Annotated in this window: 30 protein-coding genes and 1 tRNA gene (1 of these 31 only partly in view); 13 read left to right on the top strand and 18 right to left on the bottom strand. The window is 63.4% G+C overall.

Going from position 1 to position 41197, the window contains the following annotated elements; translation table 11 throughout:
- Positions 1-215 precede the first annotated feature (215 nt).
- The gene (locus VE092_RS06745) at positions 216-1316 is read left to right on the top strand and encodes a porin (RefSeq protein ID WP_324875097.1); all 1101 of its coding nucleotides are present in this window, start codon (positions 216-218) and stop codon (positions 1314-1316) included.
- 243 nt (positions 1317-1559) lie between these two features.
- Here VE092_RS06745 and VE092_RS06740 read toward each other — a convergent pair whose 3' ends face one another.
- From VE092_RS06740 to VE092_RS06720, 5 genes are all read right to left on the bottom strand, one after another.
- Positions 1560-2240 carry an OmpW/AlkL family protein gene (locus VE092_RS06740; RefSeq protein ID WP_324875095.1) on the bottom strand — a complete coding sequence of 227 codons (681 nt, stop codon included), beginning with the start codon at positions 2238-2240 and terminating at the stop codon, positions 1560-1562.
- Between the two features lie 14 nt (positions 2241-2254).
- On the bottom strand, positions 2255-2986 hold the full coding sequence (locus VE092_RS06735; RefSeq protein ID WP_324875093.1) for an alpha/beta hydrolase: 732 nt from the start codon (positions 2984-2986) through the stop codon (positions 2255-2257).
- 125 nt (positions 2987-3111) lie between these two features.
- Positions 3112-4077 (bottom strand): helix-turn-helix domain-containing protein, encoded by a 966-nt coding sequence (locus VE092_RS06730; RefSeq protein ID WP_324875091.1) that lies wholly within the window; start codon positions 4075-4077, stop codon positions 3112-3114.
- A 599-nt stretch (positions 4078-4676) separates the two neighbouring features.
- Positions 4677-4752, bottom strand: a tRNA-Thr gene (locus VE092_RS06725).
- Between the two features lie 105 nt (positions 4753-4857).
- Positions 4858-5364: a hypothetical protein gene (locus tag VE092_RS06720; protein ID WP_324875089.1), complete on the bottom strand. Its 507-nt coding sequence runs from the start codon at positions 5362-5364 to the stop codon at positions 4858-4860.
- Between the two features lie 317 nt (positions 5365-5681).
- On the opposite strand from VE092_RS06720, the gene VE092_RS06715 reads away from it, so the two are divergent.
- Positions 5682-6005: a plasmid stabilization protein gene (locus VE092_RS06715; RefSeq protein WP_324875087.1), complete on the top strand. Its 324-nt coding sequence runs from the start codon at positions 5682-5684 to the stop codon at positions 6003-6005.
- Between the two features lie 169 nt (positions 6006-6174).
- On the opposite strand, the gene VE092_RS06710 is transcribed toward VE092_RS06715, so the two are convergent.
- Positions 6175-7317, bottom strand: coding sequence for a branched-chain amino acid ABC transporter substrate-binding protein (locus VE092_RS06710; RefSeq protein WP_324875085.1), 1143 nt, complete (start codon positions 7315-7317; stop codon positions 6175-6177).
- 204 nt (positions 7318-7521) lie between these two features.
- Here VE092_RS06710 and VE092_RS06705 point away from each other — a divergent pair, with 204 nt between their 5' ends.
- From VE092_RS06705 to rpiA, 3 genes are all read left to right on the top strand, one after another.
- Positions 7522-8034, top strand: a complete 513-nt coding sequence (locus tag VE092_RS06705) for an Lrp/AsnC family transcriptional regulator (RefSeq protein WP_324875082.1) — start codon at positions 7522-7524, stop codon at positions 8032-8034.
- A 480-nt stretch (positions 8035-8514) separates the two neighbouring features.
- On the top strand, positions 8515-10278 hold the full coding sequence (locus VE092_RS06700) for a cation:proton antiporter (protein ID WP_324875080.1): 1764 nt from the start codon (positions 8515-8517) through the stop codon (positions 10276-10278).
- An 82-nt stretch (positions 10279-10360) separates the two neighbouring features.
- The gene (gene rpiA / locus VE092_RS06695; protein ID WP_324875079.1) at positions 10361-11041 is read left to right on the top strand and encodes a ribose-5-phosphate isomerase RpiA; all 681 of its coding nucleotides are present in this window, start codon (positions 10361-10363) and stop codon (positions 11039-11041) included.
- Between the two features lie 92 nt (positions 11042-11133).
- Here rpiA and VE092_RS06690 read toward each other — a convergent pair whose 3' ends face one another.
- From VE092_RS06690 to argA, 3 genes are all read right to left on the bottom strand, one after another.
- Positions 11134-13914, bottom strand: a complete 2781-nt coding sequence (locus VE092_RS06690; RefSeq protein WP_324875105.1) for a pitrilysin family protein — start codon at positions 13912-13914, stop codon at positions 11134-11136.
- Positions 13915-14066: 152 nt separating this feature from the next.
- Positions 14067-14339, bottom strand: coding sequence for an oxidative damage protection protein (locus VE092_RS06685; protein WP_006464383.1), 273 nt, complete (start codon positions 14337-14339; stop codon positions 14067-14069).
- A 95-nt stretch (positions 14340-14434) separates the two neighbouring features.
- Entirely contained in the window at positions 14435-15748 is a 1314-nt protein-coding gene (argA, locus tag VE092_RS06680) for an amino-acid N-acetyltransferase (protein WP_324875076.1), read from the bottom strand.
- 187 nt (positions 15749-15935) lie between these two features.
- On the opposite strand from argA, the gene hrpA reads away from it, so the two are divergent.
- Together hrpA and dcd are read left to right on the top strand one after the other, a co-directional pair.
- Positions 15936-20018 (top strand): ATP-dependent RNA helicase HrpA, encoded by a 4083-nt coding sequence (hrpA, locus tag VE092_RS06675; RefSeq protein WP_324875074.1) that lies wholly within the window; start codon positions 15936-15938, stop codon positions 20016-20018.
- Positions 20019-20138: 120 nt separating this feature from the next.
- Positions 20139-20708: a dCTP deaminase gene (gene dcd / locus VE092_RS06670; RefSeq protein WP_006464380.1), complete on the top strand. Its 570-nt coding sequence runs from the start codon at positions 20139-20141 to the stop codon at positions 20706-20708.
- 99 nt (positions 20709-20807) lie between these two features.
- Here dcd and VE092_RS06665 read toward each other — a convergent pair whose 3' ends face one another.
- The gene (locus VE092_RS06665; protein ID WP_324875072.1) at positions 20808-21734 is read right to left on the bottom strand and encodes a LysR family transcriptional regulator; all 927 of its coding nucleotides are present in this window, start codon (positions 21732-21734) and stop codon (positions 20808-20810) included.
- Positions 21735-21840: 106 nt separating this feature from the next.
- Between VE092_RS06665 and VE092_RS06660 the strand changes: the two genes are divergently transcribed.
- Positions 21841-22479, top strand: a complete 639-nt coding sequence (locus VE092_RS06660; RefSeq protein WP_324875070.1) for a chromate transporter — start codon at positions 21841-21843, stop codon at positions 22477-22479.
- Complete coding sequence (locus VE092_RS06655) at positions 22476-23006, top strand: chromate transporter (protein WP_006464377.1); 531 nt, start codon at positions 22476-22478, stop codon at positions 23004-23006. The genes VE092_RS06660 and VE092_RS06655 overlap by 4 nt, the downstream gene beginning before the upstream one ends.
- 147 nt (positions 23007-23153) lie before the next feature.
- Here the strand turns inward: VE092_RS06655 and VE092_RS06650 are convergent, their stop codons facing one another.
- Positions 23154-25406: an arginine/lysine/ornithine decarboxylase gene (locus VE092_RS06650; RefSeq protein WP_006464376.1), complete on the bottom strand. Its 2253-nt coding sequence runs from the start codon at positions 25404-25406 to the stop codon at positions 23154-23156.
- A gap of 193 nt (positions 25407-25599) precedes the next feature.
- A complete protein-coding gene (locus VE092_RS06645) occupies positions 25600-26094 on the bottom strand; it encodes a dihydrofolate reductase (protein WP_324875066.1) in 495 nt (164 codons plus the stop codon).
- A gap of 368 nt (positions 26095-26462) precedes the next feature.
- On the opposite strand from VE092_RS06645, the gene VE092_RS06640 reads away from it, so the two are divergent.
- The 4 genes from VE092_RS06640 (at position 26463) to VE092_RS06625 (ending at position 33554) form a co-directional block, all read left to right on the top strand.
- The gene (locus VE092_RS06640; protein ID WP_324875064.1) at positions 26463-28088 is read left to right on the top strand and encodes a glucan biosynthesis protein G; all 1626 of its coding nucleotides are present in this window, start codon (positions 26463-26465) and stop codon (positions 28086-28088) included.
- Positions 28061-30703, top strand: a complete 2643-nt coding sequence (gene mdoH / locus VE092_RS06635) for a glucans biosynthesis glucosyltransferase MdoH (protein ID WP_324875062.1) — start codon at positions 28061-28063, stop codon at positions 30701-30703. Before VE092_RS06640 ends, mdoH begins: the two co-directional genes overlap by 28 nt.
- Positions 30704-30788: 85 nt before the next feature.
- Positions 30789-32000, top strand: a complete 1212-nt coding sequence (locus tag VE092_RS06630; protein WP_324875060.1) for an efflux RND transporter periplasmic adaptor subunit — start codon at positions 30789-30791, stop codon at positions 31998-32000.
- Positions 32001-32075: 75 nt separating this feature from the next.
- Positions 32076-33554 carry an efflux transporter outer membrane subunit gene (locus VE092_RS06625; protein ID WP_324875058.1) on the top strand — a complete coding sequence of 493 codons (1479 nt, stop codon included), beginning with the start codon at positions 32076-32078 and terminating at the stop codon, positions 33552-33554.
- Positions 33555-33564: 10 nt separating this feature from the next.
- Here VE092_RS06625 and VE092_RS06620 read toward each other — a convergent pair whose 3' ends face one another.
- From VE092_RS06620 to VE092_RS06595, 6 genes are all read right to left on the bottom strand, one after another.
- Positions 33565-34626, bottom strand: a complete 1062-nt coding sequence (locus VE092_RS06620) for an NAD(P)H-dependent flavin oxidoreductase (RefSeq protein ID WP_324875056.1) — start codon at positions 34624-34626, stop codon at positions 33565-33567.
- Positions 34627-34686: 60 nt separating this feature from the next.
- Positions 34687-35658, bottom strand: coding sequence for a thymidylate synthase (locus VE092_RS06615; RefSeq protein WP_324875054.1), 972 nt, complete (start codon positions 35656-35658; stop codon positions 34687-34689).
- Between the two features lie 140 nt (positions 35659-35798).
- A complete protein-coding gene (locus VE092_RS06610; RefSeq protein ID WP_324875052.1) occupies positions 35799-36731 on the bottom strand; it encodes a 3-keto-5-aminohexanoate cleavage protein in 933 nt (310 codons plus the stop codon).
- Positions 36732-37210: 479 nt separating this feature from the next.
- The gene (locus VE092_RS06605) at positions 37211-38974 is read right to left on the bottom strand and encodes an allantoate amidohydrolase (protein ID WP_324875050.1); all 1764 of its coding nucleotides are present in this window, start codon (positions 38972-38974) and stop codon (positions 37211-37213) included.
- Between the two features lie 273 nt (positions 38975-39247).
- On the bottom strand, positions 39248-40642 hold the full coding sequence (locus VE092_RS06600) for a nucleobase:cation symporter-2 family protein (RefSeq protein WP_006465210.1): 1395 nt from the start codon (positions 40640-40642) through the stop codon (positions 39248-39250).
- 262 nt (positions 40643-40904) lie between these two features.
- Positions 40905-41197 carry the 3' portion of a LysR substrate-binding domain-containing protein gene (locus VE092_RS06595; RefSeq protein ID WP_324875047.1) on the bottom strand. Its footprint extends 652 nt past the window's final position, so 293 of the gene's 945 nt are visible here — the last part of the coding sequence; its start codon lies beyond the right edge, outside the window; the stop codon is at positions 40905-40907.

Below are 41197 nucleotides of genomic sequence, written 5' to 3'. Positions count from 1 at the left end.
CCGACGAGTGCGAACAGCTGGACGCTTTCCGTGATGCCCATCCGGCGCGCCAGCCGGATGCGGAGTGATTCATCGGCCGGCAGGCGTCCGGGATTTCCCGACCGGGGCAGGCAAGAACTGACAGCGACATTACGGAGCGCGCCCACAGAAAAACGATAGCCGGCAGACAGACCGGGCTACGCGGCGCCATTCTTTCCACAACTAACGGAGGAAACATGCAGAAGATGAAAATCGCCGGCGCCATGACGCTGGCTGGGATGGTGTTGTCCAGCGCGGCGCACGCGCAAGGCTCGTCGGTGATGATCTACGGGATCATCGACAGTGCCGTGGCCTATACAACCAATGCCAATGCAAACGGCAATTCCGTGATCAAGATGCCGTCGCTGACCGGCAGTTATCCGTCGCGTATCGGATTCAAGGGCAGCGAAGACCTGGGCGATGGCCTGCAGGCCCTGTTCGTCCTGGAGTCCGGCTTCGCCCCCGACAGTGGCGGTATGGGGCAGGGCAACCGCTTGTTCGGCCGGCAATCGTTCGTGGGCCTCAAAGGCGGCTGGGGCCAGGTATCGCTGGGACGCCAGATCAACATGACCTTCCTGGCCACTGCCAAGAGCGACGTCATCGGCCCCAGCCTGTTCTCCATCAACAGCATCGACAGCTACCTGCCCAATGCGCGTAGTGATAACGCCATCGGCTACCTGGGTAATTTCAACGGCTTCACCGTCGGTGCCACGTATAGCTTCGGTCGTGACACTGCCTCCGCCGGCGGCCCCTCTGCCACCAACTGCCCGGGCGAGGTGGCTGGCAATGCCAAGGCCTGCCGCCAGGTGACCGGCTTGCTGGGCTATGACGGCAAGGGTTTTGGCATAAATTCATCTTACGACATTATGTATGGCAATACCGGCGCTTCCGGCGGCCTCAGCAGCAGCGGCAACACCGACCAGCGCGTGACGCTGAACGGATACGTCATGCTGGGTGAGGTCAAGCTGGGCGGAGGAATCATCGATCGCCGCACACGCGCTGTCGGCAATGTGAACACCGACTCCGATCTGTACTACCTGGGTGCCAGCTATCCCTTCTCTGCGGCCCTGGTGCTGGACGGCCAGCTGATACGCCTGAACGTCAAGGGCAGCAGCAATGACGCAACGATGTCGGTGGCAAGGCTCACATACAATCTTTCCAAGCGCACGGCCATCTATACGTCGATGGGCTACATCAAGAACGGCGGGACCTCGGCCTTGGCCCTTGATGCTGGCGGTACGGTCGGCGCCGGCAAGAACCAGTTTGGCGTGATGACTGGTATTCGCCATATGTTCTAGGGGCAACGGGATCGGTGGCCGTCTTCAGAAGGGAAGGACAGGGATACTCGCCGTAACTACCCTGGACATCGCTTGCGACACTTGCGTGCAGAGTAATGTCGTTGTTTGGCCCGCCAGATGGCGGGCCATTTTTAATGTGCTCAAGAACGCAACGATTGAGGAGTAAAAGGGAAAAGGCCGGAAGCGCAGACCCGACGACACACCTGCGTGTCCCGTCGGACCCTGTCGGGAGACGCAGATAAATCAGAAGCGGTAACTGAGCGTGAGCGTACTCACCAGCGGATCGAGACGCACATCGGATGTCGTGGCGGCGCCGCCGAAGGCCGGCAGCGTTCCGGTGGCTGTCGTGCTGACCCAGATCTTCTTCACATCCAGTAGCAAGCTCCAGCGATCCTTCAAGGGAATGGCCACGCCCAGCTGCAGCACCGGACCGAAGGCGCTCTTGACCTTCAGATCGCGCACAAAACCATCGTCGGTACTGAACACATGGGTGTAATTGATGCCCGCGCCGATGTAGGGCCGCACCGGACCATCGGTCAGGAAGCTGTGCCGCAGCGACAGCACTGCCGGCCCGTAGGTGACCTTGCCCAGCTTGCCGGCGCTGGAGAGCGTGCCGGCACCGCTGAGTGTTGCCGTCGGTGGCAGGCCCATAGCCAGCTCGGCGCTCCAGCGCTCATCGAAGTGATAGATCACGCCGAAGGCGAGCGAACTGTTGTCGCCGGCGCTGGCGTTGCCGCCATTGACCTGTGCGCCATTGACCTTGACGGTAGCAGAGGCAGAGAAGCCGATGTGGGCATAGCCGGCGTAGAAGCTCCACGGCGATGGGGACGCCGGTGCGGCTGAAGACTGTTGGGCCAGCGCGCAGCTTGCCGGCAGCAGCATGGTGGCCGTGGCGACGCAGGCAAGGCGATGTGTGAGGTTCATGTGGCTCTCCCTCTTCAATCGCGACCGGCGACCACGATGGCTTGCGCCAGTGCCGTCGGGTTGGTGAACATGACCTCGTGGCTGCCATCCATCTCCACGTAACGGAACAGGCCGAGACGTTCTGACAGACGCGGATGCCAGGGCAGGCTGTGCGGCAGTGCGGTGTCTTGACGGCAGTTGATGTAGGACTTGCCCAGCATGAGGGCGGCCGTCGGCTGGCTCAGGGCGAGCGCATCGGTGAGGCAGCGATAGGGCTGCGGATGCAACTGATCGAAGGCGCGCTGCGCCAGCGTGGCATTGGCATCGTTGATGAAGTTTTCGCGCCAGATCGGATAGGGCAGCATGATAGCCCCTTGATTGGCTTCTGCCAGCGACTGGAATAATTCGCGGTAATGCGGCGGCGTCATGTCCGCCAGGCTCTCTCCAGGCAGCGGCACAAACGCATTGAGATAGATCAGGCGTTGCAACCGGTGTGCCACACGATCGGCCGCGCCCGAGATGAGCATGCCGCCATAGCTGTGACCCAGCAAACGTACCTGATGCAGGTCATGCTGTTCCAGGTACTGCACCAGCGAATCGATACTGTCTTGCAGGTTGACCGTCCGGTAGTCTTCCTGCGGGCGGTTTCCCACGAGTGTGGGGTAGTGAACGATGTGCCCCTGTTCGCGCAGGTGCGCAGCGGTGGATTCGAAGGTGTCGCCTGTGTGCCAGGCACCATGCACCAGGACATAGGTATCGGTAGTCATGCTGTCTCCATGATGTTGTAGTGGGAGACTGCATGGTGGCGCATGGCACTGCTGCCGGATGGCCGTTATCTGCCGCCACTCTGGCCGCTCAGTGCCAGGCTGTTGGTCACACTAAAAACCTTTCTTCAATCAGTGCGGGAAATGTTGCTGGCAGGCTCACGCCGGCTCTGGCTGGGGCGCTGGCCGGTATGTGCCAGCCAAGTGCGGGTGAAATGCGACGCATCGAGCCAGCCAGCCCGACGGCCGATCTCGGCGATCGTCAGATGCCGGCATGCAGGCGAGCCCAGCATGCGTCGTGCAGCGGCCAGCCGGTGACGGTTGAGCAGCGCGGCAAAGCTCTGCTTGTTACGCGCCAGTGCCCGATAGAGCGTTCGCACCGAGATGCCCAAGCTGTCGGCGACTTCGGTGGCGCTCAGGCCGGGCTCGGCAAAGCGCGCGCCCACTGCGGCCTCGATACGTTCGTTCAGATGATCGTCCTCCGCGATGACCGACTCTCTAGCAGCCGTAACGAAGGCGGCCGCGATTAGTCCACCCAGATGGTCCCGATGCTGCGCCGCTGGCAAAGCCGATGCCGCGCTTGCGGCCTGACGCAGATAGGCAGCCAGCACCGCACCCCATCCGCCGTTGCCGTCCACGCGGCGGCCCAGCATCTGCTGGGCATCGGGCAGCCAGGCATCCAGCCAACCGATGGGCAACTGGATCGACAGGGTATCGACCCGCTCCGGAAAATGCAGTGAATAGCGCTGCCGCGAATCGATCAACACCAGGTCGCCCGGCAACAGACGCGCCTCATTGCGATTGTGCTGGACGATATTGCAGGGTGTCGCTTCCTTGCATAGCAGGTAGTAGTAATTGCCATTGCCGCGGCTGATGGCGCCGCGCGTACGGTAGACATCCTGAGCGCTGCCGGTGACGCGGTTCAGATGTAGCCCGGCCATCTCAGTCGATTCCAGTCGCGCCGAAAACTCCTTGCGCATGCCACTGTCGGCTTCCATTTCGAGGAAGCATTCGCAGATTGCGCCGACCCAGTAATCAAAACGCTGTGTGGACTGAACCGTCTCCGTAGTCCAGACCCGGGTGCCCTGGCCCATGCTTGTCTCCAGTCAGAAGATCGCCGGAGTGCATGATGGCTGCGGTCGTCTCCGTGCGTGTGCGTCCTGATTTTTCCAAGGCCCATTCCATCATCAGGAATGGGCCTGGTGTTTTATTAGCCAATTATATAAGCCGGGCCATCGCCGCGACATGCAACGGGCGTGATCTTCAATATCACGGGGCATGATATTTCTGGGTGGAAATGGTCTCTGTGGATGTGTCACCTCGTCCTCTTTTCCAGCCAACTCTTGCCCTCTAGCGGCTTGCCGGGCGAGTTGTGCCTTGAACTGGATAGGTGATCGGTGGCCTAGTGCCAAGTGCACGCGCCGTTCGTTGCAACTGGGTGCTCACGCATGACCCTGGACCTATGGAAGCACGGCCGTTGAATTGCATCGAAAACTGCGCATGGGGGGCGTTGATTTTAGCTCGGAGATTCTGGAGCGCTTCGTACAAGTACGAGTAGCGTCCTAGGTCTTTCGCCCTTTGTTTGATGGATCGCCGTTGATTTGTATCGCCTCGATCCGGTTACATGACGCTTACATGACGCCGAAAAGCAAAAAGGCCAACTCCGAGAGTTGGCCTAAGTGCTTGAATCTATTGGTGCTGATGGGCGGAATCGAACCGTCGACCTACTGATTACGAATCAGTTGCTCTACCAACTGAGCTACATCAGCAAAAGTCCGCGATTATAGCGGTTTCTTTTCCCTAGTTCCACTCCCCATGGGAAATTTCCCTGGGCATCGCCCCAATGGGAAGGGGGGAAGGGGCGCCGCCCCGACTCAGCCGTCAATCTTCCTGTCTTCCTCCTTGGCCTCTTTCATGGCATCCGGTTCCAGTTCCTCGGCCGCGCGGTTGCAATAAATGAAATATCCCCATGCTGCCAGCAACGCGCCAGTACCCGCCAATAGCGCGGCGGCGTACAGCAGGTCGGCGGCTTCTTCGTGTACCGCGCGGAAGGTCATTACCAGGCCTTCGATGGCCAGGGCGACGATCACCACCACGAAGAACCGCGACAGGAAACGTCGTACCCGGGTCGGGGCGCTGATGTTGGCGTCGCGGACGACCTCCTCTTCGGTGATGGTCTCGGCAATCTGGAAGGCCACCACCGCCGCCGCCAGGATCCCGATGGCCTCGATCAGGGCCTGGGCTTGCGGCAGACCCATGCCTTCAGTCAGCGCTTCGAAACCCATCCGGGCTGCGATGGCTATCAGCGCCAGCGCGCCCAGCGCAAACAGCACCGCAATCGTGCCATGTACCACCCCGAATATCGTCGTGATCCGCTTCATCAATGTTCCCCTTTCGTCTTGTCGTTGAGACCGATTGGACTGAGCAGTTGCAGAAAGGTTGTCTTAGCTGATGAGGATGGGGGGCGGCGAGGCCGAAAGTGGCGGATGTGAGTCGCCCAAAATCATTTCCGTGTGGAATCTTCATGCCCCGTCGGTTTAGGGGCCTGCTGCATGTCTTACACCGATATCAGCGGCAGTCGCATGGCAGAAGCGGCAAGGAATTTCTAGGATGAATGCATCGCAGGTTTCATCAGCGTCACTTTTTCATCATGCCCGCCGCCAGGCGCGTAGCGGGCACAGCCCGACAGGAGGTGATCATGCCCCAATCCGCATGGAGCAATAAGCGCGAACGTCAATACGAGCATATCAAGTCCGGCGTCCTCAAGCGGGGTGCCAGTACAGGGCGGGCCGAGGAAATCGCTGCGCGGACCGTCAACAAGGAAAGGGCGCAGCACGGCGAGGCGCATTCCGCGAGCAAGACTTCCCTGCACGACATGTCGCCCTCGCGGCGTGGCGGCATGCGTTCCCATCAGGGAAGCGGCGGCCGTACTTTCAAGCAGCTGTATGCCGAAGCAGCGTCACGCAATATCAAGGGACGCTCGGGGATGAACAAGGCACAGCTCGAAAAGGCTCTGGCCTAGCGTAGCGGTCCGCCGTCGCCAGGACCGGCTGCACCGGTCTTCTCAACGCGTTCGGTTTCCTCAACACCACAACGCCCCCGATTCACATCGGGGGCGTTGCTTACATCAGGCGGCGATGATGCCGCTGGCGGCCGTGGTGACCGGTGCGCGCCATGCGCGCCCTCGGCACTTACTTGGTCACTGCCAGCAGGGTACGCTGACCACCCTTGTAGGTGTACAGGGTCAACGAGCCATCCTTGATGTCGCCCTTGGAATCGAAGGCGATGACGCCGGTCACGCCCTTGTGGCTGATCTTGGCCAGTTCGGGCAGGTACTTCTTGGGATCGGCGGAGCCGGCCTTGGCCATGGCATCAGCCACGGTCATGGTGGCGTCGTAGGCATAGGCTGCGTTGTAGACGACGTCGATGCCGAACTTCTTCTTGTAGGCCGCGCGGAAGTCGTCCATGCCCTTCTTGCCGGACTCATCCACACCGCCTGCTTCGGCGCACACCACCTGGTCGTCGCCCAGGCCGTCACCGGCCAGGCTGGGCAGGGAACCGGTGCAGATGCCGTCGCCGCCCATGAACTTGGCGCTGATGCCCAGCTGCTTCATCTGGCGCAGCATCGGGCCACCCACCGCATCCATGCCGCCGAAGAAAACCACGTCCGGCTTCTTGCCCTTGAGCGAGGTCAGGATGGCATTGAAGTCGGTGGCCTTGTCGTTGGTGAACTGGGTGCCCACGATGGTGCCGCCGGCAGCCTTGGCGCCCTTGGCAAATTCTTCAGCCACGCCCTGACCGTAGGCGGTGCGGTCGTCGATCACGGCGATATGCTTGGTACCCAGCTTCTGCACCGCGTACTTGCCCAGGGCTGCGCCCAGTTGCGCGTCGTTGGCTACCACGCGGAAGGTGGTCTTGAAGCCTTGCTGCGTGTACTTGGGGTTGGTGGCCGAGGGCGACACCTGCGGGATGCCGGCGTCGCTGTAGATCTTGGAAGCCGGGATGGTGGTGCCGGAATTGAGGTGGCCGATCACCGCGGCGACCTTCTGGTCGACCAGCTTGGTGGCCACTGCAGTCGCTTGCTTGGGGTCCGACGCGTCGTCTTCGCCAACCAGTTCGAACTTGACCTTCTTGCCGCCGATGGTGAAGCCTTTGGCGTTCAGTTCATCGACCGCCATGCGGGCGCCGTTCTCATTGTCCTTGCCCATGTGGGCGTTGGGACCGGACAGCGGGCCGACATGGGCGATCTTGACCACTTCCTGGGCATGCGCGGCGCCTGCGAATGCCATACCAATAGCAGCGGTTAATGGAATAATGGCGCTCTTGAGTTTCATAGATTTCCTCTGTAGATTGGATTGACCACTTTTAATGTTTTGTCTCACTACACAGCTTTATTCAGATCCCTGTTGCGGTGACCTGGCGTCCCGCTTTGCTTTCGTCCCCGACTTTCTGAATAATGCAGACGGTACAACATAAGAATCGGCAAAGCCAAGTTTTTTTTGAGCGGCCTACCTGTAAATCATCCTCATATTTGTCCCATGCCTGCCAAACTTCATACGCTCGACAAGGTGGATCGCAAGCTGCTCAACATGCTGCAGAAGGATAACCAGATTTCCACCCGCGTACTGGCGGAAAAACTGCACATCTCGCAGCCCACCTGTCTGCGCCGTATCCGCGATCTGCGCGAGGCCGGCATCATCAGCGCCGAGGTGGCGATGGTCGATCCCTTCGCGCTGGGCTACGGCATGCTGGCCTTCCTGGAAATCTCGCTGAACAACCAGTCGGACCAGCACATGCAGGACTTCGAGCAGCGCATGGCCAAGGAGGCCGAAGTCATGCAGTGCTACTTTGTCTCGGGCGAATACGACTACTTCCTGGCAGTGCACGTCATCGACATGGATGCCTATTACCAGTTCGTCAGACGTGTGATCTCGGGTTCCGGCAATGTGCGCCATTTCCAGTCGCGCTTCCCCATGAAGCGGGCCAAGTTCACCACCCGCATCGCCTTCGATGAAAAGGCTGTCGAGGTGCAGGTGCGCGTACCGGGCTGATGCACTGCCGGCGCTGCCGGCGGTGGGATACTGTTAGATCTGGCGACCGTTTCGCCTAGCGGGACGGGCCACATTTACTAAGTTTAATTGCCTGGCCGACGGCCGTGCCGGTGGCTGGAACGGGGCTCGCCTGCGGGCAGGCATGCTGTTTGCATTGCGGGGAACTTGTCAGTTGTGTTATTTTCCCCCTATCCAGCGGTGCGCAGGCGAAGAGGTCGGGCCGGCACTGCGTCCTCGCCGGGGCAGTATCGTGGTCACAGGCAGCAAGAGCGGACACAGATCAGCATCCCGTGCCGGCGCCAGCCAGGCCGGCCCATCGGCAGCACCCAGTATTCCCCAACATCCACCGTCCGCGGCACGCGATCCGCAGGGCGCAGCCTTGCCCGGCCAGCCCTGGGTGACCAAGGTGGGACCGGCAGGTCCGGTAATCGCCGCGCACCGCCATCTCTAACAGATCGAACAGAAAGGAATCCCCGCACGATGCACGAAGTCGAGTTATTCATCCAGGACATGGCGATCATCATGCTCATCGCCGGCATCGTCACCGTTGTCTTCAACAAGTTGAAACAGCCGGTGGTGCTGGGCTATATCGTCGCGGGCGTGATCATCGGCCCGCATACCCCGCCGTACGACCTGATCCAGGATGAGAAGACCGTGCACATCCTCTCGGAGCTGGGCGTCATCTTCCTGCTGTTCTCGCTGGGGCTGGAGTTCAGTCTCAAGAAACTGGCCAAGGTCGGGGCCACCGCCTTCATTGCCGCCGCCGCAGAAATCCTGCTGATGATCTGGATCGGCTACGAGATCGGCCTGTATTTCGGCTGGAAGCGGATGGACGCCATCTTCCTGGGCGCCATGCTGGCCGTGTCCTCCACCACCATCATCGTCAAGGCCCTGAACGAGCTGGGCATGAAGAACGAGAAGTTCGCCCAGATCATCTTTGGCATCCTGATCGTGGAAGACATCCTGGCCATCGGCATGATCGCCTTGCTCTCCGGTGTGGCCACCAGCGGTTCGGTCGATTCCACCGAAGTCTTCACCACCGTGGGCAAGCTGGTGCTGTTCATGACTGTCTCGCTGGTGGTGGGTATCCTCGCGGTGCCGCGCCTGCTGAGCTTCATCGCCCGCTTCAAGAGCCAGGAGATGCTGCTGGTGGCGGTGCTGGGCATCCTCTTCGGCTTCTGCCTGCTGGTGATGAAGCTGCAATACAGTGTGGCGCTGGGGGCCTTCCTGGTGGGGGCGGTGATGGCCGAGTCGCGCCATTTGCATCGCATCGAACGCCTGGTCGAACCGATTCGTGACATGTTCTCCGCCATCTTCTTCGTGGCCATCGGCCTGCTGTTCGATCCCAACGTGCTGGTCAAGTACTGGATGCCGATCACCGTCATCACCCTGGCCGTGGTCTTCGGCAAGCTCATCAGCTGCGGTCTGGGGACCTTCGTGGCCGGGCAGGGCGGGCGCACGCCGATGCGCGTGGGCATGGGCCTGGCGCAGATCGGCGAGTTCTCCTTCATCATCGCCGCACTGGGGCAGAGCCTGAAGGTCACCAGCGACTTCCTCTATCCCATCGTGGTGGCGGTGTCGGCGGTGACCGCACTGCTCACGCCCTACCTGATCAAGGCTGCCGACCCGCTCTCGGCCAAGGCGGTCACCCTGGTGCCGGCCCGCGTATCCGGGCTGATGGGCATGTACTCCAACTGGCTGGAAAGCCTGCAACCGACCGGCGACCGCGCCGAACTCACGCGCATCATCCGCCGCATCCTGATGCAGGTGATGGTGAACCTGGCACTGGTGATCGCCATCTTCATCGGGGGTGCCTTCTTCGTCGATGGCCTCTCGCGCCAGCTGTCGGCCTGGACGCCGGATTCCGATGTGCAGAAAGCCATCATCTGGGGTGGCGCGCTGGTGCTTTCCCTGCCATTCCTGATCGCCACCTATCGCAAGCTGCAGGCCTTGTCGATGCTGCTGGCCGAGGTCAGCGTCAAGCCCGAGTTCGCGGGAGCGTATACTTCCGGGGTGCGCAAGGTGGTGGCGGAAGTCTTGCCCATCATGTCCATCGTCGGCATCATGCTGCTGATCTTCGTGTTGAGCGCCAGTATCCTGCCGCCGTTGAACCTGCTGGCCTTCGTGCTGGCAGCCGCAGCCGGGCTGTTGTGGTTGCTCTGGAGCAAGCTGGTCAAGCTGCATTCACGGTTGCAGATCGCGCTGTTCGAGACGCTGGACGAGAAGCCGGATGACGTGCACTGAGCCGCGATCATCCCGCTGCACGGGAATTTAGGGCTTCCGGAAAACCGGATCTCAGGGTTTTATTTACGTTGGACTAAAGAAAATGACTCAAGACGAACTCAAGCTGGCTGTGGCCAAGGCCGCCATCGACTACGTGATCGATGGCGAAATCATCGGTGTGGGTACCGGCTCCACCGCCAATTTCTTCATCGATGAACTGGGCAAGATCAAGCATCGCATCAAGGGCGCGGTAGCGTCCTCCGAGGCGACCGCCGAACGCCTGCGTTCGCACGGCATCACGGTGTTCGATCTCAATGAGGTCGAGACCATGCCTGTGTATATCGATGGCGCCGATGAGATCAATGCCGGTGGCGCCATGATCAAGGGCGGTGGCGCTGCGCTGACTCGCGAAAAGATCGTGGCCTCGGTGGCGCAGAAGTTTGTCTGCATCGCCGATGGTTCCAAGCTGGTGGACGTGCTCGGCAAATTCCCGCTGCCGGTGGAGGTGATCCCCATGTCGCACGCCGTGGTGGCGCGCAAGCTGGCTGCGCTGGGCGGTGAGCCGCGTCTGCGCCTGAACAAGAATGGCGATGGCCAGCCGCTGGTGACCGACAACGGTTGCTACATCATCGATGTGCTGGGCCTGGCCATCACCGATCCGGCCGATATCGAAGACAAGATCAACAATATCGTCGGCGTAGTCACCAATGGTCTGTTTGCCCGCCAGGGTGCCAATGTCTGCCTGCTGGGCACCGCCGACGGTGTCAAGAAGCTGGAGTTCTGAAGCGCCTGCAGTAGTTTCATCGTTTCTGCAAGATGTAAAAGAATGGCCGTGTCGCGAGACACGGCCATTTTCGTTGTTGCCATCGACGTCGATCAGGGCTGCCCCGGCTTGGCCTTGGCCTGGTCCCGGGCGATCACCACGGTCATGCGCGCCGGATCGAGATACTTGCGCACCGCTGCGTTGAGTTGCGCCAGCTTCAGGTCGGCCAGTTTCAAATCCAGCTGCTGCTGCCACAGGAAGCTGCGATCCAGGTTCATCAGCGCCGTCCAGCTGGTGGCGATGCCGCCATCCCCGGCACGCTGCTGGTTGCGCTGCTGCAGGATGCCGGACTTGGCACGCAGCAGTTCTTCTTCTGTGAAACCGTCGCGGATCAGGCGCGTGATTTCCTCGCGCACGGCGGCATCCACCTTGTCCAGGTTCTGCGGCGCGGCGATGGCGCGTATGCCGAAATAGCCGGCATCGCTGATGGCGCCGATCTGCAGGCCGCTGTTGATGCCGTAGGACAGGCCATCCTGCTGGCGGATGCGATCGGCCAGGCGCGACTTCAGGCTGGAGCCGCCGAGCAGGTAGTTGGCCACCGCCAGGGCCGGATAGTCGGGGTCGTCGTCCCGCAGGCGGATGTTCTGACGCGCCAGATAGACGCCGTTTTCCTTGTCGGGCGTGTCGATGACGATGCGCCGGGCGGGAATCTCGGCCCAGGTCTGCAGCACTCGCGCATAGGGGGCCGGGCTGGCCCAGCCGGCGAAGGCCTGGTCGATGGCGCTGCGCGCGGCCGCGGCGTCGAAGTCGCCGACGATGGCCAGTTCGCCATGCGAGGCCCCGTAGAAGCGCTGGTGGAAGGCCTTCACCTGCTCCAGCGTGACCGCCTGCACGGCGGCGATGCGCTGTTCCAGCGTCTGCGCGGCGCGCCAGTCACCCGGAGGGTAATGATCGAAGTGCAGTTGCAGGGCTTCGGCTGCGCGCGCGTCCGGTTCCTTGCGGTTGGCTTCCAGCGCCGCCAGTGTTTCATTCTTCAGCTGCGTGAATTCGGCCGGGTCCATGCGCGGATGGCGCAGCACCTCGCCGGCCAGCGCCAGTGCCGGGACCAGGTTGTCGCGCGTGGTCTGGAAACGATAGATATCGCCGTTGATCTTCAGGCGGGTGATCTCATCGGCCAGTTGCCGGCGGTCCAGTTTCTCGGTGCCGCGCAGGAGCATGGCAGCCGTCAACTGGGCCACGGCACGCTGGCCGAACAGGCTCTGGGCATCGCCGAATTCCAGGTTCATGCTCACCGATACCGTCTGCCCACGCGACTTCTTGGGCAGCAGTGCCAGGTTCAGCGAGGCGTGCGGCGGCTGCCCCGGTGCGATACGGGTAGTGCGCTGTTCGATGTTGCCGGGTGCCGGGTCGAAGGCTTCCCCGGAAGCGATCGCGGGGCGCGGCTGGTATTGCGCCAGCAGTGAGTCCACGCTGGGCGCGGCGGGGACCTCGCTGCGTTGCGGGTGATCTTCCGGCAGGTACAGGCCCACGGTGCGATTGTCGCGGCGGAAATACCTGGCGGCAGCCGCAGCGATGTCGGCACTGCCCAGGCGCTGCTCCAGGTCGCGGTCGATGAATACCAGCCGCCAGTCACCACGTGCAATCGCATTGGACATGGCCACGGCCATCTGTTGCGGATTGTTCTGCAGCGTCTCGAAATTGTTGGCGCTCTCGCGATGCAGGCGCGCCACTTCCTCGGCCGTCGGCGGCTTGGTGCTGAAGGATTCCACGGCCGCGATCATGGCCTGCTTGACGGGTTCGATGTCGACTCCGGCCTTGAGCTGCGCCACGACCATCTGCAGTCCCGGTGCGAAGCCGCTGAGCTGCATCGAATAGACCGCCGTCGCCAGTCCGGTCTCCACCAGCGACTTGTGCAGCCGGCCGTTGGGCGTGTCGGCCAGGATATCGCTGGCGAAGGAGAGGGCGGTTGCGTCCGGGTGCAGCGCGGAAGGCATCTTGTAGCCCAGCGCCACCAGTTGCAGGTCGCCACGACGGCGGATGGCGAACTGGCGCTCACCGTCCTGGGTCGGCTCCACGGTCCAGAATTCGGGCAGCTTGCGCTTGGGGCGGGGCAGACGGCCAAACGTCTGGTTGACCCATTGCAGCACCTCGGCCGGCGCGAACTTGCCGGCGATCAGCAGCACCGCATTGTCTGGCTGGTAGTAGGTGCGATAGAAGGCCTGCAGGTTCTCGATGCGGACATTCTCGATGTCGCTGCGCGCACCGATGGTATTGCGGCCATAGCTGTGCCAGTCATAGGCCACGCTCTGCATGCGCTTCAACATCACCCGCGAGGGCGAGGTCTCGCCGGCTTCGAATTCGTTGCGCACCACGGTCATCTCGCTGTCGAGGTCCTTGCGCGCAATCCTGGAATTGACCATGCGATCGGCTTCCATGGCGATGGCCCATTGCAGGTTGTCCTGGCCGGCCTGGAAGGTCTCGTAGTAGTTGGTGCGGTCCAGCCAGGTGGTGCCGTTGAAGTTCATGCCACGCTTGCTGAACTCCTGCGGAATGGCCGGATAGCGCGGCGATCCCTTGAACATCAGATGTTCCAGCAGGTGCGCCATGCCGGTCTCGCCATAGTTCTCGTGACGCGAGCCGACCAGGTAGGTGATGTTGACGGTCACCGTGGGTTTGGAATCGTCCGGCAGCAGCAACAGCTTGAAGCCGTTGGCAAACCGGTATTCGCTGATGCCTTCGGCACTGGGGCCGGCCGTGACACCCATCGGCAGTGCCATCGCCCCCGCCGGGCGGACGGTAGCGGCGGCCGGGGTGGCGGCCCGCGCGGCCGGTGCGGCGAGCGTGAAGCCGAGACTGAAGCAGAGAAGGGCAAGGCGCAGATGACGCAGGGACAAGATGGACTCCAGCAGGAAATCGGATGCGAAGTCGGCATTGTAGACCCAGCCGTGCCGTGCCATCTGCGGCCTTGGGGCAAAAAAACGCCGCCGTGGCGGACCAGAGCGGCGGTGTGCGGACGGGCGGCTATCGCGGCCACCCGATCGTCTGCTTATTCGCTGGGCGGCACGAAGCCGGCAGCCGCATCAGCGCCTTCGCCGAAGAAGTGCTTTTCCATCTGTGCCGCCAGGTACTTGCGGGCGCGGGCATCGGCCAGCATCAGGCGGTTTTCGTTGACCAGCATGGTCTGGTGCTTCAGCCAGGCGGCCCATGCCTCCTTGGAGACGCTTTCATAGATGCGCTTGCCCAGTTCACCCGGATAGGGCGGGAAGTCCAGGCCTTCGGCTTCCTTGTTCAGTTTGATGCAGTGGACCATGCGTGCCATGTCGATTCCTTGGTTCGTTAAGATGAAATGCCTGGGACGGGCGGGCCTGCGATGGGGGTCAGCGGTTGAGCCTGCTCACGTCCTGACGAAAAAATTCAATACAGGTTCTTGATCAGCACCTGCGATTTGCGTTGCCAGTTGTAGATCTGCTGGCGGTCCTGTGGCAGGTCGTTCACGCCTGCCAGTACGAAGCCGCGCTTGAGGAACCAGTGCGAGGTGCGCGTGGTGAGCACGAACAGCTTGGTCAGTCCGGCTTCGCGGGCGCGGGTCTCGATGTGCTTCAGGATACGGTCACCATCGCCCTGGCCTTGCACTTCCGGGTTGACCGTCAGGCAGGCCATCTCGCCCATGCGTGCCTCAGGGAAGGGATAGAGGGCGGCGCAACCGAAGATGACGTTGTCGTGCTCGATCACCGAGAAGTAATGGATTTCGCGTTCGATCAGTTCGCGGCCGCGCTTGACCAGCGTGCCATCGGCTTCCAGCGGTTCGATCAGCTTCAGGATGCCGCCCACGTCCTCGATGGTGGCCTGGCGCAGGCTTTCCAGGTTCTCGTAGGTGACCATGGTGCCCACGCCGTCGTGGGTAAACAGTTCCAGCAGGGCCGAGCCATCGGTGGCAAACGGCACGATGTGGGCACGCGAGACGCCTGCGTTGCAGGCCTTGACCACGCTGGCGAGGTAGAAGGCCGCATCCGATGGCAGGAAGCCCGCCGACAGCACGGCTTCAGCCTGGTGCGAGGAGAGTTCGCGAATCTCGGCCCCGGCGGCGTCCTTCATCATCGGCGTTTCCGACAGGAAGATCAGCTTTTCGGCGCGCAGTGCGATGGCCGCCGAGACCGCCACGTCTTCCATGGTCAGGTTGAAGGCTTCCCCGGTGGGCGAGAATCCCAGCGGCGAGAGCAGGACGATGCCGCCCGCATTCATGATCGGCTGGATCACGTCGGCGGCAATCTTGCGCACCACGCCGGTCAGTTGCAGGTCGACGCCATCGAAGACGCCCATCGGACGGGCCGTGACGAAATTGCCGGAAATGACGCGGATGGCCGAATGCGCCATCGGCGTATTGGGCAGGCCCTGGCTGAAGGCGGCCTCGATATCCAGGCGCAGCTCGCCGGCGGCTTCCTTGGCGCACTCCAGGGCGGCACTGTCGGTCACGCGCAGGCCATTGTGGAAGTGCGCCTCGACATTGCGCAGGGCCAGTTGCTCGGCCACCTGCGGGCGCGAGCCGTGCACCACCACCACCCGGATCCCCAGCGCATGCAGCAGCGAGAGATCCTGGGCCAGTACCTGCAGGCCGCCGGCCGTGACCAGCTCACCCGGGAAGGCGACCACGAAGGTCTTGCCGCGGAAGGCGTGGACATAGGGCGCGACGGAACGCAGCCAGTTGACGAATTCGGTCTGTTTTTCCATGACGCGCATTATAACCAGCGTCGGCGCTGGACGTAGGCTTGCGGACCGTTGACGGCAACATTTCTTGGTCAGATGTTGCAAAGCGGGGCCGGTGTGGCTCCCGGCTGCCCCGACCATCCTGCACCATCGCCCGTGCAGCCGCCTGCAGCCTGACCGGGCGGGTCGCGGCAGGTATAATGTCGGCCTCATGTCCGTTACCAAAGCACCCACCACCACGCCCGGCGCCGAGCCGCAGAAGAACCCGCAGCAGGAGCGCCCGCGCAATGAGCGCAATGGCCGCGACGGCCGCGCCCCGCGTCGCGCCGATCCCGCCGCTGACGCCGCGCCACCGGTGCGCAACCCGCTGCCGCCGGTGACCTTCCCCGAAGAGCTGCCGGTCTCCGGCCGCCGCCACGAAATCGCCGAGGCGCTGCGTCGCCACCAGGTCGTCATCGTCAGTGGCGAGACCGGTTCCGGCAAGACCACCCAGTTGCCCAAGATCTGCCTGGAGCTGGGCCGTGGCGCAAAGGGCCTGATCGGCCACACCCAGCCGCGACGTATCGCCGCCTCGTCCACCGCCAAGCGCATCGCCCAGGAACTCAATTCCCCGCCCGGCGAGCTGGTGGGCTACAAGGTGCGTTTCAACGACACCCTGTCCAAGGGCGCCTGGATCAAGCTGATGACCGACGGCATCCTGCTGGCCGAGACCCAGACCGATCCGCTCTTGCGCCAGTACGACACCATCATCATCGACGAGGCGCATGAACGCAGCCTCAACATCGATTTCCTGCTGGGCTACCTCAAGCAGTTGCTGCCCCGGCGTCCCGACCTGAAGATCATCATCACCTCGGCTACCATCGACGCCGACCGCTTCGCCCGCCATTTCGGCCGCGAGGTCAAGGGCGAGATCGTACCGGCTCCGGTGATCGAGGTCTCGGGCCGCCTGTATCCGGTGGAAATCCGCTACCGTCCCATCGACAATGCCGACCGCAGCGGCGTCTCCACCGAGGTGGCGCAGGCCCGCGCCCGTGCCGAAGGCCGTGCCAGCCAGGCACAGAAGGACCGCGAACAACGCGATCTGATGGATGCCGTGGTCGATGCCGTCGATGAGCTGGCCCGCATCGGTTCCGGCGACGTGCTGGTGTTCCTGCCGGGTGAGCGCGAGATTCGCGACGCTGCCGAAGCCCTGCGCAAGCACCATCCGCCGCATGTGGAAATCCTGCCGCTGTTTGCCCGGCTGTCGGCACAGGACCAGGAGCGCGTCTTCAAGACCAGCAATGCCCGACGCATCGTGCTGGCCACCAACGTCGCCGAGACCTCGCTGACGGTGCCGGGCATCCGCTACGTGGTCGATGCCGGCCTGGCGCGCGTGAAGCGTTACAGCTATCGCAACAAGGTCGAACAGCTGCAGATCGAACCGGTGGCGCAATCGGCCGCCAACCAGCGCGCCGGCCGTTGTGGCCGGGTGGCGGCAGGGGTGTGTATCCGTCTGTATGACGAGCAGGATTTCCTGCAGCGCCCCAAGTTCACCGACCCGGAAATCCTGCGCTCCTCGCTGGCCTCGGTCATCCTGCGCATGAAGTCGCTGCACCTGACGGACGTGGAGAGATTCCCCTTCATCGAACCACCCCTGGGGCGCGCCATCGCTGATGGCTACCAACTGCTGCAGGAGCTGGGCGCGGTAGAAGAGCAGGACGGCGTGAACCGCCTCACGCCCCTGGGCAAGCAGCTGGCGCGCCTGCCGCTGGACCCGCGCGTGGGCCGCATGATCCTGGCCGGTCGCGACAATGCCTGCTTGACCGAATTGCTGATCATCGCCGCCGCCGTCTCGGTGCAGGACCCGCGTGACCGGCCGATGGACGCGCAGAACGCGGCCGACAACGCGCACAAGAAATTCGCCGATGAGAAATCCGAGTTCGCCAGCTACCTGAAGATCTGGAAATGGTTCGAAGACGCCATCGCCCACAAGAAATCCAATCGCCAGCTGCAGGAGCATTGCCGCGAGAACTTCCTCTCGCAGTTGCGCCTGCGCGAGTGGCGCGACGTCCACTCGCAATTGCTGACCATCGTCAAGGAACAGGGCTGGCGCCTGAACGAAGCCCCGGCCACCTATGACCAGCTGCACCTGGCGCTGCTGACCGGCCTGCTGGGCAATGTCGGCTTCAAGAGCGAGGACGATGCGCAATACCTGGGTGCACGCGGCATCAAGTTCAACATCTGGCCCGGCGCACACCTCACCAAGAAACCCGGCCGCTGGGTGATGGCCGCCGAACTGGTCGATACCGCCCGCCTGTATGCCCGCTGCGTGGCCAACATCCAGCCCGAGTGGCTGGAAAAGCTGGGCGGCCACCTGTTGAAGAAATCCTGGGGCGAGCCGCGCTGGGAAAAACGCGCGGCGCAAGTCACTGCCTCCGAACGCGCTACGCTCTACGGCCTGGTGGTCTACAGCCAGCGCCGCATCAACTACGGCAACATCAACCCGGCCGAGGCCCGCGAGATCTTCATCCGTGATGGCTTAGTCGGTGGCGACTTCGAGACCCGCGCCCCGTTCTTCGCGCACAACCAGAAGCTGGTCCGCGAGATCGAGAACCTGGAACACAAGTCGCGCCGCCTGGACGTGCTGGTGGATGACGAGCTCATCATCGGTTTCTATGACAAGCTGATCCCGCACGACATCTGCAACGGCGTGGACTTCGAGAAGTGGCACAAGCAGGCCACCGCCGCCGATCCCAAGCTGCTCTACCTGAACCGCGACGACCTGATGCGCCACGAGGCGGCCGGCGTCACCACCGAGCTCTTCCCCAAGACCATGAACGTGGCCGGCATCGCCATGGCGCTGTCCTACCACTTCGAACCGGGCGCCCCGCGTGACGGCGTCACCCTGACCGTGCCGCTGTATGCCCTGAACCAGGTCTCGGCGGACCGCTGTGAATGGCTGGTGCCGGGCATGCTCAAGGAAAAGGTGCATCTGCTGCTGAAATCCCTGCCGCAGAAACTGCGCCGCCACTGCGTGCCGCTGCCCGATTACGCAGCGCGTTTCTGCGAGCGCATGGAAGAAAGCAAGACCTTCGGACGCGGCAACCTGATCGACGCCATCATCGCCGACATCCGCGAACAGATCACGCTCCTGGTCAAGCCCAGCGACTTCAAGCAGGAAACCCTGTCGGCCCACCACGCGATGAACTTCAAGATCATCGACGAACATGGTCGTCAGCTGGAAATGGGCCGCAACCTCGCCGCCCTGCAAGCCGAGTTTGGCGGCCAGGCGCGCCAGCAGTTCCAGAAGCTGGCCGAGCAGGTGGCCATCGCACCGCGTGACGACAGCGACGACGAGGCTGCCATGCCGGCGACCCAGAAGACGGCGCCCAAGGGAGCAGCCACCTCCACCGCCGCGGCATCGACAAGCGCTGCACCGGCTTCCGCAGGCGAGTACAGCAACCTCACCGGCTGGAGTTTCGGCGAGCTGCCCGAACTGCTGGAAATCACCCGAGGCAGCGGCAAGCAGGCACAGACCCTGATCGGATTCCCGGCGCTGGTGGACCGCAAGACGCATTGCGACCTGGAAGTCTTCGACGACCCGGCCGAGGCTGCGCGCTTCCATTACGCCGGCCTGCGCCGCCTGTTCGCGCTGCAGATGAAGGAGCAGCTGAAGTATCTGGAGAAGAACATCCCCGGCTTGCAGCAGATGGGCATGCAATTCATGGCCCTGGGTTCGCAGGAAGAATTGCGCGAGCAGATCCTGAATGCCGGCCTGGAACGCGCCTTCCTGCAGGACCCGCTGCCCCGCAATGCGGACGAATTCAATCGTCGGCGCGACGAAGGCAAGGCCCGCCTGGGTCTGCTGGTCAACGAAATCGCCCGTCTGTGCAGTCAGATCCTGGCCGAATATCACGCCCTGCCCAAGAAGCTGCAGGGCATCAAGGCCCACGCGCAGGCCGCGACCGACATGCACGCGCAGCTTTCGCAACTGGTGGGCAAGCGTTTCGTGGCCGAGACCGACTATGGCAACCTCAGCCACTATCCGCGCTACCTCAAGGCCATCAACGTGCGCCTGGACAAGCTGCGCGCCGACCCGGCCCGTGATACCCGTCTGCTGGGCGAGTGGAACTCGGTGGCGCTGCCTTACCAGCGTGCCTTGAAGGACCGCGCCGGCCGGGCCGATCCCAAGATGACCGAGTTCCGCTGGATGCTGGAGGAATTGCGCGTATCGCTGTATGCGCAGGAGCTGAAGACGCCCATGCCGGTGTCGGTGAAGCGCTTGCAGAAGGTGTGGGAGAGCATGCAGCGCTAGGTACGTGATTGGCAGCGTGGCACGGCCCGAAAACCGCTTCCACGCTGCGATTCAGCCAATTTCCACCGATTTTCGCGTAAAATGCGTGATTCTTTGAATCAGTCGAGTACGTCGAACACCATGGCCATCAAGTCAGACAAGTGGATCCGCCGCATGGCGGAGCAGGAAGGAATGATCGAACCCTTCGAGCCGGGGCAGGTGCGCCAGTCGGCGGACGGGGCCAAGATCGTTTCCTACGGCACCTCGTCCTATGGCTACGATATCCGCTGTGCCGACGAATTCAAGATCTTCACCAACATCAATTCCACCATCGTCGATCCAAAGAACTTCGACGAGAAATCCTTCGTGGATTTCAAGGGCGATGTCTGCATCATCCCGCCCAACTCCTTCGCGCTGGCCCGTACCGTCGAATACTTCCGCATCCCGCGCAGCGTGCTGACCATCTGCCTGGGCAAGTCCACCTATGCGCGCTGCGGCATCATCGTCAACGTCACCCCCTTCGAACCGGAATGGGAAGGCTACGTCACCCTGGAGTTTTCCAATACCACGCCGCTGCCGGCCAAGATCTACGCTGGCGAAGGCTGTGCCCAGGTGCTGTTCTTCGAGAGCGATGAAATCTGCGAAACTTCCTACAAGGATCGCGGCGGCAAGTACCAGGGCCAGCATGGCGTGACCTTGCCCAAGACCTGAGCGCGTCGTGTCGTAAAGCTTGTAAACAATTTACAAAGAAGGCTTCCTGCGGGAAGCCTTCTTTGTATGGATTACGCTTCTGCCATATGTCGTACGTGTTCAACGGCGCTTGCGGCCGGCGCTCAGTTTCAACGCCTCTTCCCGCATCAGTCGCGCCGCGCCGCTGATGCTGCCGGTCCGATAGGCCAGGTGCAGCGGGGCCTTCAGGTCCGTAGCGCCGGTCAGCTTGAGATACACCACCCCCTCCGCATTGACCCGTGTCATCGACGCCGGGATCACCGCCACACCGACGCCTGCCGCGACCAGCGACAGCGTGGAGAGGTTCTTGCGCGCCTCCTGGAGCACCTGTGGCGAGAAGCCGGCCGCGTGGCAGGCGGCGATGATGGTGTCGTACAGGCCGGGGCCGTTGGGCCGGCGCGTCATGATGAAGGATTCCTCGGCCAGGGCGTGCAGGGCGATGCTCTTGCGCTTGCCGCCATCGGCCAGCGGATGGTCAATGGGTAACGCGGCGACCATGTCTTCCACCAGCATGGTTTCTATCGTCAGCCCGCTGGCGTCGCCCACCGGCGAGCGCACGAAGGCGAGGTCGAGCCGCTTGCCGCGCAGTGATTCGATGAGTTCGTTGGTATTGCTCTCTTCTACCGTCATGATCACGTCCGGCGCATCGGCGCGGAAGGCGCGGATCACCGAATGCACGAAGGGATGCAGCGAGGCCGATTCGGTGAATCCCACCGCGATGCGCCCCATCTTGCCCTGGGCGATGCGGCGTACGCTGGCCACCGTGGTATCCAGCTGGGCCAGCAGGGCGCGGGCGTCGACGAGCAGGGCTGCGCCGCTATCGGTCAGCTCCATGCCGCGTGGCAGGCGGTTGAACAGGGTCACGCCCAGCTCGCGCTCCAGCACGCGGATCTGCTGCGACAGCGGCGGTTGCTGGATGCCGATGCGTTCGGCCGCCTTGGTCAGGTGGCCCTCTTCGGCAACGGCGATGAAATAGCGCAGCAGGCGCAGGTCGATGGCAGGTGACATATCGTATGAATATGGATAGGCTATCTGACATATATTAGACAAAAACCCTCCCCAAGAGTAGCCTTTCATCCATGCGGCAATCACGCCGCGCCTGCATGAGACGACGATGAGCACTCCCGATCCCCTGGCCCCAGAGCGGCCTGTCCCCACTACCCGAGAACTGTTCCTGGGCTTCCTTGGCCTGGGCATGACCGCCTTCGGCGGGGCGCTGCCGCTGGCGCATCGCATGATCGTGGAACGGCGGCGCTGGCTGACCGACCCTGAATTCGTGGAACTGCTGGGGCTGTGCCAGTTTCTGCCGGGCGGCAACATCATCAACCTGTCGGTGGCGCTGGGCATGAAATTCCGCGGCTGGAAGGGTGCGCTGGCAGGCATCACCGGACTGATCGCGGTGCCGTCCATCGTCGTGATCCTGCTGGGGATGATTTATCAACACTTCCAGCATGATCCCAACGTCAAGCACCTCTTCGCCGGACTGGCCGCGGCCGCGGCCGGGCTGCTGATCCAGATGGCGGTGAAGATCGCGCTGCCGTTGCGCAAGAACCTGGTACTGGCGGTGGTGGCCATCGTCTGCTTCGTGGCCATCGCCTTGCTGCGCATCCCGCTGCTGTGGGTGATGCTGGTGATGACGCCGATCAGCGTGATCCTGACCGCCCGCTACGGCGAGCGTTTCGCCGCCAGGCCGCAGGGTACTGCTGCCAAGGATAGCGGCAAGGACACCGTCAAGAAGGAGGGCGCGCAATGAGCCAGACCCTGATCGCATTGGCAATCATCTTCACGCAGTTGTCGGTGCTGGCCTTCGGTGGCGGCAATACCATCCTGCCCGAGATGCAACGCCAGGTAGTGGAGGTGCATCACTGGATGACGGCCGAGGATTTCAGTGCCCTGTTTGCCCTGGGCCAGGCCGCGCCCGGTCCCAACCTGATGGTGGTGACCCTGGTGGGCTGGCATGTGGCCGGCTTCTGGGGGATGCTGGTGACCAGCCTGGCTAAGTTCGGGCCGTCGTCCATCATCACCATCATCATGCTTCACGTGTGGGAGAGGTTCAAGGACAAGCCATGGCGGCGTCACGTGCAGGCCGGGTTGCTCCCGGTGACCGGCGGATTGGTGGCGGCATCGGCGTTGCTGATCGCCCAGGCCTCGATTACCCATGGCTTCCTGGCGGCGATCACGGCGGCCACCGCCATCATCGCGCTCAAGACCAAGATCCATCCGTTGTGGTTGTTGTTTGGCGGGGCCTTGGCGGGGTTCTTCTATCTCGGCACTTTCTGACGGCGCGGCTGGCGCGGAGTCCCTGCGCCTTCGATACGCGGTAGAGCCGCTACTCAGTCCGAACGGGAGTGGGTATGTCGATCCCGAAAAGAAAACAGCCGATGCCTTCGCAGGCATCGGCTGTTTTTTTACGTTCAGCGCTGAGGCTTATTGCTTGACGCAATCCACGAAGTAATCGCGGCGGCCGTTGACTTCGCGCTTGACCAGACCGTGCACGTCCGTTTCGAAGCCAGGGAATTTCTCGTTGAAATCACGGGCGAACTTCAGGTAATCGACGATGGTCTTGTTGAAGATTTCGCCCGGGATCAGCAGCGGAATACCCGGCGGATACGGTGTCAGCAGGATCGAGGTGACGCGGCCTTCGAGTTCATCCAGGGGGACGCGGTCGATCTCGCGGTGGGCCATCTTGGCGAAGGCATCCGAGGGCTTCATGGCCGGTTGCATGTCCGAGAGATACATCTCGGTGGTCAGGCGGGCCACGTCGTAGGCACGGTAGGTCTCATGGATCTGCTGGCACAGGTCGCGCAGGCCCAGGCGCTCGTAGCGCGGGTTGCGCTGGGCGAACTCGGGCAGGATGCGCCAGATCGGCTGGTTCTTGTCGTAGTCGTCCTTGAACTGCTGCAGTGCCGTCACCAGCGTGTTCCAGCGGCCCTTGGTGATGCCGATGGTGAACATGATGAAGAAGGAATACAGGCCACACTTTTCCACGATCACGCCGTGCTCGGCCAGGTACTTGGTCACGATGGAAGCCGGGATGCCGGTCTCGCCGAACTGGCCGTTGAGGGCCAGGCCGGGGGTGACGATGGTGGCCTTGATCGGGTCCAGCATGTTGAAGCCCGGTGCCAGGTCGCCGAAGCCGTGCCAGTCGTCCTCGGCCTTGATGACCCAGTCTTCGCGCTCGCCGATGCCGTCGGCGGCGAAGCTGTTGGGGCCCCAGACCTGGAACCACCATTCATCGCCGAACTCCTGGTCGATCTTCTTCATGGCGCGGCGGAAGTCGAGCGCCTCGATGATGCTTTCTTCCACCAGCGCCGTGCCGCCGGGAGCTTCCATCATGGCCGCGGCGACGTCGCAGGAGGCGATGATGGAGTATTGCGGCGAGGTCGAGGTGTGCATCAGGAAGGCCTCGTTGAAGGCATCCTCGTCCAGCTTCACGGTTTCCGATTCACGCACCAGGATCTGCGAGGCCTGCGACAGGCCGGCCAGCAGCTTGTGGGTCGACTGGGTCGAGAAGATCAGCGACTTCTTGGCGCGCGGGCGGTCCTTGCCGATGGCATGCATGTCCTTGTAGAAGTCGTGGAAGGTGGCGTGCGGCAGCCAGGCTTCGTCGAAGTGGAGGGTCTCGATTTCGCCGTCGAGCATGTCCTTCAGGGTTTCGACGTTGTAGACCACGCCGTCGTAGGTCGACTGGGTGATGGTCAGGATGCGCGGCTTCTTGTTCTTGGCTTCGCGGGCGAAGGGGTTGGCTTCGATCTTGCGCTGGATGCTTTCCAGGGTGAACTCTTCCAGCGGGATCGGTCCGATGATGCCCAGGTGATTGCGGGTGGGCATCAGGAACACGGGAATCGCGCCGGTCATGATGATGGAGTGCAGGATGGACTTGTGGCAGTTGCGGTCCACCACCACGATGTCGCCGGGGGCGACGGTGGAGTGCCACACCATCTTGTTGGAGGTCGAGGTGCCGTTGGTGACGAAGTAGCAGTGGTCGGCATTGAAGATGCGCGCTGCATTGCGTTCCGAATTGGCCACCGGGCCGGTGTGATCCAGCAGTTGGCCCAGTTCTTCCACGGCGTTGCAGACGTCGGCGCGCAGCATGCGCTCGCCGAAGAACTGGTGGAACATCTGGCCCACGGGTGACTTCAGGAAGGCCACGCCGCCGGAGTGGCCGGGGCAGTGCCAGGAATAGGAGCCATCCTGGGCGTAATCGACCAGGGCGCGGAAGAAGGGCGGGGCCAGGCCGTCCAGGTAGGACTTGGCTTCACGGATGATGTGGCGGGCCACGAACTCCGGGGTGTCTTCGAACATGTGGATGAAGCCGTGCAGTTCGCGCAGCACATCATTGGGGATGTGGCGCGAGGTGCGGGTTTCACCGTAGAGATAGATGGGGATGTCGGCGTTCTTGTGGCGGATCTCGCTGACGAAGGCGCGCAGGGCCTTGAGGGCGTGGTCGGTTTCCTCGTCGGAGCCGGCGCCCATTTCCTCGTCGTCGATGGACAGGATGAAGGCCGAGGCGCGCGACTGCTGTTGTGCGAACTGGGCCAGGTCGCCATAGCTGGTCACGCCCAGCACTTCCATGCCTTCGGCTTCGATGGCGTCAGCCAGGGCGCGGATGCCCAGGCCCGAGGTGTTCTCGGAGCGGAAGTCTTCGTCGATGATGACGATGGGGAATCGGAATTTCATGGAATTCTCCAGGCTTCGCGCGCGTGGGGCGCCGGGTAGGCGGACGCGCGCAGGGGGTGAAAAGAAGAGCGCCTGGGCTGGCAGTGCTTGCGCGCCGGAAAAAATGAAAGCGGGATTGTCGCAGATATGCGCTAAAGAGGTGCGCAGTTTAAGCAAAAACGGGAAAAAACAACAGCCGCTGTCCGGACCCGATTCAACGTCTTTGGTACGTCACAAAAGCGTAGTCCAATCCGGAAGTTTCGGAGTGGTGTTCCTCGCGCGCCGTCTCCTGCCAACGCTGCTCGTCGATGGCCGGGAAGAAGGCGTCGCAGTCGAAACTGCTGGCGATGCGCGTGATGATGAGGCGGTCCACCAGCGGCAGGGCCTCGGCATAGATCTGGGCACCGCCGATGATGAAGGCCGGAGCATCGCCGGCCAGGGCTGCAGCCGCCTGCAGCGAGGTCGCGCTCTCCACGCCGGCGTGTTGCCAGTCGGCATTGCGGGTGATGACGATGTTGCGGCGATTGGGCAACGGCCGACCGATCGATTCGAAGGTCTTACGGCCCATCAGGATGGCATGCCCCGAGGTGGTGCGCTTGAAGTGGGCCAGGTCTTCCGGCAGGCGCCAGGGCAGGGTGTTGTTGATGCCGATGCCGTTGTTGAGGTCGGTGGCGACGACGATGGTGAGCTGGCCGGAAGGTGTGGTCATGCGGATGGGTATCTTGCCTGGAAGCGGTGGAAACAGGGGCGAGCCGGCCGGAGCAGGCCGACACGGCGCGGGTGATGATTTCTTCAGACGCATAATGTTACAGCAGCCATGCTGCGGCACGGAACTTTCTGCACCTGCTCCTGCCCTTATACCTGACACCGGCAGCCGCAAGACCTTGTCAGCGGCCTGCCAGCCAGCAGTGATATTTTCATTCCGGAAACATCGCTGGCATGGTCCGGAAATGCCGGAACCATGCCAACGCCCTGCGAACTTGCGAACAATCCCCGCCACATTTGGGTAAACTAGCGCCTGCTTTCCAGTTCGGCGCAGCCCAGAGCGTCAGCCGGGGCTCTTAACCAGAAAATTGCATGTCAGACAAAACAATAATGCTGCTTCACACCACCTCCGGGCCTGGCGCGGGACCATCCTCCCCGTCCAGCACCACACGATCGACCTGGTGGCGCCGTCTGGCCGCGCCTGCGACCCTCGCCGGTCTGCTGGCCCTGGCCTTGCCGCAAGCCGCCCTGGCCTTCGATTTCAATACCGTTGCCGCACGTGCCAAGGCGCTGGCCGGCAAGTCCTACAAGAAACCCTCCGATGAGCTGCCCAAGTCGCTCAAGGATCTGAGCTACGAGCAGGCCAGCCAGATCTACTTCCGCGACGACAAGTCCTGGTGGCGTGCCCAGAAGCTGCCCTTCGAACTGTCCTTCATCCACCTCGGCGCCAGCTACACCGAGCCGGTCAAGATCAATGAAGTGGTCGGCGACGCCGTGCGTGAAATCCATTTCAATCCGGCCCTGTTCGACTACAGTGCCAACCGCAGCGTCGATCCGCGCAGCCTGCGCAATATAGGCTTTGCGGGTTTCCGCATCCGTTTCCCGCTGAATTCGCCCAAGGTCAAGGATGATGTGCTGACCTTCCACGGGGCCAGCTACTTCCGCGCCATGGGGCGCGGCCAGAGCTATGGCCTGTCGGCGCGTGGCCTGGCGATCGATACGGCACTCTATTCGGGGGAGGAATTCCCGCGCTTCACCGAGTTCTGGCTGGAGCGTCCCTCGGGCGATGCCAAGGAACTGGTGATCTATGCGCTGCTGGATTCGCCCCGTGCCACCGGTGCCTACCGCTTCATGCTCAAGCCGGGCGTCGATACCGTGATGGACGTCAAGGCCCAGCTCTACCTGCGCAGCAATGTCACCAAGCTGGGTATTGCGCCGCTGACCAGCATGTTCCTGTTCGGCGAGAACCAGCCCGGCCCGGCCGACGACTTCCGTCCGGAAGTGCATGACTCGGATGGCCTGTCGATGCAGTCCGGCACCGGCGAATGGCTGTGGCGTCCGCTGGTCAATCCCAAGCGTCTGCTGGTGACGTCCTTCTCCTTCGACAATCCGCTGGGCTTTGGCCTGATGCAGCGTGATCGCAGCTTCTCGCACTACGAAGACCTGGACTACAACTACCAGGCCCGCCCCAGCGCCTGGGTCGAGCCCAAGGGCAAGTGGGGTTCGGGTCGCGTGGAGCTGGTGCAGATTCCCACGCCGGACGAGACCAACGACAACATCGTGGCCTACTGGATTCCGAACACCCTGCCCAAGCCGGGTCAACCCTTCAATGTGGAATACCGCCTGTCCTGGCAGAAGGACAATGAAAAGCGTCCGCCGCTGGCCTTCGTCACGCAGACCCTGTTCGGTCACGGCTATCGTCCCAAGCAGGAAGGCAAGGCCGACGAGGTGCAGCAACTGGCCATCGATTTCGACGGTGGCAGTCTCAAGAAGCTGCCGGCCAATGCGCGCGTGGAAGGCGTGGTCGAGGCCGATGCCAACGGCAAGCTGGCCAGCGTGACCACACGCAAGAATGAAATGACCGGCGGCTGGCGCGTGGAAGTCAAGCTGCGCCGGCTGGAAGAAAACAAGCCTGTCGAGCTGCGCGGTTTCCTGCGCAATGCCAATGGCGGCACAACCTTGTCTGAAACGTGGAGCTACATATTACCCCCCAACTAAGGCAGACTTCGGCAGCCTCGCAGGCGCTCGAGGATTACCTCGCGCGCCTGCCGCTGTCGCCTGAACAACGCCAGGACCTGGCGGCGCGGGCGGGTGCGATCGGCTCCGGCGATCCGGTGGCCGACCTGCACCGCGTGCTGGCCGAGGCTTCCGGGCGCGATGTGCAACTCGTGGCAGCTGCAGCCCAGGCTTCGGTGGATGCGCGCTTGCGGCTGATGTATCCGCAGGCCACTACCGGTACCGATACCAATACCGAAAGCAAAGCCGGCGGCGCCGTGCCGCCCATCAGCGAAGAGCGCGGCCAGCCGCGCATTCCCGTCGGCCCGCCGATGCATCGCAAGTCCATGGTGCCGCGTCCCTGGGGCGAGTTGAATCCCTTCTCGCGCTGGGTGGAGGAAGAAAACCGCCGGCTGGAACGTCGCCCCAGCCGCTGGCGTCGCGCCCGCAAGGGCCGCGCCAAGCTGGCCGAGCCGGTGCCGCCGCCGGTGGATGATGAACCGCGTTACATCGAAGATCACCTCGACCAGTCCGAGGCGCCTGATCCCAAGGGGCACTGGCAGCACACCGGCAACGTACGTCGCATCACGCTGCTGATCCTGATGGTCCTGCAGACCTCGATGGCCACCTATTTCATGAGCGACGTGCTGCCCTACCACGGCACCAAGCCGCTGGAGATGGTGGTGCTGTTCCTGTTCGGCCTGCTGTTCCTGTGGGTGTCGGCGGGTTTCTGGACGGCCATGACGGGCTTCCTGGTCCTCATGCGCGGTGACGACAAGTACCTCATCTCGCACGAGAAGGCCGGTCACACCGAGATCGCGAAAGAAGCGCGCACGGCCATCGTCATGCCCATCTGCAACGAGGACGTGGCACGCGTCTTTGCCGGCCTGCGGGCAACCTACGAATCGCTGGAGCGCACCGGCCAGATCGCGCATTTCGACTTCTTCATCCTCTCCGACAGTGGCGAAGCCGATATCTGCGCGGCCGAAACCGCCGCCTGGAATCGCTTGTGCCGCGAGACCGGCGGCTTCGGGCGCATCTTCTATCGCCACCGCCGCCGCCGCGTCAAGCGCAAGAGCGGCAACCTGGACGACTTCTGCCGTCGCTGGGGCGCCGATTACCGCTACATGGTGGTGCTGGACGCCGACAGCGTCATGACCGGCGAATGCCTGACCAAGCTGACCCGTCTGATGGAAGCCCATCCCGGCGCCGGCATTATCCAGACCGCACCGCGCGCGGCCGGACGTGACACGCTGTATGCCCGCATCCAGCAGTTCTCGACCCGCGTCTACGGACCGCTGTTCACCGCCGGCCTGCACTACTGGCAACTGGGCGAGTCGCATTTCTGGGGGCACAACGCCATCATCCGTCTGCAGCCCTTCATGAAGTACTGCGCGCTGGCGCCGCTGCCGGGCAAGGGCAACCTGTCCGGGCCGATCATGTCGCACGACTTCGTCGAGGCCTCGCTGATGCGGCGCGCCGGCTGGTCGGTGTGGATCGCCTACGACCTCGACGGCAGCTACGAGGAAATGCCGCCCAACCTGCTCGACGAACTGAGCCGCGACCGTCGCTGGTGCCAGGGCAATCTGATGAACTTCCGGCTGTTCCTGGCGCGAGGCATGCACATCGTGCATCGCGCGGTGTTCGTCACCGGCGTGATGGCCTATGTCTCGGCGCCGCTGTGGGGGCTGTTCCTGATCCTGTCCACGGTATTGCTGGCCGCGCACACGCTGATCGACCCGCAATACTTCACGGCGCCGCGCCAGCTGTTCCCGATCTGGCCCGAATGGCATCCGGAAAAGGCCCTGGCGCTGGTCTCGGCCACCGCCACCATCCTGTTCCTGCCCAAGATCCTGGCGGTATTGCTGTTCGCAGTGAAGGGCGCGCGTGGCTTCGGCGGCGCGCTGGCCCTGTTCCTGAGCATGGTGATCGAACTGCTGTTCTCGATGGCGCTGGCGCCGGTGCGCATGCTGTTCCACACCCGCTTCGTGCTGGGCGCCTTCCTGGGCTGGAATGCCGGCTGGAAGTCGCCGCCGCGCGCCGACAATGAAACCGGCTGGGGCGAGGCGCTGCGCCGCCATGGCTGGCATTCGTTGCTGGGCGTGGCCTGGGGCGCGCTGGTTTACTGGCTCAACCCGTCCTTCATCTGGTGGCTGATCCCGATCGCCGGTTCGCTGGCGGTGTCGGTGCCGGTGTCGGTGCTGTCCTCGCGGGTCAGCTTCGGCCGTGGCTTCCGTCGCGCCGGGCTGTTCAAGATTCCCGAAGAGACCTCGCCACCCTTCGAATTGCGCGAGACCGTGCGCCACCATGAAGAAACACCGGCGTTGCCGGGCTTCGTGGAAGCGGTGGTCGATCCCGCCTTCAATGCCCTGGTGTGTGCCACTGCGCATGCCCATCCGCAGGTGCCGCAACTGACGCAGCACCTGCGCGAGAAGCTGGTGCGCACGGCGCTCAAGGACGGGCCGGACGCGCTCAACGACAAGCAGAAGAACAGCATCCTGGAAGAGCCGGGTCTGCTGTCCCAGCTGCACCAGGCGGTCTGGAGCGGGGTGCCGGAAGTCCATCCGGACTGGCGCGTCGCCCTGGCCCGGCAGGACGCACCGATGCTGGCCGCCTGAGGGGGCGGACAGGACCGGAGACGGCCGATGAAATTCGGCCGTCATCATTTTCTGACATCATCTTTCGCGTTTGCCACGAGCGACCATGACCGAGCCGCAAGATCAACTGCCCCACGCCATCCCGACTTCGCACGCCCCTGCACGACAGAAGGCGTGGTGGAGCGGGCTGGCGCTGGTGCTGGTGCTGGGCGGCGGTTACTGGCTGTATTCGCGCCAGCAGCCGCCGCCAGCGGCACCCAAGCCGATCCCCGTCAAGCTGGAGACGGTCACCGTCGAACGGGCTGACCTGGAACAGGTGGTCAATGCCACCGGCAATGTGGTGGCACAGGATTATGTGGACGTCGGCTCCAAGGTGGCTGGCCAATTGTCGGATGTCGATGTGGTCATCGGTGAAGCCGTCAAGGCCGGTCGCCTGCTGGCCACGGTGGCGCCGGCCGTGCAGAGCAGTCGCATCGAGAACAACCGCGCCACGCTGGCGCGCCTCAAGGCCGAGCTGGCCGGACAGAACGCCCAGCTGGACTTCGCCCAGCTGCAGTTCCAGCGCCAGACCCAGCTCAAGGCCGAGAACGCCACCCGCGAGGAATCCTATGAATCCAGCCGCATGAACATGTATGCGGCGGCGGCCCGGGTGGACGCCACCAACGCCCAGATCCAGCAGACCGAGGCCTCCATCCGCGAAGATGAGGCGGTGCAGAAACAGACCCGTATCGAAGCGCCTGTCAGCGGCACCATCGTCACGCTCAATGCGCGTCCCGGCCAGATGGTGGGCGCCAATCAGGAAGTGCTCATGCGCATCGCCGACCTGTCGCGCATGACGGTGCAGGTGCCGGTGGCGGAGGAAGACGTGACCCGCCTGCAGAAGGGCATGACGGCCTACTTCACCACCCCCGGCTATCCCGGCAAGCGCTGGAGCGGCAAGCTGCGCCAGATCATGCTGCTGCCCACCGACGACTCCGGGCGGCAGGGCAAGAAGGCCTTCTACACCGTGCTCTTCGATGTCGCCAATCCCAGCCGGGAACTGATGAGCGGCATGAGTGCCGACGTCTATTTCGTGCTGGCCAGGGCCGAACATGTGCCGACCATTCCGCGCGCGCTGGTAACCAAGCCCGGCATGGATGGCACCCAGACCGTGAGAGTGGTGCTGGAAGATGGCAAGCTGGAGAGCCGCAAGATCAAGATCGGCATCCGCGATGGCGAGCGCGCCCAGGTGCTGTCGGGCCTGAAGGAAGGCGAGCAGGTGCTGTTGCCAGCCAATCCGCCGGCCTCTGCGGCCTCAGGCAACGCTGCCGCGCGCTAGGCGCCAGGCATGTTGTACAGTAGAGGTCGCGCCGGGGAGGGCGTCCTCTTTTTTCTGTTTCGATGCACACGACCCATGAGATTGCGTAGTCCGACCCCGCCCGTTTTCCCTGCCCTGCCGCGCGCGACGCGGCTGGCCCTGGCTGCCGCTCTGCTGCTGGCGTTGAGCGCCTGCGTCACGCCCCAGGTGCAGACCGATCCAATCCTCGAGATGCAGGTGCCCGAAAAGTGGGGCGGCGGCGCTTCGGCCGATGTGGCCCACGCCGAACAGCTGTGGCCCGATACCGACTGGTGGAAGCAGTTCGGCAGCAGCGAACTGTCCGAGCTGGTGCTGGAAGGCCAGCGCAACAACTACGAAATCGCCGCCGCCTTTTCCCGCATCAAGCAGGCCGAGGCCCAGGCCCGCATCGCCGGTGCGCCGCTGTTGCCCAATGTCGGCCTGAATGCCGGCGCCAGCCGCGAAATGCCGATCTCCGGCGGCACCCCGACCAATGCCGCCAACGCCAGCCTGCAGATCAGCTACGAGATCGACTTCTGGGGCAAGAACCGCGCCGGGGTCGAAGCCGCCGAAGCCACCCTGCGGGCCAATCGCTATGACCGCGAGACGGTGGCCCTGACCGTCACCAGCGGCATCGTTTCCACCTATCTGCAAGTGCTGTCGCTGCGCGACCGGCTGGAGATTGCGCGCCAGAACGTCAACAACGCCGAACGCGTGCTGCGCCTGGTGGAAGCGCAAAGCCGCGCTGGCTCGGCCTCGCCGCTGGACCTGGCGCGCCAGCGCTCGGCCCTGGCCAACCAGCGACAGCTGATCCCCGACCTGCAACAGCAGGAGCAGGACGCCCAGACGGCGCTGGCCATTTTGCTGGGCCGTCCGCCGCAGAATTTCAAGGTCGAGGAAAAAGGCCTGGCCGGCATCCAGATGCCGCGCATCTCGGCCGGCCTGCCTTCCGAACTGCTGACCCGCCGGCCCGACATCCGTCGCGCCGAAGCCAATCTGGCGGCCGCCAATGCCAACGTCGCCGTGGCCCGGGCGTCGCTATTCCCCAGCATTACGCTGACCGGCTCCACGGGGGCGCAGAGCAATGCCTTGCTGTCCCTGTTCGATGGCCCCAACCTGTTCGCCAACCTCGGTGCCGGCCTGATCGCACCGATCTTCGACGGCGGCAACCTGCGCAACCAGCAGGCCCTGGCCGAGGCGCAGAAGGAAGAACTGGTGCAGGTCTACCGGCAGCGTGTGATCACCTCGCTGTCGGAAGTGGAAAAGGCCCTGGGCGCCATCCGCAGCCTGGAAGAACGGTATCGCCTGAAGGTAGGGGAAGTGGACCAGGCGCGCTTCGCCTTCGAGCTGGCCGAGATTCGCTATCGTGCCGGTGCCGAAGACCTGCTGGTGGTGCTCGATACCCAGCGCACCCTCTCCGAAGCCCAGAACCAGCTGGGCCAGATCAAGCTGCAGCGGCTGCAGGCGACCGTCTCGCTGTACAAGGCCCTGGGCGGCGGCTGGCAGGACAAGCAGGTGCCGGACGACACCGGTACCGCCACCGGCACCGTATCCTGAACGGAGTGGCTCAGGCCGTGGCCTGCCACTCCTGCACCAGCACCTGGACCAGCTCGGCCACGGTCAGCCCGTCGCGGATGAGCGCCGCAGCTTGTCCGGCCCAGTGGGCGCCGAATTCGTGGACATCCCTGGCCACAGCCATCGCATTGAGCTGCTTGCCGGCGTCGTAGGCGGCCGGATAGGCCGGCATCGGCGGCGCGCCGGGTGTATCGATTTCCTGCATGAAACGATTGACGATGCCGCGCGCGCGGCGGCCTGAAATGGCGGCCGTCACGCGCGTGTGCCCGGCGCGCTCGCTCTTGAGCAGTGCCCGATAGGCGGCATTGGCGCCGGACTCGCGGGTGAGCAGGAAGGCGGTTCCCATCTGCACCGCCTGCGCGCCCAGTTGCAGGGCGGCGGCAATGCCCTTGCCATCCATGATGCCGCCGGCTGCGATCACCGGCAGGCGGCTATGCTGCGCCAGCAGGCGCACCAGGGCGAAGGTCCCGATCTCCTCATCCTTGTCCTGGTCGAAGATGCCGCGATGGCCACCGGCCTCGATGCCTTGCGCGACGATGGCGTCGATCCCGGCGGCCTCGATCTGGCGTGCCTCGTCCAGGCAAGTGGCGCTGGCCATCAGGAACACCCCGGCCTGCTTGAGGGACTGGATCACCGCAGCCGATGGCAGGCCGAAGTGGAAACTGACCACCTTGGGCGGCTGTTCCAGCATCAGTTGCTGCATCCCGGTATCGACCTTGAAGCTCTGGTAGATCTCCTTCAAGGGCAGCGTGATGCTGCCGCCGAATTCATCCAGATGGCCTTGCAGGTGCTGCAGCCAGGCCGCATCCCGGGTCGCATCCAGCTGCGCCGGTTGATGGCAAAAGAAATTGACGCTGAAGGGCTTGGCCGTGAGCGCCTGCAACTGTGCCAGCGCCTCGCGGGCCTGCGCCACGCTGGAGGCACCCAGCGCCAGCGAACCCAGGGCGCCTGCATTGGAGGCGGCAGCGGCCATGGCCACGGTGGAACTGCCAGCCATGGGGGCCTGGATGATGGGATGGGCCAGGCCCAGTCGTTGCAGCAGGGGGGTAGGCATGCATCTCTCCCGAAGCGCGCACCGACCGGCGCACTGCCGGTGGTGGCATGCGCAGGTGGTTCAGACCGCCATGGGGGCGGTCAGGGGGGCGTGGTGCTGGTAGTTCTCCAGCGAGAAGTCGGATGGCTCGATCTGTTCCAGCCATTGCGGTGCGTACTCGCCAGTCTTGGCGAAGTCCGGTACGCGGTCGGAAATGCGCAGTTGAGGAAGCGGGTAGGGCTCGCGGGTCAACTGTTCCTTGACCATCTCGATATGGTTTTCGTAGATGTGGGCATCGCCCACGAAGTAGCTGAACCAGCGCGGCTTGTAGCCGGTCAGGCGCCCGACCAGATGCAGCAGCGCCGCCGCTTCGGCCAGGTTGAAGGGCGTGCCCAGGCCGATGTCGTTGCTGCGCACGTACAGGCAGAGCGAGATTTCGCCGGTGTTCTGGTTCGGCAGGAACTGGTACAGCAGGTGACAGGCGGGCAGGGCGATTTCGTCCAGCACCGCGCAATTCCAGCCATGGAACAGGATGCGGCGGCTGCCGGGGTTCTTGACGATGGTGTCCAGGCAGTCGCGCAACTGGTCTACCGCCTTGTACAGCAGCACCTTGTCCACGCCTTCATCCTGCAGCGTGGAGACGATGCTGAAGCCCTTGCTGCGGGCCGCGTCGATCTGCGCGCTGTGCGCGGCATCGATCAGCTTGTAGGCCGGCCACTGGCGCCATTGCACGCCATACACCGGGCCCAGGTCGTCGGTGCCGGTACGGAAGGGATTGGCCAGCCAGTCGGCGTTTTCATTGGCGTTCTGGTCCCAGACCTTGCAGCCCAGGGCGCGGAAGTCGGCGGCGCTGCGCGTGGCGCGCAGGAAGCCGCACAGTTCGCCCACCACTGACTTGAATGCCAGGCGCTTGGTGGTCACCGCCGGGAAGCCCTTCTGCAGGTCGAAGCGCATCATCGCGCCGGGGATGCTGAGGGTGCGGATGCCGGTGCGGTTGTCTTGCCAGGAGCCGTTCTCGAGGACGTCCTGGATGAGGTCTTGGTATTGTTTCATTGCAATGTTTCGGGTGCTGGCCACTGGCCGAGGGATGCGGGATTGTAGCGCATCGACAGGGCAAGCACCCGACCGGCGGGGTGCCTTGGCATGGCGTCAATGACGAAATGCCAAGGCCTGCCCGCTGCGGGCGGTGGGGCTCAGAAGCCGACGTTCTGGCCGCCCTTGAGTTTCAGCATGGCGCGGGCGTCGTCGGGGCTGGCCACTTCCAGGGAGAGCGCTTCGATGACCGTGCGGATGCGGCGGACCTGGTCGGCATTGCTCTTGGCCAGCTTGCCGGGGCCGTCCCAGAGCGAGTCTTCGAGACCCACGCGGGTGTGGCCGCCCATGGCCGCCGACATGGTGGCGATCGGGATCTGTCCGCGGCCGGCACCCAGTACGGACCAGAAGTAGTCTTCGCCGAAGAGGCGGTCGGCGGTGCGCTTCATGTGCATCACGTCTTCGACGTCGTTGCCGATGCCGCCGCGCAGGCCGAAGACGGACTGGATCAGGAAGGGGGGCTTGATCAGGCCACGGTCGATGAAGTGGGCGGCGGTGTAGAGGTGGCCGATGTCGTAGCACTCGATTTCGAAGCGGGTCTGGTTGGCGCTGCAGGATTCGAGGATGTAGGCGATGTCCTTGAAGGTGTTGCGGAAGATGCGGTCGTCGGAGCCTTCGAGGTAGGGGCGTTCCCAGTCGTATTTGAAGTCCTTGAAGCGGTTCAGCATTTCGTACAGGCCGAAGTTCATGGAGCCCATGTTGAGGGAGGCGACTTCGGGTTTGAGCTGCAGTGCGGGTTGCAGGCGTTCTTCTACGCCCATGGTGGGGGCGCCGCCGGTGGTGAGGTTGATGACGACGTTGGAGCGGGCTTTGATCTGGGGGAGGAATTTGCGGAATTCGTCGGGGTCCTGCGTGGGTTTGCCGTTTTGTGGGTCGCGGGCGTGGAGGTGGACGATGGCGGCGCCGGCTTCGGCGGCGGCCAATGCTTCGTCCCTGATCTGCTCGGGGGTGATGGGCAGGTGGGGGGACATGGAGGGGGTGTGGATGGCGCCTGTGACTGCGCAGGTGATGATGACTTTCTTGGGCTTGGCCATGGGGTGTGCTCCTTTGATGTTGGTTGTGCTTTTGGGGGTGCTTTGCTGTCTTCTGTCTTGTTGCTTTGCTTCGTTTTGTGTTGTTTCGTTTTGTTTTGTTTTGTTGCTTGGGTAGTCTGGTCTTGCTGACTATCTGCGCTCTAGCTTAATGCTTTTCTCTCTCCGGTCGCAGGGGAGCGCCGGGAGCGGCCCGGCAGCCGCTCACTTTCTTTGGCCCGCCAAAGAAAGTAAGCAAAGAAAACGGCCCCCAAGAGCCAGCCCTCCTGCGGAGGGTTCCCGCCGGAGTGAAGCAGCAAGTGGGAAAAATAGAGTCGCTTCGCTCCCACTATTTTTCTGATCCACTTGCTGCTTCACTCCGGCGGCTGGCTCCCAAGGGGGAAAGCGTGTCCGGCTCGCCTTCGGCTTCGCGCCGTTACTGGGTAGCTCAGCAGTTTCGTACCGATGTACTTACTTCTGAATCTTTTAAATTATATAAATAATTAATTTTTCGCCCTGAAGCTGCGCAGGAAATCCAGCAGGATCTGTCCCGATACCTCGGCATCATCGGCCGTCATGGTCTCCAGCGGGTTATGGCTGATGCCGCCGTTGCCGCAGCGGGTGAAGAGCATGCAGACGTCGGTCAGGCGGGCGATGGCCATCGCGTCGTGGCCAGCGCCGGAGGCCAGTTCGAAGGGCGGGACGCCGGCGCGTTCGGTGGCGGCGGCCAGTTGTTCCATCAGCCAGGGCGCGCAGGGGGCGGCCGGGGCGCTCAGGGTTTCTTCCAGCTTGATGTCGATGCTGCGCCGTGCGCCGATGTCTTCGATCTTGGCGAGGATGTCCTTGATCGCAGCCAGGCGGATGTCGTCACGGGCGGCGCGGATGTCCAGCGAGAGCTGGCAGGCGCCAGGGATGACGTTGGTGGAGCCACGGGGTACCTGCAACTGGCCGACCGTGCCGACCAACGCGGCATGCTGGTCCTGCGAGCAGCGCTGCTCCACATAGAGGATGATCTCGGCGGCAGCGGCGGCGGCGTCCTTGCGCATGTCCATCGGCGTGGTGCCGGCGTGGCTGGCCACGCCTTTCAGATCGACCAGGTAGCGTGAGCTGCCGGCAATGGAGGTGACGATGCCGACCGGCAGGTCGCGGTTCAACAGAACCGGGCCCTGTTCGATGTGGACTTCGACATAGCCCAGGATATCGGCGGCGTCGCGGGCGATCTGCGGGATGGCGGTGACGTCGTGGCCGGCCTGGGTGATGACCTCGCGCATGCTGATGCCGTCCTTGTCCTGCAGGTCGAGCAACTTCATGTCGAACTGGCCGGTGACGGCATTGCTGCCCAGGAAGGTGCTCTTGAAGCGTACGCCTTCCTCTTCCGAGAAGCCGATGACTTCGAAGTGGAAGGGCAGGGTCTCGCCCCGCTCATGCAGGTGCCTGACCACGGCGATGGGCAGCAGGATGCCTTCGCGGCCGTCGTACTTGCCACCGTTGCGCACCGTGTCGTAGTGCGAGCCGGTCATCAGGGTCTTGGCCTGCGGGTCGCTGGAGAGGTAGCGGCCGACCACGTTGCCCACTGCATCGATGTGGACGTGCATGCCGGCTTCGCGCATCCATTGGGCGATCTGGTCGGCGGTGCGACGATGGGTGTCGGTCAGGTAGGTGCAGGTGAGAGCACCTTCGTCTTCGGACAGGGCGCCGATTTCCTCGGCCCATTGCATGACGGTGGCACCCAGTTGCGGGCGATGGCCCAGCAAGTCGTTCAGGCGCATCTCGGCAATGCGGCCGATCTGGCGCAGGGCTTCGCGCAGTTCGTCTTCGACCTGGTTGCGCAGGCGACGGGCGAAGGTGGCAATGATCTGCTGACGCGTCAGGCCAGCCCCGGTCGGGCCTTTCACGGCCAGGATGAAGGGGAAGCCGAAGCGGGCGTTGTAATCGGTGTTGAGCTGTTGCAGGCGGGCGAACTCCTCCGGGCTGCACTGGTTCAGGCCGGCCCGGGCCTGCTCGCCGGTGGATTCGGCGGTCAGCTCGCCGGCGATGGCGGCGCGGCCGGCCAGTTCGGGGTGGGCGCGGATCAGGCCCAGTTGTTCGGCGCGGCTGGCGTCGGTGACGACTTTCTGCAGGGCCAGTTTCAGGGCGGTGATGTTGCGGAAGGGACGCTGCAGCGCGGCGCGCTCGGGAATCCAGGGCGAATGCTCGTAGATGCCGTGCAGGGCGGCGATGAAGGCGGAGGCATCGGCCTCGTTCAATTGTTGCAGTGTCGTCGTCATGTGCTGGCCGGTCGGTCTGCGCCGGCTCCCTCGCTGGTTCGTTGCTGTTGCGATCAATACCGGCGCCCACGATCTGAAAATCAGTATTGTCGGCGCCGATTGTTGTCTGTGATTGTGGGTTGCCGCTGCCGTCCGGGGAGGGCAGCGGGCGCGCCCGGCGGGCATCCGGGCGCAGGTGAGACTTTAAAACATCTTGGCCCGGATGGCATCAACGGTTTCATCTGGCGCGTATCGGTTTTGGCATATCTGTCGATGGCAAGACCGCGCCTGCGCTCAGTGATCCGAGCTTTGTGCCGCCGCTACCGCATAGCGGGCCACGTCTTCCTCGCTGCCGCGGCCGTTGAAGAACAGGTTCAGCCCGACTGCCATGGCCGAGGCCAGCAGGATGCCGCTGTGGAAGATGGTGCCCAGCAGGTGCGGCATCTTGTCGAAGAAGGTGGGGGCGACGATGGGGATCATGCCCACGCCGATGCTGATGGCGACGATGAAGAGGTTGTTGCGGTTACCGTGGAAATCGACCTTGGAGAGGATCTTGATCCCGGTCGCCGCCACCATGCCGAACATCACGATGCCGGCACCGCCCAGCACGAATTGCGGGATTGAGGCGGCCACGTGCGCCATCTTGGGGAACAGGCCAAAGGCGATCAGGATCACCCCGGCGGCCACGCAGACGAAGCGGCTGCGGATGCCGGTCACGCCCACCAGACCGACGTTCTGCGAGAACGAGGTATAGGGGAAGGTGTTGAAGAGGCCCCCGATCACGGTGCCCAGGCCATCCACGCGCAGGCCGCTGGCGAGTGCGCGGTCGTCGATCCGGCGGCCGACGATGTCGCCCAGGGCCATGAACATGCCGGTCGATTCGATCATGGTCACGATCATCACCAGGCACATGCTGATGATGGAAGCCAGGTCGAACTGCGGCAGGCCATAGTGGAAGGGCTGGATGAAGGCAAACCAGTCGGCCGCGTCCAGGCCGTCGAAGCTGATCTTGCCCAGTGCAAAGGCGATCACGAAGCCCACCACCATCCCCAGCAATACCGAGATGTTGGAGATGAATCCCCGCGTGTACTTGGTGATCAGCAGGATGGCCACCAGCACCACCGCTGCAATCGACAGCGACAGCGGCGAGCCATAGTCGGGATTGGGCACCTTGACGAAGACGCCGTCGACCAGCTTGCCGATCACCGGTTGTCCACCGGCCGCCCAGTTGATGCCCACGCCCATCAGCGAGACCCCGATCACCGTGATCACGGTACCCGTCACCACCGGTGGAAAGTAGCGCATGAGCTTGCTCATGTAGGGCGAGGCCAGGATGCAGAACAGACCCGAGGCAATCACCGCGCCATAGATGTGCAGGATGTTGAGCTGGGGATTGTTGGCCATGGCCACCATCGGTCCCACGGCGGCGAAGGTTACGCCCATCATGACCGGCATGCGGATGCCGAACTTCCAGATACCGGCACTCTGGATGATGGTGACTACGCCACAGCAGAACAGGTCGGCACTGATCAGGTAGGCGATCTCGGACTTGGGCAGGTTCAGGGCACCGCCGATGATGAGCGGCACGGCAATCGCACCGGCATACATCACCAGCACGTGCTGCATGCCGAGCGCGAAGAGCTTGAATACGGGTAGGCGTTCATCCACTGGATGGCTGGGGGCTTGCATGGGCTGTCTCCTGGTATTTTTTATGGAGGAACCTGACATGTGACCTTGCCCCGGCTGTCTGGAACGGGGCCTGCCTTGTCGCTTGAATGTGGTTCCGGCTCAGTGCCGTGTTCTGCCTTCCTGTGCGCTCTGGAGGTGGATACCGGCCTGATGCTGGCGATACTAAAGCAATCCGGCAGGGGCGATATAGTGGCCCCGGCATACCGCTACACGTCCGGGCGATATATGGACGGGTGTCATTTCCCTTTGCTCGCCGTGTTCATCATTCCCGCCCCTGAGCCAGCAGCTTGGCGGCGGCGCTGACCTGTGCGCGCAGCCACTTGTGCTCGGTGGCCTGGTGCACGCGCTCGTGCCAGAGCTGGTAGAAGCGCAGCGGCGGGAACTTGATGGGTACCGTATAGCTTTTCAGGGCCAGCAGCTTTTCGTAGAAGCTGGCGAACTGCTGGCCGGCCGTCAGCACCAGGTCGGTCTGCGCCACCATGTAGGGCAGCATGCGGAAGTGGGCCGACTCCACCACCACGTTGCGATGCAGATTCTGCTTTTCCAGGAAGCTAT

It is taken from the genome of Herbaspirillum sp. (assembly GCF_035644555.1).
Classification (GTDB): domain Bacteria; phylum Pseudomonadota; class Gammaproteobacteria; order Burkholderiales; family Burkholderiaceae_D; genus Herbaspirillum.
The sequence above is the reverse complement of the archived record's forward strand: the minus strand, read 5'-3'. Positions and strand labels throughout refer to the sequence as shown.

What these genes read in the sequence shown, in the direction of transcription:
- hrpA (WP_324875074.1), top strand. Translation starts at nt 15,936, where the DNA reads ATGTCCGTTACCAAAGCACCCACCACCACGCCCGGCGCCGAGCCGCAG.
- VE092_RS06655 (WP_006464377.1), top strand. Translation starts at nt 22,476, where the DNA reads ATGAGCCAGACCCTGATCGCATTGGCAATCATCTTCACGCAGTTGTCG.
- VE092_RS06650 (WP_006464376.1), bottom strand. Translation starts at nt 25,406, where the DNA reads ATGAAATTCCGATTCCCCATCGTCATCATCGACGAAGACTTCCGCTCC.
- VE092_RS06665 (WP_324875072.1), bottom strand. Translation starts at nt 21,734, where the DNA reads ATGTCACCTGCCATCGACCTGCGCCTGCTGCGCTATTTCATCGCCGTT.
- VE092_RS06710 (WP_324875085.1), bottom strand. Translation starts at nt 7,317, where the DNA reads ATGAAACTCAAGAGCGCCATTATTCCATTAACCGCTGCTATTGGTATG.
- VE092_RS06610 (WP_324875052.1), bottom strand. Translation starts at nt 36,731, where the DNA reads ATGGCCAAGCCCAAGAAAGTCATCATCACCTGCGCAGTCACAGGCGCC.
- argA (WP_324875076.1), bottom strand. Translation starts at nt 15,748, where the DNA reads ATGGAAAAACAGACCGAATTCGTCAACTGGCTGCGTTCCGTCGCGCCC.
- VE092_RS06620 (WP_324875056.1), bottom strand. Translation starts at nt 34,626, where the DNA reads ATGCCTACCCCCCTGCTGCAACGACTGGGCCTGGCCCATCCCATCATC.
- VE092_RS06640 (WP_324875064.1), top strand. Translation starts at nt 26,463, where the DNA reads ATGTCAGACAAAACAATAATGCTGCTTCACACCACCTCCGGGCCTGGC.
- VE092_RS06740 (WP_324875095.1), bottom strand. Translation starts at nt 2,240, where the DNA reads ATGAACCTCACACATCGCCTTGCCTGCGTCGCCACGGCCACCATGCTG.
- VE092_RS06705 (WP_324875082.1), top strand. Translation starts at nt 7,522, where the DNA reads ATGCCTGCCAAACTTCATACGCTCGACAAGGTGGATCGCAAGCTGCTC.
- VE092_RS06645 (WP_324875066.1), bottom strand. Translation starts at nt 26,094, where the DNA reads ATGACCACACCTTCCGGCCAGCTCACCATCGTCGTCGCCACCGACCTC.
- VE092_RS06605 (WP_324875050.1), bottom strand. Translation starts at nt 38,974, where the DNA reads ATGACGACGACACTGCAACAATTGAACGAGGCCGATGCCTCCGCCTTC.
- VE092_RS06745 (WP_324875097.1), top strand. Translation starts at nt 216, where the DNA reads ATGCAGAAGATGAAAATCGCCGGCGCCATGACGCTGGCTGGGATGGTG.
- VE092_RS06700 (WP_324875080.1), top strand. Translation starts at nt 8,515, where the DNA reads ATGCACGAAGTCGAGTTATTCATCCAGGACATGGCGATCATCATGCTC.
- VE092_RS06660 (WP_324875070.1), top strand. Translation starts at nt 21,841, where the DNA reads ATGAGCACTCCCGATCCCCTGGCCCCAGAGCGGCCTGTCCCCACTACC.
- dcd (WP_006464380.1), top strand. Translation starts at nt 20,139, where the DNA reads ATGGCCATCAAGTCAGACAAGTGGATCCGCCGCATGGCGGAGCAGGAA.
- VE092_RS06615 (WP_324875054.1), bottom strand. Translation starts at nt 35,658, where the DNA reads ATGAAACAATACCAAGACCTCATCCAGGACGTCCTCGAGAACGGCTCC.
- VE092_RS06730 (WP_324875091.1), bottom strand. Translation starts at nt 4,077, where the DNA reads ATGGGCCAGGGCACCCGGGTCTGGACTACGGAGACGGTTCAGTCCACA.
- VE092_RS06715 (WP_324875087.1), top strand. Translation starts at nt 5,682, where the DNA reads ATGCCCCAATCCGCATGGAGCAATAAGCGCGAACGTCAATACGAGCAT.
- VE092_RS06720 (WP_324875089.1), bottom strand. Translation starts at nt 5,364, where the DNA reads ATGAAGCGGATCACGACGATATTCGGGGTGGTACATGGCACGATTGCG.
- VE092_RS06600 (WP_006465210.1), bottom strand. Translation starts at nt 40,642, where the DNA reads ATGCAAGCCCCCAGCCATCCAGTGGATGAACGCCTACCCGTATTCAAG.
- VE092_RS06685 (WP_006464383.1), bottom strand. Translation starts at nt 14,339, where the DNA reads ATGGCACGCATGGTCCACTGCATCAAACTGAACAAGGAAGCCGAAGGC.
- VE092_RS06630 (WP_324875060.1), top strand. Translation starts at nt 30,789, where the DNA reads ATGACCGAGCCGCAAGATCAACTGCCCCACGCCATCCCGACTTCGCAC.
- VE092_RS06735 (WP_324875093.1), bottom strand. Translation starts at nt 2,986, where the DNA reads ATGACTACCGATACCTATGTCCTGGTGCATGGTGCCTGGCACACAGGC.
- VE092_RS06625 (WP_324875058.1), top strand. Translation starts at nt 32,076, where the DNA reads ATGAGATTGCGTAGTCCGACCCCGCCCGTTTTCCCTGCCCTGCCGCGC.
- rpiA (WP_324875079.1), top strand. Translation starts at nt 10,361, where the DNA reads ATGACTCAAGACGAACTCAAGCTGGCTGTGGCCAAGGCCGCCATCGAC.